This is a genomic window from Capnocytophaga sp. G2 (assembly GCF_035282625.1).
Taxonomy (GTDB): domain Bacteria; phylum Bacteroidota; class Bacteroidia; order Flavobacteriales; family Flavobacteriaceae; genus Capnocytophaga.
The window spans coordinates 1-57,111 of sequence record NZ_JAYKBU010000017.1 but is presented as its reverse complement, the minus strand read 5'-3'; the positions used below and the strand labels follow the sequence as shown (position 1 = coordinate 57,111).

At 37.5% G+C, this 57,111-nt stretch carries 48 protein-coding genes; 30 read left to right on the top strand and 18 right to left on the bottom strand.

Annotated elements, in window-relative coordinates:
* The 4 genes from VJJ03_RS09800 to idi all read left to right on the top strand — a co-directional run.
* Positions 1 to 167, top strand: a 167-nt coding sequence (locus tag VJJ03_RS09800) for a type IX secretion system membrane protein PorP/SprF (protein WP_323975025.1), incomplete at its 5' end; no start/stop codon positions are given.
* A gap of 77 nt (positions 168 to 244) precedes the next feature.
* Positions 245 to 1,144, top strand: coding sequence for a 1,4-dihydroxy-2-naphthoate octaprenyltransferase (menA, locus tag VJJ03_RS09795; RefSeq protein WP_009746680.1), 900 nt, complete (start codon positions 245 to 247; stop codon positions 1,142 to 1,144).
* Positions 1,145 to 1,255: 111 nt separating this feature from the next.
* The gene (locus tag VJJ03_RS09790) at positions 1,256 to 1,798 is read left to right on the top strand and encodes a DUF192 domain-containing protein (RefSeq protein ID WP_009746679.1); all 543 of its coding nucleotides are present in this window, start codon (positions 1,256 to 1,258) and stop codon (positions 1,796 to 1,798) included.
* The gene (gene idi / locus VJJ03_RS09785; RefSeq protein ID WP_009746678.1) at positions 1,798 to 2,313 is read left to right on the top strand and encodes an isopentenyl-diphosphate Delta-isomerase; all 516 of its coding nucleotides are present in this window, start codon (positions 1,798 to 1,800) and stop codon (positions 2,311 to 2,313) included. Before VJJ03_RS09790 ends, idi begins: the two co-directional genes overlap by 1 nt.
* Positions 2,314 to 2,500: 187 nt before the next feature.
* Here idi and VJJ03_RS09780 read toward each other — a convergent pair whose 3' ends face one another.
* Both VJJ03_RS09780 and VJJ03_RS09775 read right to left on the bottom strand, forming a co-directional pair.
* Positions 2,501 to 3,379, bottom strand: coding sequence for a carbohydrate kinase (locus VJJ03_RS09780; protein WP_323975305.1), 879 nt, complete (start codon positions 3,377 to 3,379; stop codon positions 2,501 to 2,503).
* A 78-nt stretch (positions 3,380 to 3,457) separates the two neighbouring features.
* Positions 3,458 to 5,668 carry a GH32 C-terminal domain-containing protein gene (locus VJJ03_RS09775; protein WP_323975303.1) on the bottom strand — a complete coding sequence of 737 codons (2,211 nt, stop codon included), beginning with the start codon at positions 5,666 to 5,668 and terminating at the stop codon, positions 3,458 to 3,460.
* Positions 5,669 to 5,975: 307 nt separating this feature from the next.
* Here VJJ03_RS09775 and frr point away from each other — a divergent pair, with 307 nt between their 5' ends.
* From frr to fabG, 3 genes are all read left to right on the top strand, one after another.
* Complete coding sequence (frr, locus tag VJJ03_RS09770; protein WP_009746675.1) at positions 5,976 to 6,530, top strand: ribosome recycling factor; 555 nt, start codon at positions 5,976 to 5,978, stop codon at positions 6,528 to 6,530.
* 157 nt (positions 6,531 to 6,687) lie between these two features.
* Positions 6,688 to 9,099, top strand: a complete 2,412-nt coding sequence (locus VJJ03_RS09765) for an alpha-ketoacid dehydrogenase subunit alpha/beta (protein WP_323975300.1) — start codon at positions 6,688 to 6,690, stop codon at positions 9,097 to 9,099.
* Between the two features lie 67 nt (positions 9,100 to 9,166).
* The gene (gene fabG / locus VJJ03_RS09760; RefSeq protein WP_009746673.1) at positions 9,167 to 9,901 is read left to right on the top strand and encodes a 3-oxoacyl-ACP reductase FabG; all 735 of its coding nucleotides are present in this window, start codon (positions 9,167 to 9,169) and stop codon (positions 9,899 to 9,901) included.
* Here fabG and rsmA read toward each other — a convergent pair.
* From rsmA to rplS, 6 genes are all read right to left on the bottom strand, one after another.
* Positions 9,898 to 10,677 (bottom strand): 16S rRNA (adenine(1518)-N(6)/adenine(1519)-N(6))-dimethyltransferase RsmA, encoded by a 780-nt coding sequence (gene rsmA, locus VJJ03_RS09755; RefSeq protein WP_009746672.1) that lies wholly within the window; start codon positions 10,675 to 10,677, stop codon positions 9,898 to 9,900. The genes fabG and rsmA overlap by 4 nt on opposite strands.
* 11 nt (positions 10,678 to 10,688) lie before the next feature.
* On the bottom strand, positions 10,689 to 11,324 hold the full coding sequence (locus VJJ03_RS09750) for an SCO family protein (protein ID WP_009746671.1): 636 nt from the start codon (positions 11,322 to 11,324) through the stop codon (positions 10,689 to 10,691).
* Between the two features lie 81 nt (positions 11,325 to 11,405).
* The gene (locus tag VJJ03_RS09745) at positions 11,406 to 12,164 is read right to left on the bottom strand and encodes an energy transducer TonB (protein WP_009746670.1); all 759 of its coding nucleotides are present in this window, start codon (positions 12,162 to 12,164) and stop codon (positions 11,406 to 11,408) included.
* Positions 12,165 to 12,329: 165 nt separating this feature from the next.
* Positions 12,330 to 12,935, bottom strand: a complete 606-nt coding sequence (locus VJJ03_RS09740; protein WP_323975297.1) for a superoxide dismutase — start codon at positions 12,933 to 12,935, stop codon at positions 12,330 to 12,332.
* Between the two features lie 78 nt (positions 12,936 to 13,013).
* Positions 13,014 to 14,081: a beta-ketoacyl synthase N-terminal-like domain-containing protein gene (locus VJJ03_RS09735; protein ID WP_323975296.1), complete on the bottom strand. Its 1,068-nt coding sequence runs from the start codon at positions 14,079 to 14,081 to the stop codon at positions 13,014 to 13,016.
* A gap of 86 nt (positions 14,082 to 14,167) precedes the next feature.
* On the bottom strand, positions 14,168 to 14,518 hold the full coding sequence (gene rplS, locus VJJ03_RS09730) for a 50S ribosomal protein L19 (protein ID WP_009746667.1): 351 nt from the start codon (positions 14,516 to 14,518) through the stop codon (positions 14,168 to 14,170).
* Positions 14,519 to 14,757: 239 nt separating this feature from the next.
* Here rplS and VJJ03_RS09725 point away from each other — a divergent pair, with 239 nt between their 5' ends.
* From VJJ03_RS09725 to VJJ03_RS09715, 3 genes are read left to right on the top strand one after another with little or no spacing between them, the layout of a single operon-like run.
* Positions 14,758 to 16,071 carry a TolC family protein gene (locus VJJ03_RS09725; protein WP_009746666.1) on the top strand — a complete coding sequence of 438 codons (1,314 nt, stop codon included), beginning with the start codon at positions 14,758 to 14,760 and terminating at the stop codon, positions 16,069 to 16,071.
* Positions 16,072 to 16,087: 16 nt separating this feature from the next.
* On the top strand, positions 16,088 to 17,314 hold the full coding sequence (locus VJJ03_RS09720) for an efflux RND transporter periplasmic adaptor subunit (protein WP_009746665.1): 1,227 nt from the start codon (positions 16,088 to 16,090) through the stop codon (positions 17,312 to 17,314).
* 6 nt (positions 17,315 to 17,320) lie between these two features.
* Positions 17,321 to 18,067, top strand: a complete 747-nt coding sequence (locus tag VJJ03_RS09715) for an ABC transporter ATP-binding protein (RefSeq protein WP_323975294.1) — start codon at positions 17,321 to 17,323, stop codon at positions 18,065 to 18,067.
* Between the two features lie 84 nt (positions 18,068 to 18,151).
* Here the strand turns inward: VJJ03_RS09715 and VJJ03_RS09710 are convergent, their stop codons facing one another.
* The 4 genes from VJJ03_RS09710 to VJJ03_RS09695 are packed head-to-tail and all read right to left on the bottom strand — an operon-like array spanning position 18,152 to position 21,032.
* Positions 18,152 to 18,628 (bottom strand): S-ribosylhomocysteine lyase, encoded by a 477-nt coding sequence (locus VJJ03_RS09710; protein ID WP_009746663.1) that lies wholly within the window; start codon positions 18,626 to 18,628, stop codon positions 18,152 to 18,154.
* A 32-nt stretch (positions 18,629 to 18,660) separates the two neighbouring features.
* Positions 18,661 to 19,035, bottom strand: coding sequence for a fluoride efflux transporter CrcB (gene crcB, locus VJJ03_RS09705; RefSeq protein ID WP_009746662.1), 375 nt, complete (start codon positions 19,033 to 19,035; stop codon positions 18,661 to 18,663).
* A gap of 12 nt (positions 19,036 to 19,047) precedes the next feature.
* Entirely contained in the window at positions 19,048 to 20,439 is a 1,392-nt protein-coding gene (locus VJJ03_RS09700) for a NupC/NupG family nucleoside CNT transporter (protein WP_009746661.1), read from the bottom strand.
* A gap of 11 nt (positions 20,440 to 20,450) precedes the next feature.
* Complete coding sequence (locus tag VJJ03_RS09695) at positions 20,451 to 21,032, bottom strand: bifunctional nuclease domain-containing protein (RefSeq protein ID WP_323975291.1); 582 nt, start codon at positions 21,030 to 21,032, stop codon at positions 20,451 to 20,453.
* A gap of 171 nt (positions 21,033 to 21,203) precedes the next feature.
* Between VJJ03_RS09695 and VJJ03_RS09690 the strand changes: the two genes are divergently transcribed.
* From VJJ03_RS09690 to alaS, 3 genes are all read left to right on the top strand, one after another.
* On the top strand, positions 21,204 to 22,127 hold the full coding sequence (locus tag VJJ03_RS09690; protein WP_323975289.1) for an SPFH domain-containing protein: 924 nt from the start codon (positions 21,204 to 21,206) through the stop codon (positions 22,125 to 22,127).
* A gap of 127 nt (positions 22,128 to 22,254) precedes the next feature.
* Entirely contained in the window at positions 22,255 to 23,034 is a 780-nt protein-coding gene (gene murI / locus VJJ03_RS09685; protein WP_323975287.1) for a glutamate racemase, read from the top strand.
* A 175-nt stretch (positions 23,035 to 23,209) separates the two neighbouring features.
* Entirely contained in the window at positions 23,210 to 25,843 is a 2,634-nt protein-coding gene (gene alaS / locus VJJ03_RS09680; RefSeq protein ID WP_323975285.1) for an alanine--tRNA ligase, read from the top strand.
* 42 nt (positions 25,844 to 25,885) lie between these two features.
* Here the strand turns inward: alaS and VJJ03_RS09675 are convergent, their stop codons facing one another.
* A complete protein-coding gene (locus tag VJJ03_RS09675; RefSeq protein ID WP_323975283.1) occupies positions 25,886 to 27,331 on the bottom strand; it encodes an MFS transporter in 1,446 nt (481 codons plus the stop codon).
* Between the two features lie 103 nt (positions 27,332 to 27,434).
* Here VJJ03_RS09675 and VJJ03_RS09670 point away from each other — a divergent pair, with 103 nt between their 5' ends.
* The 13 genes from VJJ03_RS09670 to VJJ03_RS09610 all read left to right on the top strand — a co-directional run bounded on the left by VJJ03_RS09670 (position 27,435) and on the right by VJJ03_RS09610 (position 37,649).
* Entirely contained in the window at positions 27,435 to 27,680 is a 246-nt protein-coding gene (locus VJJ03_RS09670; RefSeq protein ID WP_009746655.1) for a FeoA family protein, read from the top strand.
* A complete protein-coding gene (gene feoB / locus VJJ03_RS09665; protein WP_009746654.1) occupies positions 27,673 to 29,784 on the top strand; it encodes a ferrous iron transport protein B in 2,112 nt (703 codons plus the stop codon). Before VJJ03_RS09670 ends, feoB begins: the two co-directional genes overlap by 8 nt.
* A gap of 59 nt (positions 29,785 to 29,843) precedes the next feature.
* Positions 29,844 to 30,410 carry a LemA family protein gene (locus tag VJJ03_RS09660; RefSeq protein ID WP_009746653.1) on the top strand — a complete coding sequence of 189 codons (567 nt, stop codon included), beginning with the start codon at positions 29,844 to 29,846 and terminating at the stop codon, positions 30,408 to 30,410.
* Positions 30,411 to 30,537: 127 nt separating this feature from the next.
* The gene (locus tag VJJ03_RS09655; RefSeq protein WP_009746652.1) at positions 30,538 to 30,909 is read left to right on the top strand and encodes an EthD domain-containing protein; all 372 of its coding nucleotides are present in this window, start codon (positions 30,538 to 30,540) and stop codon (positions 30,907 to 30,909) included.
* A 5-nt stretch (positions 30,910 to 30,914) separates the two neighbouring features.
* Positions 30,915 to 31,667: an RNA polymerase subunit sigma gene (locus tag VJJ03_RS09650; RefSeq protein ID WP_323975281.1), complete on the top strand. Its 753-nt coding sequence runs from the start codon at positions 30,915 to 30,917 to the stop codon at positions 31,665 to 31,667.
* 62 nt (positions 31,668 to 31,729) lie between these two features.
* Entirely contained in the window at positions 31,730 to 32,656 is a 927-nt protein-coding gene (locus VJJ03_RS09645; protein ID WP_009746650.1) for a DUF3829 domain-containing protein, read from the top strand.
* Between the two features lie 79 nt (positions 32,657 to 32,735).
* Positions 32,736 to 33,650, top strand: coding sequence for a M48 family metallopeptidase (locus VJJ03_RS09640; RefSeq protein WP_323975279.1), 915 nt, complete (start codon positions 32,736 to 32,738; stop codon positions 33,648 to 33,650).
* Positions 33,651 to 33,713: 63 nt separating this feature from the next.
* Complete coding sequence (locus VJJ03_RS09635) at positions 33,714 to 34,148, top strand: acyl carrier protein (protein WP_009746648.1); 435 nt, start codon at positions 33,714 to 33,716, stop codon at positions 34,146 to 34,148.
* A complete protein-coding gene (locus VJJ03_RS09630) occupies positions 34,149 to 34,550 on the top strand; it encodes a hypothetical protein (RefSeq protein ID WP_323975277.1) in 402 nt (133 codons plus the stop codon). It begins immediately after the preceding gene.
* On the top strand, positions 34,547 to 35,293 hold the full coding sequence (locus tag VJJ03_RS09625) for an ABC transporter ATP-binding protein (protein ID WP_323975276.1): 747 nt from the start codon (positions 34,547 to 34,549) through the stop codon (positions 35,291 to 35,293). Before VJJ03_RS09630 ends, VJJ03_RS09625 begins: the two co-directional genes overlap by 4 nt.
* Positions 35,286 to 36,560, top strand: a complete 1,275-nt coding sequence (locus tag VJJ03_RS09620) for an ABC transporter permease (RefSeq protein WP_009746645.1) — start codon at positions 35,286 to 35,288, stop codon at positions 36,558 to 36,560. Before VJJ03_RS09625 ends, VJJ03_RS09620 begins: the two co-directional genes overlap by 8 nt.
* Positions 36,535 to 36,984, top strand: a complete 450-nt coding sequence (locus VJJ03_RS09615) for an acyl-CoA thioesterase (protein ID WP_323975274.1) — start codon at positions 36,535 to 36,537, stop codon at positions 36,982 to 36,984. The genes VJJ03_RS09620 and VJJ03_RS09615 overlap by 26 nt, the downstream gene beginning before the upstream one ends.
* Positions 36,954 to 37,649: a response regulator transcription factor gene (locus VJJ03_RS09610; RefSeq protein ID WP_323975273.1), complete on the top strand. Its 696-nt coding sequence runs from the start codon at positions 36,954 to 36,956 to the stop codon at positions 37,647 to 37,649. Before VJJ03_RS09615 ends, VJJ03_RS09610 begins: the two co-directional genes overlap by 31 nt.
* A gap of 55 nt (positions 37,650 to 37,704) precedes the next feature.
* Here VJJ03_RS09610 and VJJ03_RS09605 read toward each other — a convergent pair whose 3' ends face one another.
* From VJJ03_RS09605 to recQ, 4 genes are all read right to left on the bottom strand, one after another.
* Positions 37,705 to 38,391 carry a GAG-binding domain-containing protein gene (locus tag VJJ03_RS09605; protein WP_323975271.1) on the bottom strand — a complete coding sequence of 229 codons (687 nt, stop codon included), beginning with the start codon at positions 38,389 to 38,391 and terminating at the stop codon, positions 37,705 to 37,707.
* On the bottom strand, positions 38,361 to 39,557 hold the full coding sequence (locus tag VJJ03_RS09600) for a pilus assembly protein N-terminal domain-containing protein (protein ID WP_323975269.1): 1,197 nt from the start codon (positions 39,555 to 39,557) through the stop codon (positions 38,361 to 38,363). The genes VJJ03_RS09605 and VJJ03_RS09600 overlap by 31 nt, the downstream gene beginning before the upstream one ends.
* Positions 39,558 to 39,586: 29 nt before the next feature.
* A complete protein-coding gene (locus VJJ03_RS09595) occupies positions 39,587 to 41,281 on the bottom strand; it encodes a glutamine--tRNA ligase/YqeY domain fusion protein (RefSeq protein WP_323975267.1) in 1,695 nt (564 codons plus the stop codon).
* A gap of 271 nt (positions 41,282 to 41,552) precedes the next feature.
* Complete coding sequence (gene recQ, locus VJJ03_RS09590; protein ID WP_040358586.1) at positions 41,553 to 43,742, bottom strand: DNA helicase RecQ; 2,190 nt, start codon at positions 43,740 to 43,742, stop codon at positions 41,553 to 41,555.
* An 85-nt stretch (positions 43,743 to 43,827) separates the two neighbouring features.
* On the opposite strand from recQ, the gene VJJ03_RS09585 reads away from it, so the two are divergent.
* A complete protein-coding gene (locus VJJ03_RS09585) occupies positions 43,828 to 44,793 on the top strand; it encodes a KpsF/GutQ family sugar-phosphate isomerase (RefSeq protein ID WP_009746638.1) in 966 nt (321 codons plus the stop codon).
* Positions 44,794 to 44,827: 34 nt separating this feature from the next.
* On the opposite strand, the gene pbpC is transcribed toward VJJ03_RS09585, so the two are convergent.
* Complete coding sequence (gene pbpC, locus VJJ03_RS09580; protein ID WP_323975265.1) at positions 44,828 to 47,185, bottom strand: penicillin-binding protein 1C; 2,358 nt, start codon at positions 47,183 to 47,185, stop codon at positions 44,828 to 44,830.
* Between the two features lie 447 nt (positions 47,186 to 47,632).
* On the opposite strand from pbpC, the gene VJJ03_RS09575 reads away from it, so the two are divergent.
* The 3 genes from VJJ03_RS09575 to VJJ03_RS09565 form a co-directional block, all read left to right on the top strand.
* The gene (locus tag VJJ03_RS09575; protein ID WP_009746635.1) at positions 47,633 to 50,068 is read left to right on the top strand and encodes a gliding motility-associated C-terminal domain-containing protein; all 2,436 of its coding nucleotides are present in this window, start codon (positions 47,633 to 47,635) and stop codon (positions 50,066 to 50,068) included.
* Position 50,069: 1 nt separating this feature from the next.
* On the top strand, positions 50,070 to 51,404 hold the full coding sequence (locus tag VJJ03_RS09570) for a type IX secretion system membrane protein PorP/SprF (RefSeq protein WP_009746634.1): 1,335 nt from the start codon (positions 50,070 to 50,072) through the stop codon (positions 51,402 to 51,404).
* Positions 51,405 to 51,847: 443 nt separating this feature from the next.
* The coding region (locus tag VJJ03_RS09565; RefSeq protein ID WP_323975263.1) for a hypothetical protein at positions 51,848 to 57,111 on the top strand (5,264 nt) is incomplete at its 3' end.

Below are 57,111 nucleotides of genomic sequence, written 5' to 3'. Positions count from 1 at the left end.
TGAGTGTAGGGCCTATGTTGGGGCTTAAGAAAGGGGTATTCTACTTTGCTTATGGTTATAACCTGATGCTCAATAGCTTGCGTTCTTATAACTCAGGAACCCACATGATTACGCTGGGAATAGATATGTTCCAAGGAATCGGCGGATGTAACTGTACTGAAAGGTAATACTTTAATATTGATTGTATTAATACCCCGAGTAAGTACTCGGGGTTATTGTTTGTTTTTATTTAATAATTATAATTGTGATAACTTTTCATAGCTTATACCAATCTGCTCGCTTGCGTTCACTGCCTCTTTCTATATCAGGAATCATATTGGGGAGTGCAATCGCTTATGGTCAAGGTGAATTTCAGTGGAGTATTTTTCTTTTAGCATTGTTAACCACTGTATTATTTCAAGTTCTTTCGGATTATGCTAATGATTATGGAGATGCTCAGAAAGGAACAGATAATGATCAGCGTTTAGGTCCTAAGCGAGCTATACAATTAGGAGCTATGACTCTTGAGGAGATGAAACGAGTAGTTATTGTTACCGCTATTCTTTCAGCTATTTCGGCACTGGTACTTATAGGGATTGCTTTTGAAGAGGAATGGATATTAGCTCTTGTATTTATAATTCTAGGAGGGGGGGCTATTTTTGCAGCTATCCGATATACAGTAGGAAAATCTGCATACGGATATAAGGGATTGGGAGATATATTTGTTTTCATTTTCTTTGGTTGGGTAAGTGTAATGGGTTCCTATATGCTTTATACACAAAGATTTGATATTTTAGTTTTACTTCCAGCCTCTGCTTGTGGGATGCTTAGTATGGGAGTATTGAATCTTAATAATATGCGTGATATGGTGAATGATAAGCAAATGGGAAAACATACTATTCCTGTAAAAATAGGACTTTCATTTGCTAAGTATTATCATTATCTACTTATTATATTACCTATGCTTTTGATGATGCTCTATACAGTGTTTACTTTTGAATTTCGTTATAAGGCTTTGTATATTATAGCTTTTATTCCTTTAGTCTTTCATCTGTTTTACGTAAGAGGAGTAAAGAATCCTAAGGATTTTGATTCACAGCTGAAAGTAGTAGCTTTCTCAACTTTTTTGATGAGTATTTTATTTTTTGCAGGAAAGCTATTGTGAGAAATAACAGACATTGATGATGAATTGACAGATTACTAATTTTTTGCTTTTTGCTTTTCATTTTTCTACAAAAGTTGTATTTTTGTCCCCTAAAAATAATAATGAATTTCGATGGATTTTTTCAGAAAACATTTTACTAATATCCTTATAGGAATATTAATATTAGTAGCATTAGCTACAGTGTTACCACGTTTTTTTTCTAATAATGACACACTCCCCCAACAGATAGTGACTCCTGATGAAATAAAGGAATATGAACCTCCTTTTGAGCATGAAGGGAATCTCTCTTTCTATAAAAAAGATAATACTCTTATTAAAACCTTTGATGTTGAATTTGCCCGAACAGAGCGAGAAACTGAGTTAGGATTGATGTACCGAAAATCCATGAAGGAGAATCAGGGTATGCTCTTTGTTTTTCATGAGGAGAAACCTCGTTCTTTTTGGATGAAAAACACTTATATCCCTCTGGATATTATTTATTTAGATAAGGATAAGCATATTGTGAGTATAGCTAAGAATGCAGAGCCTCTCTCTGAGACTTCACGTCCGTCAGAAGGAAATGCTATGTACGTACTTGAAATTAATGCAGGCTTATCCGATAAGTTAGGTCTTACGAAAGGGGATTATATGACTTTTGAATCCTTGATAGACTAATGAAAGAGTATGTTATTTTAGTAGATGATGCAGACCGTCCTATTGGACTAATGGAGAAGATGGAAGCTCATGAAAAGGGGCTACTCCATCGAGCTTTTTCTGTATTTGTATTCAACTCTAAAAAAGAGATACTCCTTCAGCAACGGGCTTTTTCCAAATATCATTCACCGGGGCTTTGGACAAATACCTGTTGTAGTCATCCCCGAGAAGGAGAGACCAATATACAAGCAGGTGAACGTAGGCTTTGGGAAGAAATGGGCTTACGAATTCCCTTAAAGGAACTCTTTTCTTTTATTTATAAGGCTGATTTTGATAATGGACTTACTGAACATGAGTATGATTATGTATTGGTAGGTTGTAGTGATGATATTCCTGTGGTAAATCCTAAGGAGGTTGCCTCTTGGAAATGGCTCCCTTTGGAAGCAATAAAAGAGGGTATAGCACAATCGCCCCAGCAATATACTGCTTGGTTTAAAATTATATTTGACAAATTCTATCATCATTTATTAGCTTAATAAATGATGAGTTCTTAAGTGTAGATGTTCCTATGAATGGTTTTTATTTACATTATATCTGCTATTAAATACCTTTTAAAACTATTGTAAAAGTTATTTTTAGTATTTTATTCTATTATTTCTTCTTTGTATATTTCAGTCATATTGTGAAGGAAAGAGAGGACTTAAAGATAATAAATAAAATTTTTTATCTAAATAGTTCCAAATGAGCATCAGCAAGTTTAGGCATAGCTCCATGTTGCTGGCATACATAGGCAGATACTTCTACGGCTAATTGATGAGAGGCAACAAGACAACGTCCATGCAGATGTGAGGCTATAAAAGCAGCTGTAAAGGAATCTCCAGCACCTACAGTATCAGCAATAGTTATTTTTGGAGTAGGCAGGAAAGATTCTTCTTTGGGAGTAAGTACCCAACTTCCTTCAGTTCCTTTGGTAAGTATAAGAATATCAAGATTGTAATTATTTAATAAGTGTTTACAAATATCTTTTTCAGAGGCTTCCCATTTTAAAAGTTTAGCAATTTTTACAACTTCTTCATCATTGATTTTAAGGATAGTAGCTTTTTGTAATGAGTTTTCTATGATTTCCCGAGTGTAATAGTTCTGTCTAAGGTTGATGTCAAATATCTTTATACTATCTTCAGACATAGCATCTAAAAAAGCATTGATAGTGGCTCGTGATAATCTGTTACGTTGTGCCAAAGAACCAAAACAAACTGCTTGTGCCTCCTTAGCAAGATTAGCCATGCGGGAGGTAAAAGGAATATTATCCCAGGCAACTCCTTCACAGATTTCATATTGAGGAACTCCCCAGTTATCTACACTAACTTTTACAGTACCTGTAGGGAAATCAGTTTTCTCTATCAGATAATTAAGCTGTTTCTTTTCCAGGTTATCTAAGATTTCCTTACCTAAGGAATCATTACCAATGGCACTTACTGTATAACCATTAAAGCCAAATTGAGAGATATGATAAGCAAAATTAGCAGGGGCACCTCCTAATATTTTTCTTTCAGGGAATACATCCCAAAGAATCTCTCCAAGTCCTATGATTTTATTTTTCATTATCCAATAATTTTAGAGTGGTTATTAATAGAAAAGCAGAGGGAAAGTTGCTTTCTCCCTGTTTTTCCTTTGTTGTTATTAATTTTTTATCTTGTAAAGTGTAATATTTTCTATACTAACGTCTGTATTTCCTCTTAGATTGAACCATAATTGGTTATAAGGTTCTGTAGGAAAAGCGATGTTGGTCTGTACCACCTCACCTCCATTGACAAAGACTTCGGTCGAGGCTTTATCCACCCAAAGGTGTATAGTATAGCTTTCTTTTGGAGTCAAAGGAGCTTTGATTAGAGGCTCGGCAAAGTTACCACTAAAGTTAGTAAGACCACTTTGGCTTCTATCTACTACAAGGGTTTTCTCTGTTGTATCAAAAGAATACACTATCTTTTCTCCTTTGCTATTTTGTAGAGAAAAACTAAAGCTCTTAAGAGTATTGAGCTTGACAGTGAAGCTCACCACATACCCGTTGTTATAGAAATCAGCACTGATGGGCAGGGGATTCTCAGTGAGTTTGTTTATAATAACGGGATTACTATCTCTCTCTTCTCCTACCTCTTGTACAGGAAAGCTTGCAACTACTAAGTGTTGTCCGTTGTCAGCAAGTCTTAGTTCTCGTGGTAGGGTCATAGCACTTCGAAAATTTTGGGTAGGCACTGAATTACCATAATCCCAATTATTCATCCAACCAAGGAAAATTCTGCGTCCATCACTTTCAGGAATATTACTCCAAGTAACTCCTGCGTAGTTGTCACGTCCGTAATCAATCCAGAGAGGGTAGGGAAGAGGATCTGGGGTAAAGGTAGTTCCATCAAAGTCACCAATAAAATATTGGGTAGCATTTCCTCCATTAGGGCCTCCTGGGTTAATGCTCACAAAGAGTATCCATTTTTTTTGTCCCTTATAAGTTAAAGGGAAGAGGTCAGGGCATTCCCATACACCTGTATGAGCTCCTATATTTTGTCCAAATTCACTAAGTTTTTCCCACTGCTTGAGGTTCTTAGATGTGTAGAAAGTAATAGTTTGTGAAGTAGCTAATGACATAATCCATTTCTTCTGAGGATCATACCAAAATACTTTAGGATCACGAAAATCCTGAATATTAGGATTGGGAATCACAGGATTATGAGTATATTTGACAAATGTACGTCCGTTATCAAGGCTATAAGCAATGGATTGAGATTGTTGTGCACCTGCAGAAGTATAGAAGGCAATCATGGCATTTTCACCAAAGCCTGCGGAGTTATTTCTATCTATCACTGCACTACCAGAAAAGATAGCTCCCAAGCTATCAGGAGAAAGGGCGACGGGGAGCTGCTTCCAATGCATCATGTCTTCACTTATAGCATGCCCCCAGTGCATATTCCCCCAGCGAGCTCCATAGGGATTATATTGGTAGAATAAGTGATACTCTCCATTATGATATACCATACCATTAGGGTCATTCATCCAGCCATATTCAGGAGTGAAATGGTAGCAAGAGCGATAGGATTCCTTATAATTATAATCAAAAGTATTAGAAGGTTTTATTTGGTGAATCCCCATATCTCCTTTTGTAACTTGCCTAAAAACGAGCGAAATTTTCTTCCCTTGATAGGAAGCTACCGGAAGAGGTAACCAATATTGAATGTGTGTTTTAGCAAGGCGGATATCCATAGGGGCACCCATCTCTTTTCCCTCCACTAAGAGTTGTACTTTAGTCTCTGGAGCACTATCCTCAATAGGAAGGAGAAGGTACTTTTGGGAAATGTTGTAGGTAAGAGTGTAGTTTTCCATTATATTACTTTTAAAAAGATTGCTTTGTTCAATAGCATCGATAAGGATATGCCCCCAACTGCCACGTTGGTTATCTACGATGCGTAGGGTGGCTTGTTGTCCTTTGTAAGTTTTTACATCCCAACTCATTAGTTGTAGAGTTTCACTCTCCACAGGGCTATGTGTTTTATAAATACTCTGTTCTCCAATAAGGAGTTCTATATAGGTATCACTGGAATTACCTCCTCCAATAAGAAAGTTAATGAAGTCTCGTTCTATACGAAAAGGTTTACTGGTGAGGATTCCACGGGAATCATCTCCATTATGAAAACTATTAGCAAGATATTTTCCTTGAAATCCAATAACTTCTTGTTCGCCTGCAAGACTTCCCTCAGCAGGAACTTGTCCAAAGGCATCTCCCTCAATAATCCAATCTTGAAAAGATCCTGATTCAAAATCTTCTATCATAAGGTCACCATTGTGTTGGCAGGCAGTAGGGATTAATAGAAAGAAGAGAATATAGAATAAAGATTTTTTCATAAATAATTGTAGTTTAATAAGTTTTAATTTTGTGCCAAAAGTACATCTTTTTTTTAATTAAAAAAATTTTTATGATAAAAAAAGTTTTTTGTCATATTGATTTTAATGAATTGATTTGTATATATTTATGACTCTTTGGAGAAATATAATAGTTTTGTTTGACAGGTAAGGGAGAAGAAATGATTATCTTAGTAGATTTTTGGAAAGGATGATTAAAAATTTTTAAGTTTCATTTTTTATTTTTCACTTAAATATTGTATCTTTGCCAACCGAAAGGATATTTATAACAAATAAAAAACAACTATCTATGAATGAAGAAATTGATTTTATTTTAGAGAGTACTAAGGAGGCAATGCAAGGTTCAGTAGCACATTTAGAGAAATCGTTACTCAATATCCGTGCAGGGAAAGCCTCTCCTCAGATGCTCGGGAGTGTATTTGTGGATTATTATGGTTCACAAACACCTTTAAGCCAAGTGGCAAATGTGAATACTCCTGATTCTCGAACCATTAGCATACAACCTTGGGAGAAAAATATGCTCTCAACAATAGAAAAAGCTATCATGGTAGCCAATTTAGGGTTTAATCCTATGAACAATGGAGAAACAATTATCATTAGTGTTCCTCCGTTAACGGAGGAACGCCGTAAAGAACTTGTAAAACAAGCCAAAGGAGAAAGCGAAGAAGCTAAAATAGGGGTGCGTAATGCTCGCCAAGAAGCTAATAAGGAAATCAAAAAGATAGAGATTTCCGATGATATAAAGAAGGATACTGAGGAACGTGTGCAAAAGCTTACTGATAAGTATATCAAACAGATAGATGAAATACTTGCTAAAAAGGAAGCAGAGATTCTAAAAGTTTGATATTTTGGTAAATTAAATTTAACAGAAAGGCTGTCCTTCTTGGATAGCCTTTTATATTTCCCATAAGAGAAAAATCTGTATGAAAAAAGATAGATTTTCTTGGCAAATAATTATTTTTTATGTACTTTTGGGCTTTATTTCAGAAAAACTAATTTTTATGGATACAACGACCTCTTTTTTACAAAGCATGCCTTTTGAAGAATTAAAAAAACAATCCTTGGAGGATTATAGAATAGCTGTTCTTAGCCGTGAATGTAGTTTGGCAGGACGTAGAGAAGTACTTACGGGAAAGGCTAAATTTGGTATTTTTGGAGATGGTAAGGAACTACCACAGGTGGCTATGGCTCGGGCTTTCCAGAAGGGAGATTTCCGTAGTGGTTACTACCGTGACCAGACATTTATGATGGCAATCGGAGAATATACTCCTAAGCAATTTTTTGCAGGTATCTATGCTGATAATAATATAGAACATGAACCTCACAGCGGAGGAAGGCAGATGGGGGGGCATTTTGCTACCCATAGTCTTGATGAAAAAGGAAATTGGAAAAGGCTTGTTGACCAGTATAATACGGCAAGTGATGTTTCCTGTACGGCTGGTCAAATTCCTCGTTTGGTAGGACTGGCACAAGCCTCTAAAATTTATCGGGATCTTTCTATTCCCAATAGTGAGGGGTTCTCTAACCATGGTAATGAAGTTGCTTGGGGAACCATAGGGAATGCTTCTACCAGTGAGGGACTTTTCTTTGAAGCATTCAATGCTATAGGAGTGTTACAAGTTCCAGTAGTGATGAGTGTATGGGATGATGATTATGGTATCTCGGTTCCTGCTTCTTATCATACAGTAAAGGAGAGTATTTCAGAGGCTCTTAAGGGATTCCAGCGAGATTTCAATCACAAAGGATTTGAAATATATACGGTCAAAGGATGGGACTATCCTTCCCTTATGGAAACTTATGCTAAGGCAGGGCATTTAGCTCGTACTGAACATGTACCTTCCCTTATACATGTAACGGAACTTACACAGCCACAAGGACATTCTACCTCAGGCTCACATGAACGCTATAAAACACCTGAACGACTTGAATGGGAAAAAGAATATGACTGTAATGTACAATTTCGTAAATGGCTTATATCTAATGGGATAGCTACAGAAAGTGAACTTATAGCGATAGAGGAAGAAGTAAAGAAAACAGTAAAAGATGCTCGTGATAAGGCTTGGATGGAGTATCAAAATCCTATAAAAACAGCCAAAAGAGAGCTTATTAATCTTCTATATGAAATGGAGAAAGAGTGCCTCAATAGCCTTGAGATATCTCATCTGAAGGATGCACTTGCTGATGTAGATGTACCTCTCTATCGCGATGTGATTAGTACTGCCCGTAAGGCATTACGTTATGCAGTAGGAGAGGAAAAAACATCTGTAAAAAACCTCAAAAAATGGCTTAATAATATCCTTGAAGATCTACAGGACAGATATAGTTCTCATTTATATAGTGAAGATGATAAAAATCCTATTTTTGTCAAAGAAGTACTTCCTAAATATGCGGAAGATGCTCCAGAGGTAGATGGACGTATTATCTTGCGGGATAATTTTGATGCACTGTTTGCTAAATATCCTAACTTGATTACCTTTGGAGAAGATACTGGGAAAATAGGAGATGTAAATCAGGGAATGGAAGGCTTACAAGAGAAGTATGGGATTACCCGTATAGATGATACAAGTATACGAGAATCCTCCATTATAGGACAAGGTGTAGGAATGGCTATGCGTGGCTTACGTCCTATAGCCGAAATTCAATATATAGATTATACGCCTTATGCTTTACAGACTATCACAGATGATTTAGCTTCTCTAAATTATCGAACTTGTGGTTATCAGAAAGCACCTTTGATTATTCGTACACGAGGGCATCGCTTGGAAGGAATCTGGCATTCAGGTTCACCTATGGCAGGACTACTTAACTTCTTGCGAGGAGTTTATTTCTTGGTACCTCGTAATATGACTAAGGCAGCGGGGTTCTATAATACGCTTCTGCAAGGAAATCAACCAGCTTTCGTAGTGGAATGCTTGAATGGTTATCGTATTAAGGAGAGAATGCCTTCCAACTTGGGCGAATTCACCACTCCTATAGGGGTCGTGGAAAAAATTCGTGAAGGTCGTGATATTACAGTAGTTTCTTATGGCTCTACTTTGCGTATAGTAGAACAGGTAGCTAAGGAATTGGATAAGGTAGATATTAGTATTGAAATCATTGATGTTCAATCTTTAATTCCTTTTGATATTAATCATGATACTGTAAAAAGTGTTCAGAAGACTAATAATCTGCTCATTGTAGATGAGGATGTAGAAGGAGGTGCTTCTGCTTACTTATTGCAAGAGATTGTGGACAAACAAAATGCTTACCGCTATTTGGATAGTAAGCCACAGACCCTAACATCCAAATCTCATCGTCCTGCGTATGCCTCTGATGGAGATTATTTCTCAAAACCTAATGCTGAGGATATTTATGAGAAAATATATGAAATTATGAATGAGATAAATCCTGTTAAGTATCCGAAAATATTTTAATAAATCAAGGAATAGAAAGGCTATCTGAGAGTGTAAGATAGCCTTTTTTTCTAAAAAATGAAGAAATATGAAAAAATGTGCACTTATAACAGGAGCATCTCGTGGTATTGGAAGAGCTATTTGTGAAAAATTGGCTTATGATAATCATTATCATTTGCTTATTAATTATCAGAGTAATAAAGAAGCTGCTTTACAAACCCTTGACAAAGTACAGAGTTTAGGAGCTGTGGGAGAATTGCTCTGTTTCGATGTTACCAATAAGGAGCAAACACAGGAAGTACTTACTCTTTGGCAGGAAACGAATAAGGAGGCCTTAGTGGAGGTGATTATCAATAATGCAGGAATTACTCGTGATGGACTGTTTATGTGGATGCCTTATGAGGATTGGGATAAGGTACTGAAAACAACCTTGGATGGGTTCTATAATGTGACCCATTTTTTTATTCAAAAAATGCTACGTAATCGTTATGGGAGGATTGTTAATATAGCTTCTGTTTCGGGAGTGAAAGGTACAGAGGGACAAGTAAATTACTCAGCAGCTAAGGGGGCTCTGATTGCTGCTACAAAAGCATTAGCACAAGAGGTTGCTAAGCGAAATATTACGGTTAATGCAGTAGCACCAGGGTTTATACAAACGGATATGACCGCTTCTTTGGATGAGAAGGAACTCTCTAAGAGGATCCCCATGGGACGCTTTGGTAAAGCAGAAGAAGTCGCTAATTTAGTTAGTTTTCTTGTTTCTGATAAGGCAAGTTATATTACAGGGGAGGTGATAAATATCAACGGGGGAATTTATTCTTAAGGAGTAAGCCATTGGGTGAGTGTGATAAACTCCTCTACAGAGAGTGTCTCAGGACGCCTATCAAAAACGGAATGAACTTTAAGTTCTTCCTTCTCTGATAAAAAAGACTTTAGGCTATTGCGAAGGGTTTTACGGCGTTGCCCAAAAGTAGTTTTAACGATAGTAAAGAAAAGTCTCTCATCACAAGGGAGACTATAGTTCTCCTTACGTTTGAGGTGAATGACTCCACTTTTCACCTTAGGAGGAGGATTGAATACATTCTCAGGAACGGTGAATAGATATTCAGTATCATAAAAAGCCTGAGTGAGTACTGAAAGAATACCATAGGCTTTGCTTCCAGCCTTTTCGCAAATGCGTTCAGCAACTTCTTTCTGGAACATTCCGGCAAACTCAGGAACAAAAAAGCGAATTTCCAATAACTTAAATATGATTTGAGAGGAAATATTATAAGGAAAATTTCCTATAATAGCAAAGGAAGCCTTTGAAAAATAACTTACAATATCAAACTTCAGAAAATCTTTTGCAATAATATGGTTTTTTAATTGAGGAAAATGAACTTGAAGATATTCAACAGATTCTTTATCTATTTCAATAACAAAAGTCTCTGTTTTTTTTAGGAGAAGAAATTGTGTAAGTACTCCAGTACCAGCACCTATTTCTAAAACTATTTTATACCCATCAAAGGATAGAGTGTTTGCTATTTGTTGAGCAATATTTAAATCGGTGAGGAAATGTTGTCCTAAGTACTTTTTAGGTTGAACAGGAGATTTTTTCAAGATAAAGTCAATTATAAGGAGTTATTCTTTAGTTTTTTGATGTCCTCTATAAGCATATTAATTCCCTCTTTAGTCATACCATTATAGAAGATAATGGGTTTTCCGGTATTGTCCTTCCTGCAGACAATATTTCCTTGAGTATCCACTAAGGCAAATAATCCAGAATGTTCAAAATTTTCGGGCTTATTGCCTTCTTTAGCATAAATATTAAACCCGTCATTAGCGATATGGTATACAATTTCTTTATCTCCAGTGAGCAGATGCCAATATGGAGAATGTATTCCCTTTTCTTTAGCATAAGTTTGTAATACTTCAGGAGAATCTGTATAAGGATCAATAGAAAAGGATGCTATCCCTATGGAATTATCAGAAAAAGCATTCTGTACAGCTACCATATTAGTGGTCATAATAGGGCAGATAGTAGGGCAGGAAGTAAAGAAAAAATCCGCTACCCACACTCTCCCTTCAAAATCCTTATTACAAATCTGCTTATTATATTGGTTAGTAAGGCAAAAAGAAGGAGCTTTCCCTACTACAAATAATCCATGAGAACTCTCTTTGCGCCAAGAGTGGATCCCCCATACAATGATGGCTATGAGTACTAAAGGGATACATCCATAAAGAGTAGATTTTATCTTTTGGGACATAGTTAGTTAAGATTAAAAATTAAAAGTGAATAGAAAAATAATAATTAACTATTCACTTGTAATAAATATAAAAAATATTCATTAGTTTAGTCTGAATAAGATAGGGTAAGAGAAGATTACCGCTACCGGTCTGTCACGTTGTTTACCAGGGATAAGTTTTGGAAGTTTTTCAATCACGCGACGAGCTTCTTTCTTAAGAATATCTTCTTTTCCTTGAACATTAATGACTTCTACAGTGCCATCTTTCTTGATACGGAACTGTACAGTTACTCTTCCTTGTGTTCCCATTTCTCTAGCGATTTCTGGATAGACAAGGTTTTTGTTAACAAAAGCATCTAAGGACTTCTTAAAACACTTTTCCTGTTGATCTTTGGGTTCATCTTTACATTGCTCAAACATAGGCTTTTGCTCAATAGCAAAGAATTGAACTTCATCAGGAATATCCTCATCACCTCCTGTACCGGTACCTGTACCTCCGGGGACACCTTTTAGAATAGGGGCTTTGTTAGAAGCATCATCCTTATTATCATCATTCTTTTTTAAATTAACCTCTACTTTTTCCTTGTCATCTACTTGTTTGATAACATCAGGAACTTCAATTTCCTTAGGTTGTTCTTCTTCAGGTTGAGCAGGAGGGGGAGTATTATCCTCCATAGTGAAATCCTGCACATCCTCTGTAAGGTCAGTAATTTTGTCAAATTCTAATTTCTTTTTACCTTCTTCTACGGTCTTATAATTAATAGCATAGAGGCTAGCAAAAGTAGCTATAGCAAGACCTATGGAAAAGAATAATCCAGTACGGCGTTTTAAATCAACATTAGGATTTTTTTTAGGTTTCATGGGGTGGATATTTTAAGAATTTATCTCTGTAAAAAGTAGCTCAATAATTGTGCCATTTTACTCTATTTTAATAAAAAATCTAAAAGAAAGAAGCCATTCTCTTAGAAATAGCTTCTTTGTATATTCAAAATAACTGATATAAGAGAGATCTTATCTACAAAAGGTTTATTTATTTTTGTGATATAACTCACTTACTTTATTCCAATTGATAACATTGAAGAATGCTTCAATATAGTCTGCTCGACGATTTTGATAGTTTAGGTAATAAGCATGTTCCCATACGTCTATTCCTAATATAGGAGAGCCACATTGTATATGAGGCATTAAGGGGTTGTCCTGATTGGCAGTAGCACATACCTCTATTTTCCCTCCTTTGTGTACAGTAAGCCATGCCCATCCTGATCCAAATTGGGTAGCAGCAGCTTTTGAAAAGATCTCTTTAAAAGCTTTAAAAGAACCAAATGCTTTATCAATAGCCTCAGAGAGCTCCTTTGAAGGAGTCATCCCCTTATCAGGAGTTAAGATCTCCCAAAAAAGATTATGATTGTAATAACCTCCGCCATTATTACGAACTGCTTTGTTTTCCGGGTCTAAATTAAGGAGGATATCTTCAATACTTTTTCCTTCTAACTCAGTTCCTGTAATGGCATTATTTAGGTTATCTGTATAGGCTTTGTGGTGCTTGGTGTAGTGAATTTCCATAGTACGTGCATCTATATAAGGCTCAAGAGCATTATATGCATAAGGAAGTTCAGGTAGATTAAATGACATATTTTTATTTTTTAGTAATAAAGTACAAAGATATAAAAAATGATTAATATAAAAAACTATTTTGTATAAATAGAATTGTTATTTTTTTCTTAATAATATTAAACTGTGTTCTTTCCCTAAGTATTGGTTATAGAGTAAGATATACTGGATGGGAGCATTTACCTCCTTTTGGGTAAGTATGTTCAAGGATTGAGGTACGGTGCCTTTCTTGAGAGCATTACAAGTAATCCATAATCCAATAGCAGAAGCCGTAAGAAACTCTCCTGTTAGATGTTTGTAGATAAGTATAGGAATAGAGGAAAATAAATTTTCAAAGGCTTTGAAATAAGGAATATCATCTTTGTTGTCATTTCTTCCAGAGATAACCATTGAAATATCATTAATAGTAATTCCTTGCTGATGTAGAAAATGGTTAATGAAAGTAGGAATTTCATTGATATCCATTCTGTTAAGGAAAGATACCTCTATAAGTTCTGCAAATGTACTCTCATTACAATAATTAGAAAGAGCAAAGAAGGTTGCCCCTTCCCCAAAACGAACCCCTTGAGTTTTTGGTGATAAAATGGATTGAGGGAGACTTCCTTTATCTTTTATGATGTTTGCTAATTCATATAAATAGAGGGTATGAGGGCTGTGTTCATCTACTCCTCCTACCAAAACATTTTTCAGTAAATTCTGCTCCATTTGCATCTTAGCCTCCAGTAAGGCGCTTTCAAAAGAGACTGCCCCATTTACGTATGTGAAATTCATTCCTTTGCATTGCATATTCAGTGCAATTTGCCCTGCAACTGTATTATGAGTGGATTGTATGAATGCTGTAGGAGTAAGGTGTTGTTCCTGATTGTCTAAAATACCTCGTAAGAATTTCTCAGAGTCCTGTACGCATCCCATCCCCGTTCCTACTAATATAGCTTCGGGAGAGGAGATTTGTGCTTGCTTTAGTGCATGAATTCCCGCTACAATTCCCATTTTTACTCCTTTAGCCATTCTTCGGATAGATGCCGGTGGAATATACTCCTTATAAGCAGGTTCTATAGCATAGAGTATATTATTCTCCTTGTTTTCAATAGAATAAGAGGGGAACTCCTCCGTAAAAGAGGGCTGTACGGAGATACAGGAGGCTCCATTAATAAAAGTTTTGCTCATGATAGGTCTATCAATTGAAAATGAATAGAAATTATAAAAAAAGGCTGTCAATTGACAACCTTTTTGTTATGATCACGTTTAAAAGACTATTTTCTTATTTCTTTGATACGTGCTTTCTTACCACGTAATTCTCGATAATAGAAGATACGTGCACGGCGTACCTTTCCGTATTTGTTAACTTCAATTTTCTGAATAGCAGGCATATTGATAGGGAAGATACGTTCTACACCTACTTCACCTGACATCTTACGGATGGTAAATGTTTCTGTTGCACCTGTACCTTTTCGTTGGATAACGACTCCCTTGAAGAACTGAATACGGGATTTTTCTCCTTCTTTGATTTCATAATACACTGTAATAGTGTCTCCGGTGGAGAAATCAGGAAAATCTTTCTTTGTAATGAGATTGTCTTGTACGTACTTTAATAAAGACTCCATAAAAGTATAAAAATTATTAAATTAACCCTAAGCAACATATACGTCCTTCGCCAGAGGTTACTTAGCGGGTGCAAAGATACTCCTTTTTTTTTATCTGACAAATTTTTATCTAAAAATATTTTGATAAAGAAAGGTATAAAAAATTTATATAATTGCTATATAATTCCCGAAAAATTATTACTTTTGTAGTTCAAATGAGCACCTAAATATTCTGTTAGGTACTCCAAATGTAATAAAAGATGAAAATGAAATATAAAACTATCTTTATTGCCCTTTTGTCTCTTCCTATATGGGCTCAAGAAAAAACATGGTCTCTTACTGATTGTATTAACTATGCGATTACTAATAATATTTCAGTAAAGAAAACACAACTTAACCAACAGATAGCTTCCGTTAATCATCATCAGGCAAGAAGTAATCGCTTGCCTAATGTAGGAGCTAATGCTTCAGCAAATGTAAACAATGGATCTGTGATTAATCAGATAACGAATGATAGGGTGAACCAAACTACCTTCACTAATAGTTTTGGCATAAGTGCTTCAGTTTCTCTCTATGAAGGGAATAGATTGAACCTACAAATACAGCGTACACAGTTGGTGTTGGAACAGAATGAATTATATGTAAAAGAAGCTCAAAATAATATAGTACTGAGTGTGTTAGAAGCTTATCTGCAAGCGCTTTTTAAGTATGAGAATATTACAGTTGCCAAGAATACGGCTCTTTCCTCTCAGGAAGAACTTGCACAGGCAAGGAAGCGTTTTGAAAATGGGGCTATAGCTAAGATTGATCTTATTGAAATAGAAACACAAAACGCCAATAATCAATACAATATTATACAAGCTCAAAACCAATATGAAACTCAGGTACTTGCTCTCAAGCAACTTTTAGAACTCCCTGTAGGGACAGATTTCAGAATTCAAATTATTCAGAAGGAGGAAGTTAATGAGCCTATTGAAAACAAAGAAGTCATTTTCCAGCAAGCCTTACAACAACTTCCTAATACAAAAATATATGAAAAACAGAAAGAAATAGCGCAGAAGGATATTCAGATAGCCAAATCAGGCTTTCTACCTACTCTGTCTCTTAGTGCAGGTGTAAATACAGGATATTCCAATCGTGCGGAAGTGAATTATAGAACACAGTTAGATAATAATTTTGGACAAACGGTGGGACTCTCACTCAATGTACCTATTTTTTCTCGTTACAAAAATAGAGATAATGTTACTTTAGCTAAAATTTCTGAATCACAAGCTGAACTTGAACGTAGACAAGCTGAAAAAGACCTCTATACCAAGATAGAAACAGCTTGGCATAATGCTACCACACATCAGGCACAGGAAGTTGCTTCTAAAACAGCGCGTGATAATGCTAAGTTAGCTTATGAACTTGCTATGAAAAAACATGAATTTGGTAATCTTACCAATACAGAACTCTTGGTCAGTAGGAATACCTATCTTAATGCGGAGCAGACCTATTTGCAGAATAAATACATGGTAATACTTTACCAACAATTGTTGAATTTCTATCAAGGGAAGAATATTGATGTTCATTAAAAAATAAGATAAAAGAATGAAAAAGATATTAAGAAATAGTATTTTTACTCTATTGTTAATTGTTATAGGATATGGGGTATATTACTTTTTCTTTAAGGAAAAGCCGGCTATTATAGTTTTGCAGAAGCAAAAGGTAGAAAAAGGAGATGTAACCACAGAAGTAACTGCTACGGGAAGTGTGCAACCTGTGGATGAAATAGAGGTGGGTACACAGGTTTCTGGATTGGTGAGTAAGATATATGTGGATTACAACAGCCAAGTGAAAAAGGGAGAACTTTTAGCAGAGTTGGACAAAACCAATCTGCAAGAGAATGTGATTAATGCACAAGCCAATTATAATGCTTCTCTTAATGAGGTTACTTATTACCAGCAAAATTATGATCGCAAAAAAAGCATGTATGAGAATCAGATTATTAGTAAGGCAGATTTCGAGCAAGCTTATTATCAACTTCATAATGCTAAGGCTGCAGTTACCCAAAGGCTTACTATTCTGAACCAAGCTAAAACGAATCTTGGGTATGCCAATATCTATGCTCCTATTGATGGAGTAATCCTTAGTAGGGAGGTAGAAGTAGGACAAACGGTGGCTGCTACGATGAGTGCACCAACCCTCTTTAAAATTGCTAAAGATATTAAGAAAATGCAGGTAGAAGCCAATGTGGATGAGGCAGATATAGGTCAAGTGAAGTTAGGACAAAGGGTAACCTTCACTGTGGATGCCTATCCTTTGGAAGAGTTTCAAGGAAAGGTCTCTCAAGTACGGCTTTCTCCCACAACTACCTCTAATGTGGTTACCTATACCGTTATTGTAGATGCTGAGAATCCTGAAGAAAAACTAAAACCAGGACTTACTGCGACCATTATCATCTATACGAATGAGTTAAAAGATGTTACAACACTTAATAACAGGGCAATTAATTTCTCTCCAGATCTTTCACTCTTAGCAAAGTATTATCTGCAGAAAGGAATAAAAGCACAAATGCCTAAGGTTGAGATAGGCAAGGGAAAGAATAAGTATGTATGGGTTGAAAATTCTGATGGTACGCTCTCTCAGAAGCCAATTGTCATAGGAAGTAATGATGGTATTAATGTAGAGGTAATGAAAGGAATCACTGTAGGAGAGGAGGTAGTAACGTCTCTTAATAGTATCAATCCGTCAGCAAAAACAGCAGATGATCAGCAAAATGGAGGTAGTCCTTTTATGCCTCGTTTCCGTAGAAGGCAGAATACTAAGGCAAAATAGAAACTTATGAAGAAGTCAATTATTGAAATAAGGGATATGAAGCGAGAATTCAAAATGGGGAGTGAAGTCCTAAAGGTTCTCAAGGGGATCAACTTAAGTATCTATGAAGGGGAATTTGTAACTATTATGGGTCCCAGTGGTTCTGGAAAATCTACTTTACTGAATATATTAGGCTGTTTGGATAGGCCTTCTTCAGGAGATTATCTTTTAGATGGTATTTCTGTAAAAAATATGACAAAAAATGAATTGGCAAATGTGCGTAATACCAAAATAGGATTTATCTTTCAGGCATATAATCTTTTGGCAAGAACTTCTGCTATAGAAAATGTAGAACTACCCTTAATGTACAATTCTAAAATTTCGGCAAAAGAGCGTAGAGAGCGTGCTATAGAGGCATTGAAAAGGGTCGGTTTGGAATCCCGTTTGCATCACATGCCCAGTGAACTTTCAGGTGGGCAACAGCAACGAGTAGCCATTGCACGCTCTTTAGTGAATGACCCTGTAATCCTCTTGGCAGATGAAGCTACAGGAAACTTGGATACACGTACCTCTTATGAAGTTATGGAATTATTCCAAGACCTCAATGACAGGGGAAGTACTATAGGATTTGTTACGCATGAGGATGATATTGCACATTTTAGTAAGCGCACAGTAGTGCTTAAGGATGGTAATATTATTAATGATAAGCCTATAGAGAATCGTTTCGATGCGAAAGAAGAACTTAGAAAAATAAATAGTACAGTCCAGGAGTAGTGAATTACAAGGAAAAGTTTTTGAATATTAAAGCCCTCCATAAAAGCAATAAAACTTTTTGGAGGGCATTCTATTTTAATAAGATTAGGATGGATAATTTAAGTTTTCTTCGGTTAGGTGATAGAGTACTTCTTCCAGATACTTTTTAGCCTCATATTTTGCCATAGGAAGATTATTATTATAATAATTTCCACATTCTATGGCTGAGGCTCCAGGAATATCTCCTTCAAAATTGGCTATATATTCAAACAAATGAGTGATAAGGGGAGCAATTTCTTTGGAAGTATAATCACCAGCCAAAATAAGGTAATTCCCAGTCATGCATCCCATAGGTCCCCAATAGATAATTTTATCCTTCCAATCGCTGTTACGGAGCCATGTAGCCGCCAAATGTTCCATAGTATGTATCTCTGCCCCTCCTAATACAGGTTCTCGGTAGGGGGCTTTCATACGAATATCAAAAGAAGTAATCACTTCATTACCTACAACATCTCTACGAGAGAGATAAATTCCTCTTTGTAATTTAAGGTGATTTACACAAAAACTAGCTATTCTTTCCATTTATTAGTTAATTTTATTTGAATTAGTAATATCTATAAATATGTTTTCCCTATATAAGTTCCTCCTATGAGAGATAAAAAGCCTATAAGAATACTTAATACAATATACAAAAGAAGTTGTATATAGTTCCCTTGTTGCCATAAATGCACATTCTCAGCCGAAAAGGTGGAAAAAGTAGTGAACCCTCCACAGAATCCAGTAATGAATAAGTATTTGGTTAGGGAATTTTCTCTGATAAGAGAAATTCCTACTCCTATAAGTAGGCAGCCTAGTATGTTTATAGTAAAAGTCGCCCACGGGAAAGGTCTTATCCCTACCCATCGCATAATAACATTATTAGTCATGTAGCGAAGCATACTTCCCAGTCCTCCACCTATGAATACAAGGAGAATTTTTGATAAGGACATCTTTGATGATTTTTAACCTAGGATCATTCCTGCAATGGTGGCGGACATAAGGGAAGCAAGTGTTCCTCCTAATACAGCCTTAATTCCAAATTCGGAAAGAGTTTTACGCTGACCAGGTGCAAGAGAACCAATACCTCCTATTTGTATCCCGATGGAGGCAAAATTAGCAAATCCACATAGGAGATAAGTTGCCATGATTATTGATTTGTGATACATAAAATGCATAGGGGCAGTAGGATCCTTTAGTACTGCTAATTGGGTATACCCTACAAATTCTGAAGCAGCAAGTTTGATTCCTAAGAGTTGTCCTACCAGCATCATATCCTCCTTAGCAACTCCGATGAGCCACATAATAGGAGAGAAGATAGAACCTAAAATCATTTCCAAAGAAAGCTTATCATAAGGGAGGAAATTACTGTCAGCAATAATAGGGTTTAAGAAGGTAACATCACCCACCCAACCAAGGAAGTAGTTTACCATAGCAATCAGGGCAACAAATACTAAAAGCATAGCTCCCACATTGGCTGCAAGTTTTAGTCCTTCTGTAGTTCCTGTACTAATTACATCAAGGATATTGCTGCCATATTTTTCATTAGAGGTTGTATATTGAGTAGGAATAGCTTCTTCCTGAGGATATAATATTTTTGAGACAACTACGGCTCCTGGGGCAGCCATAACAGAGGCGGCTAAAAGGTGTTTAGCAAATTCTAATTTTAGGACTTCATCACTACCTCCTAAGAAATTGATGTAAGAAGCCAGTACGCCCCCAGCTACTGTTGCCATACCACCGACCATTACCAAGAGAATCTCGCTTTTGGTCATTTTTTCTAAGTAGGATTTTATCATAAGAGGAGCTTCTGTTTGTCCTAAGAAAATATTTCCTGTAACGGAAAGGCTTTCTGCTCCGGATATTTTCAGAGATTTACTCAGTACCCATGCTAACGCTCGGGTAAATACCTGAATAATACCATAATAGAAAAGAATAGAGGTAAGAGCAGAGAAGAAAATAATGGTAGGGAGTATCTGAAAGACAAAGATATATCCAATTCCGTTTATGTCCATTAGATTACCGAAGAGGAAATCACTACCTGCTTTAGTGAAGTCCAGAATGAGGAGAAAGAACTTTCCAGCGAGTTCAAATACACGTCTTACCCATTCTACTCTCAGTACACCGAAGGCTAAGAGTAGTTGTATAAGAAGTCCTACGCCGACAGTTTTCCAAGCAATGGCTTTGCGATTATGACTAAAAAGAAAGGCAATCATAAGAAGCACACACATTCCTAAAGCACCTCTTAATATACTTTCTATAGATATTCCTTCACTAGGAATAATAGTGGTTTGTTGGGACTGTGAATAGCCTGTTATAGAGAATAACAACGCTATAAAAGTATAGATAAGTCTCATAGATATTTGTATTATATTTTTTTCCTTCTATTAAGTTCGTCTTGTATTTCACCAGCCAATTCATAATCTTCTTGTTCAATAGCCTCATTCATTAGTTTTTCTAATTCTCCTGTAAGATAGCGTTTTAGATTATTTTTTGGAAGAGTACGTTCATTGGTATAAGTTTCTTTCTCCTCTGGCGTATCAGGTTCTTTAGGAAGAGAGCCATATTTTTCAATAAGTGATGTAGCAACAAAGAGAGGGATTCTGGAGCGGATTACAATTGCCATAGCGTCGCCAACACGGATAGGGAAAGAGAAAGTTTCTCCTGCTTTTTCGCAGATAATTTGCCCATAGAATATTCCCTCACGAAAGTTGGTGATTTGTGCTTGTACAATATGCATATCATTAGCTTTCATGATATCTAATATGACATCATGTATTAGTGGGACAAGGGTAGGAAGGCGCAAAGTTCCATGTTGGATAGTATAGGCTTCTAATTCTCCAATAATAATGGGTAACTGGCGTGCTCCATCTGTTTCTTTTAAGAGAAGGGCATAATTATTATGGGACATATTACCCAGTGATTTTATGTACATTTGTGTCCATTCCATAAATCTGTATAATAGAGTGCAAAATTAGGTAAATTTATTTATTTTTGCAATCTTTATTCAAGGGATTTTTAATGATATTAATTTTTCTTTAAGGATAAAAATAATAAAAAGAAAATATTGTTTTTGTTTTTAGAAAGTTGTATCTTTGCCCCAATTAAAATATTATTAGTTATGAGTTATACCTACGTAATTTTAGGCTTAGTTTTTCTGTTTGTTTTCTTTTCTTTATTCTTTACAGTAAGGCAACAAACAGCAGTCTCTATTGAGCGTTTTGGAAAATTTCAGAGTATTCGTCATTCAGGTTTGCAATTAAAAATTCCCATTATTGATAAGATTGCTGCCCGTATTAGTCTTAAAATTCAGCAATTAGATGTAATTGTAGAAACTAAGACTTTGGATGATGTATTTGTGAAAATCAAAGTTTCTGTACAGTTCGTTGTTATTAAGGACAAGGTGTATGATGCTATTTATAAATTGGAGTATCCGCATGATCAGATTACCAGCTATGTCTTTGATGTGGTACGTGCAGAGGTACCTAAAATGAAGTTAGATGATGTTTTTGTAAAAAAAGATGATATTGCTATTGCTGTGAAGCGAGAGGTACAGGAATCCATGGAAACTTATGGATATGATATTATTAAAACTTTAGTTACTGATATTGACCCCGATGCACAGGTGAAAGCGGCTATGAATCGTATCAATGCAGCAGAACGTGAAAAGGTGGCTGCTCAATATGAAGGAGATGCGCAGCGTATCCTTATTGTAGAGAAAGCTAAAGCAGAGGCCGAAAGTAAGCGTTTGCAAGGACAAGGAATTGCTGACCAACGTAGGGAGATTGCACGAGGTTTAGTGGAAAGTGTTGATGTGCTTAACAAGGTGGGTATTAGTTCTCAGGAAGCATCTGCTCTTATTGTAGTTACTCAGCACTATGATACCCTTCAATCCGTAGGACAGGATGCCAAGAGCAATTTGATATTGTTGCCTAATTCACCTCAGGCAGGTGCTGAAATGCTTAGTAATATGATTGCTTCCTTTGCTGCCTCTAACCAAATAGGGGAGATTGTACGTAAAGAAAATGCTAAAAAGGATAAATAAGAAAAGTTTTTCTCATTATTATTATGATAAGGGGTGTGCTATTGGCATACCCCTTGTTGTCTAAACCAATTTTTTACAAAAGTAAATGATAATTATCTTTGTACTTTTGCCTGTTAATTGATAACTTATGAATACCCCAATTGGATTATTTGATTCGGGAGTAGGAGGAACCACTATCTGGCGTACTTTAGTGCGTTTGCTCCCTTATGAGGATACCCTATTTTTAGCCGATAGTATCCATGCTCCTTATGGAGAGAAGACCTCTGAGGAGATTATAGCTCTTTGTGAAAAGAATACAGAATATTTGCTTGAACATAATAGTAAGCTCATTATAGTTGCCTGTAATACAGCTACCACTAATGCTATTAGTCATCTTAGAGCTAAGTATAAAGTACCTTTTATAGGAATAGAACCTGCTATAAAGCCAGCGGGGCTTTATAGTCAAACTAAGACTATTGGTGTATTGGCGACACAGAGCACCCTTCGTAGTGCATTCTTTGCTCGTACCTGTCAGCAATTGTTTGATAAGGGTATCCATGTAATAAAGCAAGAAGGAGTGGGCTTAGTACCTCTTATTGAAGAGGGTAGAATCAATACTCCTGAAATGATAGAACTTTTAGAGAAATACCTTCAACCTATGATAGAACAAAATATGGACTATCTTGTCTTAGGCTGTACTCATTATCCTTACCTTACCTCACTTATCTCAGAAATCCTACCCGAAAAAGTTCGTATCATGGACTCAGCAGAAGCGGTAGCTAAGCAAACTCAACGTATACTTTCTCAAAATCACTTACTTACAGAGAATAAGGCTACTCCATCACATCTTTGGTTGACCAATAAAAATGTGGAAATCCTCCAATCCTTTGCTCCAACGGGAGTACAAGTCCATTATGAAAACTTTTAAAGGATAGTCAAGCATATTCCTCTTATAAATGATCAGTGAATCTCAAGGATAGGAGTTTAACAAGGTAGGAAAATATATAAGAAAAACCACAAATTTAATGTATGAGCAATAATTGGCAATTGATATTTATTTTGTATCTTTGCCCGATTTTTATTTAAGGTATAATATTTAGTATATGACCTCACAAGAGATAAGACAACAATTTTTAAAATTTTTTGAAAGTAAGGGACATGTTATTGTGCCTTCTGCTCCTATGGTTATCAAGAATGATCCTACACTGATGTTCACCAATGCGGGGATGAATCAGTTCAAGGAGTATTTCCTTGGTAATGCTAAACCTAAGCAAAAAAGAGTTGTAGATACCCAAAAGTGTCTTCGTGTATCAGGAAAGCATAATGATTTGGAGGAAGTAGGCAGGGATACTTACCATCACACTATGTTTGAAATGCTCGGTAATTGGTCATTTGGTGACTACTTTAAGAGAGAAGCTATTAGTTGGGCATGGGAGCTCTTGACAGAAGTCTATAGAATTCCTAAGGAAAACCTTTATGTAACTGTTTTTGAGGGAAGTCCTGAGGAGGGAGTTCCTCTTGATCAAGAGGCTTATGATATTTGGAAAGAACGTATTGCAGAGGATCATATCCTTTTAGGAAATAAAAAAGATAATTTCTGGGAAATGGGAGATCAGGGTCCGTGTGGGCCTTGTTCAGAGATACATGTGGATATCCGTTCTGAGGAGGAGAAAGCTGAAATACCTGGACGTGATTTGGTTAATCGTGATCATCCGCAGGTGATTGAAATTTGGAATAATGTATTCATGGAGTTCAATCGTAAAGCAGACGGTTCTTTAGAAAAGCTCCCTGCGCATAATGTGGATACAGGAATGGGTTTTGAAAGGCTTTGTATGGTCTTACAGAAGAAACAGTCTAACTATGATACAGATGTTTTCACGCCCCTTATCCATAAAGTAGAAGAAATAACTAAAAGCAAATATAGTAATGGTACAAATGTAACCCCAGAGCAAGAGGAGATAAATGTAGCTATCCGTGTAGTTTCTGACCATATTAGGGCGGTAGCCTTTGCTATTGCCGATGGTCAATTGCCCTCCAATAATGGAGCAGGCTATGTAATTCGTCGCATCCTTAGAAGGGCTATCCGCTATGGTTTTACTTTCTTAGGACAGAAAGAACCCTTTATCTATAAATTAGTAGAAACCCTTTCCAAACAAATGGGAAGTACCTTTCCTGAATTAGAAAAACAACAATTCCTTATTATGAGTGTTATTAAGGAGGAGGAAGCCTCTTTCTTGCGTACTTTGGAGCAAGGCTTATTGATGTTGGATGTAATGATACAAAATAATCCAGATAAGCAACTTTCAGGTAGTAAGGCTTTTGAGCTCTATGATACTTATGGTTTTCCTAAGGATCTGACAGCATTGATTCTTTCAGAAAAAGGAATGACTTTGGATGAAAGAGGTTTTGAAGAGAACTTACAGAAACAAAAGGAACGTTCTCGTGCGGCTGCTCAAGTAAAAGCAGATGATTGGGTAATACTCCGTGATGATGAAGAGGAAGAATTTATTGGGTATGATACTTTAAAAGCTATCGTACGACTTGTGAAATATCGTAAAATAGAAAGCCAAAAGGACGGTACACTCTATCAATTAGTCTTTAATACAACACCTTTTTATCCAGAAGGAGGAGGACAAGTAGGAGATAAAGGGACTTTGCAGGCAGCCAATGGCGAACTTATCTATATTTTGGATACTAAGAAAGAAAACAACTTAATTATTCATATCGCAGAGCATCTTCCAGAGAATCTTAATGATCCATTTCAAGCAGAAGTAGCCTCTCTGTCACGTACTTTGGCAGAGGCAAATCACAGTGCCACTCACTTACTTCATCAAGCTCTACGTGAAGTATTGGGTACCCATGTAGAACAAAAAGGCTCTCATGTGGCTCCTGAATCCTTACGCTTTGATTTTTCTCATTTTGCTAAACTTACTCAGGAGGAGCTTAGGAAGGTAGAGCGATTGGTGAACAAGCGTATCTTTGAGAAAATCCCTCTTGAAGAGCATCGTAATATACCTATTAGGCAAGCAATAGAGTCAGGCGCTATGGCTCTTTTTGGAGAAAAATATGGAGACCATGTGCGTATGATTCAGTTTGGGGAGAGTAAGGAACTCTGTGGAGGAACTCATGTAAAGAATACGGGAGATATATGGTTCTTCAAGATCATTTCAGAGGGAGCTGTAGCGGCTGGAATCCGTCGTATTGAGGCTATTACCAGTGCAGGAGCACTCAAGTATTTTGCCGATCAGGAGGCTCTCTTGGAAGGCATCAAGGCATCGCTTAAGAATCCTCAAGAGCCTATCAAATCGATTATAAATTTACAAGAAGAAAATGCACAATTGCATAAGGAAATAGAACAACTTAAGCGAGAACAAGCCGAACAATTGAAAGAAGGGTTGAAGAAAGAATTTATCCCTATAAATGGGATACAATGCCTTACCAAGCAATTGAATTTGGATTTGGCTACTCTTAAGGATTTGGCTTTTATGTTAGGAGAAGAAGTCAAAGATGCCTTTATACTCTTTGGAACTGTCCAAGAAGGAGGAAAAGCAATGCTATTGTGTTATATTAATAAAGAACTTACTAAGAGTAAAGGTTTGGATGCAGGCAAGATTGTACGTGAGCTTGGTAAATATATTCATGGAGGTGGTGGAGGTCAACCTTTCTTTGCTACTGCAGGAGGTAAAAAACCTGAAGGTATTATTGAAGCTTTAGAAAAAGTGAAATTTTTATTATAATATAAGGCGAGCTACTCTAAAGCAGCTCGCCTTATTTGATAGTTATATCTGAGGATAATCATACTCAGTCGGGTGTTTTTCCTTAACATAACGATCTACATCTAAAAGGATACCTAAAACGATCGGGATATTATTCTCCTTATATCTACGTGCCCAAAAAGAATAAGCCCAACGAATTTCATCTGTTCCTATATTACTGTTGAGTAAGTCTCGGTCAATTTCTGTAACGTCATAGTTTCTGTATACAGCTCTAAGTAACTTAACCTGAGCCTTTAGAAATTCTTCTTCTGTAATATGACCATCGATTCTTTCTTCTACATAGGAGATCTGCATGACTCTATCTATATCTTCATACAGTGCAGGGGTGTTGTTCAGGTAATATATCTTAAGAAGAAATCTCGCTCTTGAAGAATAACGTATTAGCTGATTGAGCTTCATGTGATCCAAAATAATATTTTTGAAGAAATGCCAAAAGCAACTAAGTACATAAGAGTCTGTTCCTAAGTAATTAACAAAATCATGGAGTGCTTGGTTCTTTTCATCTATTTTCTTTTGACCTGTAGGTTTTATAGTAGGTGTAATATCCTCTAAGAAGAATATGTTTTGGTAGTCAGAGAGTATTTTTTTCATAAAATCACTGTTGAATTTCTCAAAATTCCACTTGTAATACTCCCCAGGCTTGTCAAAGGTGAGATAATCTTCGCTCTTTGCCTTAAAATCAAAAGGATTATAGGTGAGATATGTATTATTCTCCTCTGAATAGACAATATCATCCTCCTCGTATAGGACATCTGAGTAAGGATCTTCTTCTTCAGATTCTCCCTCTTCATAGTGGTAATAAGAGGTTTCTTCTGAATAGTCCTGATTCGAATAGGTGTACTGATCCAAGTCCTTTTCATCTCCTTGCCCATAGGCATAGATACTTACAGCCGAAACAAAAACGAGAGCGATACCGTAAATATTCAAAGTGATTCCTCCCAGTAGCCGCATACCTCGTCGCCAAAGCCATCTTCCTATAAGAAATACAGGAAGACATCCCATAAGGGTAAATAAGAATATAGAAAGGGATGCATCTTTTTCTATTTCGAAAGAAAAATGATGGAAAATATATATGATAAGGTAGCTAATAAACAATACAGCTATGAAGATACCCTCTGTAAGTAGCAAATCAGCCATCCAAGGTATAGGAGTGAGTGATTTTTTCTTTATATAATACCAGATAATGCCAATAATAATTCCTACTACCATCGAAAAGAATAAGAAAAGACACATAGAGTGCAAGAGTAGGAGGAAAGAACTTGCATACTGGCTATTGTCTGTCAGTAAGTAGAAAGGGGAAAGTAACATCTCGGTGAGCTCACTTGCAGGACTTCCTACATTTATATAGAGGTGATTATCAATCATATCTGTCATAAAGATAAGTAACCCTACCAATAACAAGAAGCAGATTTGCACCAATACTATTGAGCGTAATAGATAGTTTTTCATGCTTTTGAATACTTGTTAAAATTCATGACAAAAGTAAATAAAATTTTTTATACTTAGGAAAAAAATAGTATCTTTGCTTCTTTAAATTAAGTATAAATAAAATATGACGCTTACAGTTAATAAAATGAAGCGTGGAGAGAAGTACCTTATTAAAGAGGTGAATACAGAGATGCTTCCCATTAAATTATTAGAACTGGGGTGCCTACCTGGTAATGAAATAAAACTTGTAGAGATTGCTCCCTTAGGAGACCCTTTTTATTTGATTATTAATGATATTCATCTGGCTATCCGTAAGGAAATGGGGCAATATATTGAGATAGAACCATGTAAATCCACTACAAATGAGTAAGAATCAAATCAAAGTAGCCCTCATAGGAAATCCTAATGTAGGAAAGACCTCTATTTTTAATCTTCTTACGGGAATGAACCAGCATGTAGGGAATTATCCTGGAGTTACTGTGGATAAGAAGGTAGGTTTCTGTAAGCTTTCCCAGACACTCCATGCTCGTGTATATGACTTGCCAGGTACTTATAGTACCAATCCTAACTCCATGGATGAGAAGGTAGCTATTAGTTGTTTGTTGGACAGAGATGACATTGAATTCCCGGATGTAGTAGTGGTGGTGGCTGATGTGGAGAACCTTAAGCAAAACTTATATCTCTTCACTCAAATAAAGGACTTCAAGATTCCCACGATATTGGCTATTAATATGGCAGATAGGATGAAATCTCGTGGAATTACTATTGATATTCCGGCACTTGAATCACAACTTCACACGCGAATTGCCCTTATAAGTACCCGACAAAAGACAGGGATAGAGACCCTTAAGAACCTTATTATCAATTATAGAAAGCTCCCTTTAGAGCCAATATTAGATATTAACCGCATTGATCCTACTTTCTTCCGATTCTTGAAAGAAAAGTTTCCTAATGAGGAATTGGGTAAGCTCTGGATGGTTATTTCTCAGAATTTTGAAATGGTAGGTAACTTACGTAAAGTAGAAATTCAGAAAGAGAACATAAAAACAGAGGCAGAGATTAAGCGCATGCAACAGCGGGAAACGATTCTTCGCTATCAGGTGATTAATAATGCTTTGAAGGATACTTATAAGGTAACAGCAGTAGGAACTCGTGCTCTATTGGACAAGATACTCTTACATAAGGTATGGGGTTATCTTATTTTTATGGTAATATTACTACTTATTTTTCAAGTAATTTTTTATGTAAGTGAATATCCTAAAGGGTGGATAGAGAATGCTTTGGCATGGGTAGGTGAATGGATATCCGAGGTATTACCAGAGGGATCCCTTACCTCTCTTTTGGTGGATGGAGTTATACCTGGGCTTACAGCAGTAGTCTCCTTTGTTCCTCAAATAGCTTTACTTTTTTTCTTTATCTCCTTATTGGAAGAGAGTGGTTATATGAGCAGGGTTGTCTTCCTAATGGATAGGATTATGCGTCCTTTTGGGATTAATGGGAAGAGTACAATTCCACTGATTTCAGGTGCTGCGTGTGCTATTCCTGCAGTGATGGCTACTCGTACTATTGAAAGCTGGAAGGAGCGGCTTATTGTTATTTTGGTAACTCCTTTTATTACCTGTTCAGCAAGGCTTCCTATATACTTGATTATGATAAAATTAGTTATTCCAGAAGGGAATTATTTTTTCTTTGATAATCAGGCTGTAGCTCTCTTTCTTCTCTATATGTTGGGGGTATTTATGGCTATTTTTTCAGCGTGGCTTCTGAGCAAATTCTTAGTATTAAAGAATTCTTTCAAGTCTCATTTTATCATAGAAATGCCTACCTACAAACTGCCTCTGATACGTAATGTGTTACTAACTGTGTATGAGAAATCAAAAGCTTTTGTAGTTAATGCAGGGAAGATTATCTTTTTTATAACGGTACTCATTTGGTTTCTACAGACTCATGGAATTACTCAAAAGTATCGTAATGCTGAGGCATATACAGAAAAACTTGCATTACAAAATGGCTGGGATGAAGATGAAAAGGAACATTATTTGTTGGGTTATCGTACTGAGAATTCTTTATTAGGAAATATGGGTAAGTGGGTAGAGCCTGTTTTTCGTCCTTTAGGCTATGATTGGAAGATTAGTATTGCTGTATTAGGTTCTTTTGCTGCACGGGAAACATTTGTAAGTACTTTGGCTACTATTTATAGTTTAGGAGAGGTGGATGTGGAAGAAGGAGAAGCCCAGCAGCGTACAGTCATTACGCGACTGCAACAGGAAAAGCGTCCTGATGGTACACCAATGTTCAATCTTGCTACAGGAGTTTCTATTCTGTTATTTTTTGCCTCTGCTATGCAATGTATCAGCACTTTTTCTATTGTGCGCAAGGAAACCAATAGTTGGAAATGGGCAATCATTCAATGGCTTTTTATGACAGGCTTTGCTTATCTTTCTGCATTTGCAGCCTATCAAATTCTTAGTTAAGAATAGGAATATCCATTTATTTTAATTATTTTTGCCCCAAATTTAATTGTTTTTATATTATGACAGGATTTATTATTACCCTTGCAATTATAGTAATTGTAGTGTTTTGGTACATCAGTGCCAATAACAAATTAGTAGCTTTGGCAAATAATCGTGAGAATGCTTTTGCCGATATAGATGTACAGCTCAAACAGCGCCATGATCTTATTCCACAACTTGTAGCGGCGGTAAAAGGTTATATGAATCATGAATCAGAGGTGCTTACCAAAATCACTCAAGCGCGCAGTCATGCTTTGGCTGCCACAAGTATCAATGATAAGATAGCTGCTGAAAAGGAACTCTCCTCCGCTATGGGAGCCTTCAATATACAGGTAGAGGCTTATCCTGAACTTAAAGCAAATACCAATTTTATGCATTTGCAAGAAGAAATAGCCGATATTGAAAACAAATTGGCATCAGTTCGACGTTATTTTAATTCTACTACTAAGGAGCTCAATACCGCTATCCAATCCATCCCTACCAATATTGTAGCTGGATTTAAAAAAATGACTCCTCAACCTTTCTTTGACTTAGGAAAAGAAGATCGTAAACAGTTGGATAAGGCACCGGAAATCTCATTCAGCTGATAAGAAAGAATAGCAAATAATACAGAGGAGAGGGTTATTCTTTTACCAAATAATAAAAATTATGAGTCTTTCCTCTTAAAAGGGGAAAGAGTAGAATATTATACAATAATTGGTAAATTAAAGAATAATGTTTAAGATTATAATGTTTGTTCGTAAGAAGGCTTCTCTTACAACAGAGGAATTTGTAAAGCTATGGGAAGCACATTCTCAAAAAGTCATAGGTTATAAGGAGGCATTACTCATAAAAGATTATGCAAAAACATTTCCCTTTCAGCCCGTGGATGAGAAATCATCTACTCAGCGTGAAACGCTTCCTTTTACTTTTGATGCTATGGGAGAGTTATGGTATGAAAGCAAAGATGATTTTATCAAAGCACGCAATACTCCTGAAGGACAAAAAGCCTTAGCAGATCTTCGTAAAGATGAATTGAAATTCGTAGATATGGCAGCTTCCGTGATGTGGCTTGGCTTTGAAGAAAGAATATTTGATAAAAACTAATAGCTATGAATGGAGAAGTGGCACAACTCTGTAACATTGTAATTGCTGCCAAAAAAGCATTACAAACAAAAACTACTATAGATTATCTGTGTGAGGAATATGTAAAGAACCTTACTTTTGTATTTTCAGAAGAGGGTTTTTATAGTGCTAAAAGTGTGAGTGATTGGTATACTCATTGTCTTGAAAAAGGGCTACAAGATGTGAAATATGCAACCCCTACTACAGTGAAGAATAGAGGTATATTAGGTTTTTCCAATACAAGTGGAAGTAGTATAGTTTGTTTCTTTACCGGTGATGTGGTGAGTTATTTTACCCCTGAGTGGGCGTATAAAAATGATGGCTGGGATATTCTCTATACAGAGAGGTTGTGGAAGAATGCTCCGAAGGGGGAGCCTTTGTTTTCCGATAATACTAAGGATTTTAAAAAAGTATTGCAAGAAATAGCTGCTTTTGCCGATAAGATAGGCTTTCAAGGGTTTGCCAATATTTTCACTAAAGCTTTTGATATATTAGAAGGAACAGGAGTGAATGATACTTATTATGCTCAATATTTGAAAAATATTCCTATGCCTGAGGCAAATGTTCGTCTTTTTTGTGCTGCAGAAATTGCTGATGTATTTGGAGCAATGGGCTCATGGAATGATAGCCCTTCTTATGAAGCATATGAAAGAGGTTTGGAAAAACAATATGATATGCTTTCTGGGCAATTGCTTACACAAATACGCTTGGCACTACTTTTCGCAGTTAATCAGTGGTAACATCAAAAAAAATATGTATCTTTGCAGAAGAATAAATATATTTTAATTTAATAAAAAGAGATATGAAAAAAATTATTTTAACTTTGGTTCTTGCAGGAGCTCTCTTAGCAGGGTGTAACTCTAACTCCAAGGGTAAGAATCCTTTTGATTCCATAAGTGGACAGAATCAAGCTAATGAAGTAATAGGATTCTATAATGATGCTTTAGAGTTCTATAAGAGAAATAGTTCCTATACGGATGATGTTGTAGACTATGTGGATGAAGCACAAGAGTTTCTTCAAAAGAAAGCAAGCGGAGGAGTTGCCATTAAGCCTATCAGACCTATGAAGATGATTACGGTTTCTGCGAAGGATAACCTAAAAGTGCCTGATGGATTTGGAGATAAAAAGGAAATTATAGAAAAAGCTTTTGAAGCTCTCAAGACACACTCCGATAAAATAGGAGCTTCTGCAGTAGAAATTAACTCTTATTTGGAGGCAGAGGATTATAAGGATGATCAAGGAAAAAAACTACAAGATCTCAAAAAAACAATACAAGAAGAAGCAACTGCTTTCTATGATAGTCATGATACCCTTTTTGATGCAATGAGGGCTATTGTGGATCAAGCAGAGGAAAGTATCCTTAAAGACCATCCTCTTAAGGACAATATCCTTGCAACGAAGAAACTTCTTACCCAAGAAGGGGATCTCTTAGATGAAGTTCTCCGACAAGGAGAAGCAAATACCTTTGATGAAGCTAAGTTGCAAACTCTCTACAAGAATATAGAAGATCTATTGGATAAAAATCGAAAGATAGAGGTAAAGAGTAAAACTCCTTCTGATAAAACAAATTATGAGGATATTCACAAAGCTACAGAAAAGTTCTTAGGAGCAGCACGTAAGCTTATCCGTAATGGAAAAGAAAATAAAACTATTAGTGAAAGAGATTATAATGACCTCTCAGATGAATATAAAGACGTTATTAGTGCTTATAATTCATTTGTGAACTAATAATTATTCAAAGAAGTTTGTTTTAAGTCCTCTTTATAGCAAGAGAAAAGAACTTAGGAGGTACTTTTGTTCTGTGATTATGCAATATCTTGGAATACAACAACAAATAACAAGGAACAACATCAAGTCTATCTTGTTCCTATTAGCATTTCCCCTGCTTATTTTAGCAGGGGTATATGTAGTATTGTATGTATTCTCTGAGCAAGATATAGAACAAGCTAATAGTCAGTTTGTTTCAGTAATTCCCCCTGTACTCATTGGGGTTACTGTGTGGTTTTTTATTTCCTATTTTTTCCATACTCAGATGATACAGATGGCAACTCAATCCGAGCCCTTAGAACGTCGGGAGAATATGCGGGTATATAACCTAACGGAGAACCTTTGTATGTCGGTAGGAATGACTATGCCTAAACTTTATATTATAGAAAGTGATGCACTAAATGCTTTTGCTTCAGGAATTAATGAGAAGACTTTTTCAGTTACACTTACGCGCGGGATTATTAATACTCTGAATGATGAAGAATTGGAAGGGGTCATTGCCCACGAACTTACTCATATCCGTAACCGTGATGTCCGCTTGCTTATTGTTACCATTGTATTTGTGGGAATCTTTGCAACTATTGCTGATTTAGCCTTTCGGATGCTACTTAATGGGCAATATTCTTCACGCAATCGGAAAAATACTAAAGGAGGAGGTGGTATACTTCTTATTCTTTTGGTGGCAGGAGCCGTCTATTTCTTGTCTATTCTTTTCAAACTTGCTCTTTCTCGCAGTCGTGAATATATGGCGGATGCCGGAGCCGTAGAGATAACACACAATTCCTTGGCACTGGCTAATGCACTGAGGAAAATATCAGGACACTCTACTATTAAAGGGATTAAGAATGATGAGGTTAAGGAGCTTTTTATTGATTATAAGGCACAAGGTTTCTTTTCTCTTTTTGCTACCCATCCTCCTATTGAAAAACGCATTAAGATATTAGAACAATATTGAAAAGTGAACTTATAAAACTCTCTGGACAAGTAAAAAACTGAATTTTCCAAACTCATAACTATAATGAATATCTCTATTCATAAGTATTTGCCTCATCGTCCGCCTATGCAATTGGTAGATACCATTATACATATCAATGACACAAGTGTTACTACAGAGTTTTTAATCAGGAAAGATTGTATTTTTACTCAAAAAGGTTTCTTTATGGAGGTAGGGCTTATTGAGAATATGGCACAAACATGTTCGGCTATAGTAGGACAATTTTTTTTTGAAAAGGGGGAAGCTACTAAAAATATCATAGGCTATATTAGTGCCATAAAGAAAGTAGAGATCTATTCCTTACCCGAAGTGTTACAGTCTGTTCTTACAGAGGCAGAGCTTCTCTCAAGGATTGATGGTCAAGGTTATAGTATTTGTTCTATGGATTGTCATGCTTGCTCTAAGGGGATACTATTGGCACAAGCACAGATGAATTTGTTTATCAAAGAACTTAATTAAATGAAAGAGAGTGAAGTTCCTCAGGATAAAGGAGCCTTAGGAGAACTTAAGGAAGTTTATTATGTAACGGATACTCAGGGTAATTATACTACGGCTCTTAGTGAAGGTTGGGAGGTTAAGAATATTGCCCTGCAAGCCTCTATAGGACTATTGGAGGAACAAATGCAAGAGGTGAAAAAGCAGGTGCAAGAAGGAAAGTTAAGCCCTATTGTATATTATATGATAGAAGCTCGTATGGATTGGTCTACCTTAGCAAGTTATATGAATAAATGGCAATGGATTGTAAAGAGACATGCTAAGCCAAAAGTGTTTAAGAGATTGACAGAAAAAACACTACAGAAATATGCTGAAATTTTTGGTATTTCTGTAGAGGAATTAAAGAATTTTCCTGAGAAGTCATGAAGGAGGTGATAAAAGTAACAAGCCTTTATAAAAAATATAAGGAATCAGAAAGTTTTGCATTAAAAAATATCTCCTTTTCAGTACATAAAGGAGAAATTTTTGGTATTTTAGGGACTAATGGAGCGGGAAAAACTACATTAATGTCTATACTGATGGGGAGTATTAAGCCAACAGCAGGAAGTTTTACTATATGTGATTTGTCTTTTTCCAAGCAAGCTCATAGAATTCGTTACAGAATAGGAGTAGTTCCCCAGGAATATGCACTTTATCCTACCCTTACGGCAAGGGAAAATCTTCTTTATTTTGCAAGTCTATATGGGCTTAAGGGAAAGGACTTACATGAGAAGGTAGTACAAGCACTTACTCGTGTAGAACTCTTGGAGGTAGCCGATAAGAGAATTAAATATTTCTCTGGAGGAATGAAACGCCGTATTAACCTAATTGCGGGGATCCTCCATACCCCTGAAGTACTTTTCTTGGATGAACCTACAGTAGGCGTGGATGTAATGTCAAAAAATATTATTCTTCAGTACTTGAAGGAACTCAATGGACAAGGTATGTCCATCCTATATACCTCTCATCACATGCAAGAGGTGCAAGAATTCTGTCATAGAGTAGCTATTCTCCACAAGGGAGAAATACTTTGTGAGGATACTCCTCAGGGGCTTATTGCTCAGAAGAAAGCCCTAAATTTGGAAGAGGTATTTATTCATTTCACCAGTCAAGAACCCTCTTATGTATAAGTTTATTACTTCTGTTTACAAGGAAACCCTCCTTATCTGTAGGGATTTGGGCGGACTTATTATTCTGTTCGTGATGCCCTTAGCATTGGTTATTACGGTAACCTTTCTGCAGGACGGTGCCTTTCGTAATATTACTGAGCAGAAAACGGCTATCCTTCTGGTAGATAATGATCATGGAGAAGTAGCCGAGCATATACGCATGGGAATTGAAGGGAGTCTTTTCTTTTCGGTTTCTACAGGGGTGAATATCAAAGACCTTGATGAAGAGAAAGCTAAGCAGATGGTGCGTCAAGGTGATTTTCTTATGGCTATTGTGTTGCCCGAGCATCTCTCAGAGGATTTGCAAGATGAAGTACAGCAAAAAGTAAACAGAATTCTTAGTGCTTTCATGGAAGAGGAGATTCCTCAAGAACAGCTAAAAGATTTTGAAACTAAGGAAATACGGCTCTACTTTGATCCTACATTGCCGCTTTCTTTTAAGGAAACGATCAAGACTCATATAGATAAAATGATGTATCAGGTAGAGAATCTCTTTATCTACATTGCCTTTGAGAAGGAACTAGGAGAAGATAAACAATTGCCTTTCCCTACAGGGAAAAAATTGATTACCTTCACTGAGATAAATCCAACACCCACGAAAAAAATTCCTAATTCAGTACAGCACAATGTGCCGGCATGGGCGCTCTTTGCCATCTTTTTTATTACAATTCCTCTTTCTGCTAATATTGTAAGAGAGAGAACACAAGGAACGAATATACGCCTAATTACCTCTCCGCTCCCTTATGGACGATTACTTATGGCAAAGATTCTGGTTTTCTCAGCTATAGGTTTACTACAGTTTATTCTAATGGTTTTGATGGGTTTATATATTTTCCCGATGTTAGGGCTTCCTGCTTTGGATATTAGTGGACGTATATTGAGCTTGTTTGTAGTAGCAATCGCTTCCAGTATGGCAGCCATTGGCTTGGGAGTCCTTTTAGGAACTCTTTGTCAGACACAGGAACAATCTGCCCCTTTAGGAGCTACTCTTACAGTGATTTTAGCGGCTATTGGAGGGGTGTGGATTCCTGTATTTGCCATGCCTTCTTTTATGCAGGCAATCTCTAGGCTCTCTCCTATGAATTGGGGTTTACAGGCTTTCTATGAAATTCTTCTAAGGGAAGGTACGCTTGCCTCTGTACTTTTAAAGGTAGCGCTTCTTTGTTTGTTTTTTATTCTTTGTATGGTAATTTCTATAGTATATGACAAGGCAAAAAGAAATCTATAAGTCCACTTCCTTGAAAGAAAGTGTACAGATACGAGTACGCTTTAGTGAAACAGATCCTTTGGGGATTGTATGGCATGGTAATTACATTAAATACTTTGAAGAAGGGCGAGAGGCTTTTGGCAGAAAGTATAGCATTTCTTATCTGGAGATAAAGCAACATGGCTTCGCAACCCCTGTTGTAAAGAGTGTATGTGAACACAGAAAAAGAGTACGCTATGGAGAACTCCTTGAGATAGAGACCCTTTATATGGATACTCCTGCTGCTAAATTAGTCTTCCACTATTTTATCTATAATGAACAAAGAGAATTAGTTTGTACAGGGGAAACAGTGCAGGTATTTACCTCATTGAAGGATGGAATGCTCTCTCTGTATAATCCTGAATTTTATACACAATGGAAAGAGAAACATTTATTACGCTTTTAATAGTAGATAGTGATACCCAGTGGTTGGGGTCTGTAGCTCCTGTTTTACAACAGGCAGGTTTTGAAGTGCTTACAGCTACAGGAGGGGCACAGGCATTGCGCATAATTAAGCGAACGACTCCTGAACTAATATTGCTTAATATCTTTCTTCCTGATACTGATGGAGTGGAGATATGTGAGCGATTGCGCCAAATGAAGCTACCTGTGCGTCCTATTATTGTCCTACTGGCAGAGGAAAATCAGGAATATGCACTCTTAGCAGGCTTTGATGCTGGAGCGGATGATTTTGTGTATAAGAATATCAAAATCAAACTTCTACTCAGTAAGCTCAACGCTCTAACTAAGCTTACGCTCCTTAACCCATCTTATACAGAAGGGATGATATTGGGAACTTATACCCTTAATACGGATGCTTATAGCCTTTTTCAAGAAGGAAAAGAAATACTTCTCCCTAAAAGAGAATATGAACTCCTATCCTTACTTATGAGTGTTCCTAATAAGGTGTTCACCCGAGAGGAAATAGCTACCCTTGTTTGGAGAGATAAAGAACTCTCTAAGAGTCGTACTATAGATATTCATATTGCCAGAATACGAGAGAAAATAGGGAAAGAGTATATAAAATCCGTTAAAGGGGTAGGGTATAAATTAGTGCAAAATAAAAAGTGAAGAATGAAATTTTTCACTCTTCACTTATCTCTTTCTACAACTTCTTCTTCCTTACTTATTGGAGACTATTTACAATATCAATAATTTTATTGAAAGTAGTTACTATATTATTATTGAGATAATTAGTTAAGCTAGGTCCATCTAAGCTAGTATATCCTCCATTAAAATTCTCTTTAATAAGTTTTTCTATTTCTGTATTATTAGGATATTTCTTTCGATATTGCTCAGCTATTCGGATCATGATTTCTACTTCAGCATAACCAACGCCATATTGGTGTAGGTTTTCATAGGTATTCTCCAATTCATGGATATTAGCTGTATCTTTTTTTCCTTTATAAAACTGTTTTGCTTCCCTAGAGATTCTTATTCCTTCTAAATAAAGATCGTTCTGTTTGCTATAATATTGTTTATCTGTGGGATATTTCTCCAAACCTTCTAATTCTAACATTAGTTTTTCATAGGCTACGAGCGTTTCTTCTATAAGGCGTTTGTATTCTTCTTTGTCGGTGATCCCTGTTTTGTAGTGAGGGATATCTGCTTTATAAGCCAATTTAAGAGTATTGGCTAAGGTATATACAGATACTTCAAAACTACCTCGGCTGCGATTATCTGCAGTGAATATTTCTACCTTAGTATTACCCACTTTCTTAGCCAATAGGGTGATTTTGTTATTAGTAACTCCTCCTTTTAGCTCAACGATTTCGTTATTAGCTATCTGTATTCTATCGGTAGTATATTCCATACCCCTATGATGGTTACAGTGGTAGTTTCTTCTTTCTTTACAACAGCTTTTACAGGATTAAAGGTGAGTAAGAGTTTAGGAGTTACTGTAACTTCAAAACTACCCCTACTTTGTCCTTCTTTAGTGAAAACTTCTACTTTGGTAGCCCCCACTTTCTTAGCCAATAGGGTGATTTTGTTATCGGTAACTTCTCCTTGTAGGGCAGCTACTTCCCCATCGGTTATTTGTACTCTATCAGTGGTATTCCATACTCCTGTAATGGTTACAATTGTTGTTTTCCCCTCTTCTATGGATACACTTTCAGGGGAGAAGGAAAGTAGCAACTTAGGGGTTACAATCACTTGGAAGCTACCTCTTTTATGACCATTAGCTGTGAAGATCTCCACCTTAGTATCTCCTACTTTTTTTGCCAAAAGAGTGATTTTATTGTTAGTAACCTCTCCTTGTTGTTCTACAATTTCGGTGTTTTCTACCTTTACTTTGTCAGAGGTATTCCAGGTTCCCACTATGGTGATCTCTGCCGTTTTTCCTTCTTCTATTTCGGGTCTTTCAGGGGTAAAATGTAGCTCAGCGATAGGAGTTACTGTAATTTCAAAACTGCCCCTATTACGACCATCAGCAGTTAGCACACTCACTTTGGTAGTCCCCACTTTCTTAGCCAATAGGTTGATTTTGTTATCGGTAACTTCTCCTTGTTGTGTTACGATTTCTTTATCAGCTATCTGCACTTTGTCAGTAGTATTCCAAGTTCCTACAATGGTTACAGTAGTTGCTTTTCCTATTTCCACTTCTGGTTTTTTAGGAGTAAAGTGTAGTTCAGAGGTAGGGGTTACTGTAACTTCAAAGTTACCCCTATTACGACCATCAGCAGTTAGCACATTCACTTTAGTAGTCCCCACTTTCTTAGCCAGTAGGTTGATTTTGTTATCGGTAACCTCTCCTTGTTGTGTTACGATTTCTTTATTAGCTATTTGTACCTTGTCGGTTTTATTCCAAGTTCCTACAATGGTTACAGTGGCTGTTTTTCCTACCTCTACCTCTGTTCTTTCAGGGGTAAACTTCAGTTGAGTGAGAGGTGCTTCCACTTCTTTTTCACTCTTTTTGCAGCTTATGATAAGCAAACTCATGGCAAGAGCCATGATAGTAAAATTAAAAATACGTCTCATTTTATGTTTGTTTTTATGATCTTTAAAAATTATTCCTCTTTCACTTCTATCTTAGCCCATGTATCTTTTAAGCCTACGGTCTTGTTGAATACAAGTTTCTCTGCATTGCTATCGGTATCTACACAGAAGTAGCCAAGGCGTTGGAACTGTACAGTATCACCTACCTGTGCTGTTTTAAGGTTAGGTTCTACATAAGCAGTTACTATTTTCAAGGAATTGGGATTGATATAGTTCAAGAAGCTGTCCTCCTGTCGGTCGGGTTCGGGCACAGTAAAAAGGCGGTCATATAGTCGTGTTTCAGCTGGTATAGCATGGGCGATTGATACCCAATGGAGTGTACCTTTCACCTTACGCATACTCGCTTCGGTACCACTACCACTACGGCTATCAGGGTCATAGGTGCAGTGGATTTCGGTAATATTACCCTCAGCGTCCTTCACTACACTTTGTGCTTTAATGATGTAAGCATTCTTAAGACGCACTTCACCACCTAATTTCAAGCGGAAATATTTCTTATCAGCTTCTTCGCGGAAGTCATCACGTTCTATATATAGCTCACGGCTAAAAGGTACTTTTCGATAAGTTAATGGAGTTACCTCCGGATTGTTTTCAGCATCAAGCCATTCTTCTTGTCCTTCAGGATAATTGGTAATCACTACCTTTATAGGGTCAAGCACTGCCATTACGCGGTTAGTTTTCTTATTAAGGTCTTCGCGCACGCAGAATTCTAAGAGCGATACATCAATAAGGTTTTCTCGCTTAGCGATACCGATAGTATCAGCAAACTTACGTATTGCCTCTGGAGTATAGCCACGGCGACGTAAGCCAGAAATAGTAGGCATACGAGGATCGTCCCATCCAGCAACATAGTGTTCAGTAACTAATTGCAAGAGTTTTCGTTTGCTTACAATGGTATGGCTGAGGTTACGGCGGGCAAACTCACGTTGTTTGGGGCGGGTACGTGCATTATCATACACTTGATCTAAAAACCAATCGTACAACTCCCTATGTGGTAAGAACTCCAGCGTACAAAGGGAGTGGGATATTTGTTCAAGGTAGTCACTCTCGCCGTGTGCCCAGTCGTACATAGGGTAGATATGCCACTTATCGCCTGTGCGATGATGGGAAGCATTCATGATACGGTAGATAATAGGGTCTCGCATAAGCATATTGGGCGATGCCATATCTATTTTAGCGCGAAGTACATAAGTGCCATTTTCAAACTCACCGTTCTTCATGCGCTCGAAAAGGGCAAGGTTTTCCTCGGGGGAAGTATTGCGATAAGGACTTTCCGTGCCTGCTATCGTAGGAGTTCCTTTTTGGGAGGCTATTTCTTCGGAGGTTTGTTTGTCCACATACGCTTTTCCTTTTTTGATGAGTAGTACTGCCCAATCGTAGAGTTCTTGGAAGTAATCGGAAGCATAGCATTCTTTATCCCAATGGAAGCCAAGCCATTGTACATCACGACGAATAGCATCCACATATTCCTGTTCTTCCTTGCTAGGGTTAGTATCGTCAAACCGCAGGTTTACAGGGGCATTATAGCGTAAGCCTAAGCCAAAATTCAGACAGATAGAACTTGCATGTCCAAGGTGTAAATATCCGTTGGGTTCTGGAGGGAAGCGAAAGCGTAAGGCGCTGGCGGGAAAGCCAGCAGCAAGATCTTCTTCTATAATATTTTCTATAAAATTATTAGCACGTTGTTCCTTAATTTCTTCTAACATAAAATGAGTTTTGAGTTATTATAAAATATAGCTAAATATTTTACTTTTTTTAGCTATATTTAAAACTGCAAAAATAGTTAATAATTTTCAAATAATCAATAATTAAGCAAAGAAAAGAGAAAATTTCTGTTGCATATTTATTTGTAAATTTTTCATCTATAAATAAGGGATATGAAAAGGTATGTTTTCTATAATTCAGATTTAAGAAAAAGTGATTATATACAAAAAAAGGGATGAACATGCATTCATCCCTAAAATATTTATCTTAATATTAGTTTCCTACTTCGCTGATAAACTTAATACGGTATAGGCGTAGTTCATCATCTTCATAGTCACCGCCAAATTCTTTGGAGGCTACTGAGATCTTGTCCGTTTCAGCTTCTAGGAAATAGTCATGAAGTTCTTCCTGTTGCTCTTCATCTAGGATTTCATCTATCCAATAGTTGATATTGAGCTTAGTACCACTATATACAATTTGTTCCATTTCCTTAAGGAATTCATCCATAGTAAGCCCTTTAGCCTTAGCAATATCAGGGAGGGGTAGTTTTTTGTCTATATTTTGGATAATAAAGAGTTTGAGAGCTGAGTTGGCTCCTGTAGTCTTTACAATGAGATCTTCTGGGCGGATGATATCATTTTCTTCCACATATTTAGCTATGAGAGAGACAAATTCTTTTCCATATTTTTTAGCTTTTCCTTCTCCTACCCCAAAAACATTGGTTAATTCTGTAATGGTGATAGGATATTTCATGCACATATCCTCAAGGGAGGCATCTTGGAATACCACAAAAGGAGGCACTTCAAACTCCTTGGCGACTTTTCGTCTGAGGTCTTTCAAGTATCTTAAAAGCGTATCATCCAAAGCGGATATGGTATTTTTTGGAGCCTCTTCTATTTCTTCCTCAAAATTGTGGTCTTCAGTCATCATAAAGGAATGTGGCTTCTTGAGGAATTCACGACCTTTTTCGGTAAGGAACATGACTCCGTATGTTTCAATATCCTTGCGGATATAGTCATTAACCATTACTTGGCGGATAAGAGCCATCCAATAACGGCTATCAAAATCCTTTCCGGAGGCAAAATAATCTTGCTCATCGAAGCGATTGGACTTGATAATAGCGGAATACTTCCCAGTAAGTACATTGACAAGGTCTTTAGCTTTTAACTTTTGTCGGGTTTTATCAATGACATTTAGGAGAATAGAGACTTGTTCTTGTGCTTCTTTTTTGTTCTTAGGGTATCGCATATTATCATCCATATTGGCACCTTCTCCGTTAACTTCATCAAATTCTTCACCGAAGTAGTGTAATATAAACTTTCTTCGTGAGGTAGAGGTTTCTGCATAAGCAACCATGTCCTGTAAGAGCGCTTGTCCTACTTCCTGTTCAGCGATAGGTTTTCCTACCATGAACTTCTCTAACTTTTCTATATCTTTGTAGCAGTAGAAGGCAAGGCAGTATCCCTCACCACCATCACGTCCAGCACGTCCGGTTTCTTGGTAATAACTTTCTATACTTTTAGGGATATCATAGTGAATAACAAAACGAACATCGGGCTTATCAATTCCCATACCGAAGGCAATAGTGGCTACTACAACCTCCACTTCTTCCATAAGGAACATGTCCTGGTGTTTAGCCCGGGTTTTGGCATCCAATCCTGCATGATAGGGGATTGCAGTAATCCCATTCACTTGAAGGGTTTGTGCTAATTCCTCTACACTCTTTCGGCTCAAACAATAAATAATACCCGATTGTCCAGGATGCTGTTTTACGAAACGAATAATATCACTATTGATATTCTTTGTTTTAGGGCGTACCTCATAATATAGGTTAGGACGGTTAAAGGAGGATTTGAATACAAGAGCCTCTGGAATACCTAAGTTCTTTAGGATATCCTCCTGTACCTTAGTGGTAGCTGTAGCTGTAAGGGCAATGATAGGGATGTTGTTCCCCAAACGGTCAATGATAGCTTTGATATTTCGGTATTCAGGACGGAAATCATGCCCCCATTCGGAAATGCAATGTGCCTCATCTACCGCCACAAAGGAAATGTTAATAGTTTTCAGAAAATCCGCATATTCATCTTTGGTAAGGGACTCAGGAGCTACATATAGGAGCTTGGTTTCCCCATTACGGATATCTTCCATAACAGTGCGAATTTCTCCTTTGGTAAGGGAAGAATTAAGTACATGAGCGATTTTATCTGTACCAGAGATGCCACGAACTACATCTACTTGGTTCTTCATCAGAGCAATAAGAGGTGAAATCACAATGGCAGTTCCCTCCTTAAGCAAAGCAGGAAGCTGATAACAAAGGGATTTCCCTCCGCCAGTGGGCATTAGCACGAAGGTATGATGATTATCCATAATACTGGTGATAATCTCCTCTTGCTTTCCTTTGAAAGCATTAAAGCCAAAGATACTTTTTAATGCTTTTTGTAAATCAACTTTTGTTGTACTCATCATTGTAATATGTAGTATTTTTTCTTACTTTTGCAGGATAAAATTACAACTTTTTTTTTAAGTAGCAAATTTAAAAACAAACATTTTGGAAAATTTTAATAAAGTGCTTGATTTTGCTCGGGAAACCATTGATACTGAGCTTTATTCTTTAAAAAAATTAACAAATTTTTTAGATGAAAATTTTATCAAATCAGTAGAAGTTATTCTTCATGCTAAGGGGAGAGTCATCATTACAGGGATAGGAAAAAGTGCCATTATCGCTCAAAAAATTGTTGCGACAATGAATTCTACAGGTACCCCTTCTATTTTTATGCATGCGGCGGATGCTATTCATGGTGATTTGGGGATTATTCAAGAGGGAGATGTAGTGATTTGTATCTCTAAGAGTGGTAATACTCCAGAAATCAAAGTATTAGTGCCTTTGCTTAAGCGAGAAGGAAATCCATTAATTGCTATCACAGCCAATAGAGAATCCTTTTTAGCTACCCAATCTGATTATGTATTGTATGCCTATACTCACCAGGAGGCTTGTCCTAATAACTTAGCCCCTACGACCTCTACGACCTCTCAATTAGTCATAGGCGATGCTTTATCAGTAGCTCTTATGCGAATGAAACAATTTGGAAGTCAGGATTTTGCTAAATATCATCCAGGGGGAGCTTTGGGTAAGCGGCTTTACCTTACTGTAGGAGATGCCATTGCTAAGAATCAGGTGCCTGCAGTGGCTCCAGATACAGATATTAAACAAGTAATTGTGGAAATCTCCCAAAAAATGTTAGGGGTTACGGCTGTCCTTGAAGGTGAAACTATTGTAGGGGTTATTACCGATGGAGATATTCGCCGTATGCTTAGTCATTATGAGGATATTAAAGGACTAAAAGCAAAGGATATTATGTCCCTTCATCCCAAGACGGTGGAAGCAGGTGTCCTTGCTGTAGATGCTTTAGACCTTATGCAAAACCACAAAATTACTCAACTGCTTGTAACCAAAGAGGGACACTATATAGGCGTCATTCATTTGCATAACCTTATACAGGAGGGAATTATTTAATAATGATTAATGCCAGCAATGATTTATTTAATCATTAGTTGGTAACCATTATTAAGATTGTCTTCTCATTGCCCTGAGTGTCCATACATTTTAGATAGTGTTCTCCTTGACTAAGGAAGATTTTCATATCATGGAAGTGGAGTGTTTCTCCCAGATAAGTGTTGTCCAAGTACCAAAAGAGCTTTCCTGTATGGTTATAAGCCACACGGGCGATGATGGGTTGCACATCTCCACCAAATCCTTTAGCTTGGTGTAGTATAGTGCCATATTTAGGATAGATAAAATCCAATACGCTCTGCTTATCACCTCTTTGACAATCTTCGCGCATGGCAGGAAGTGATTGGTAAGAAGGGTGTTGTTTTTTGTAGAACCATTCCATTAAAGGAGGTAAGGAGAACCAGCTTTGTGAATGAATATTGGCTAAGGATTCACAATCGGTGGTTACTTGCCACTTGCCATCTAAGGATAGGTGTACCCACTTATGATATTTGCAAGGGTTTGTTTGCAGATTTCCTCTTGGTACATAAATCTTCTTTTTAGGACAGATATCACTGGCAAGCATTCCACTTTGGGAGCATACTTCTATTTCCTGTAAGTCATCCCATGGAGTACTGAACCATTTGCTTTTAGGTAGTAGTTGAAATATTTCTAACATCACAGGAGAGGCTGTCCCTACTCCAGTAAGTTCAGGACGTCCTTCTCCGGAGGCATTGCCTACCCATACTCCTACAAGGTATTGGGAGGTCAGTCCGATAGACCACGCATCCCGATTGCCGAAGCTGGTACCCGTTTTCCAAGAAATCTTTCTTGCTGAAGCATAGTAACGCCAAGCTGAATCAAATGAAGGACGATTTACTTGAGTAAGAGCTTCAAAGGTTTTATAGATAGCCCCTGCACTTAAGTGATTTTTATAGGTTTGTTCCTTGCCATAGTTATAGGTATAAGGCAGATAACTTAAAGGTTGGAAGGCATGAGAAAGGTAGGAACCTTTTTCTGTGAAGTGATTCAGAACAGCTCCCATATTCATGTATGCTTGGCTTAGTTCCCATAGGTTACTTTCGGCTCCCCCCAGGACTAAGGATAATCCATAATGATCGGGATGACGGTTAATGGTACGTAACCGATGCATCTGTAATTGTTGGTAAAACTTACTAATGCCATATTGGCGTAACATAAGTACAAAGGGAATGTTCAGTGAGCGATATAAAGCTTCGTCGGCAGGGACAGCTCCCTCATAGGTGTTTTCAAAGTTCTGAGGGGCATAACCTGCAATATGAGTAGGTACATCGGCAATAAGCTCTTGAGGAAGGAGTTCTCCACTATCCAGCATGGCAGCATATAGGAAAGGCTTAAGTATACTACCGGTACTGCGAGGACGGTGAATGATATTGACGTCCTTTTGATGTTCCCTATCAGTAGGAGTATTACCTATATAAGCAAGCACTTCTCCTGAACGTATATCTGCGACCAATACACACATATTATGTACTTCGAATTGCTTATAGTGGAGGTAATATTTCTTCACTATCTGATTGATTCGTTCCTGTAAGTGGTAGTTTATAGTACTTCTTTCTCGTTTTCCACCATAACTTTTAGCGATACGTTCTACCAGATGCGGGGCTATATTAGGGAGTTCATGAGGTTTTTCAGGTAGGGGTTCGGTAAGAGCAAGGTCATAGGTGGTTTTATCTATGGTACGATTTTTGAAGAGTTTTTCAAGGAGGAAGTTACGTTTTTTTTCTAAAAAGATTTGATTTTTTCCTGGATAGATGAGTCCTGGAGCATTGGGAAGTACAGCTAAGGTACAAGCCTCTGCCCAAGAGAGTTGTTCAACAGGTACACCAAAGTAGCGCCATGCAGCCATATCTGCCCCTATAACATTACCTCCAAAGGGAGCATGAGAAGCATAAAGAGCAAGGATTTTCTTTTTAGAGTAACGCAGTTCTAAGCGAGTAGCCCAGATAGCTTCAATGAGTTTTTCTCCGTAGGTACGCGATTTGTTCTTACGAGCCAAGCGGATAACCTGTTGAGTAAGGGTACTGCCTCCTCGCACCGTGTGTCCCTGGCGAATATTTGCCAGGAGTGCTTTTACAGTGGAGACAGGATTCACTCCTAAGTGATAATGAAAGTACTCATCCTCATAAGCAAGTATCGCCTTACGGAGTTTTTCTGGTACACTATCCCGCTCAGGGAAACGCCATTGTCCGTCAGGGGCTATTTTTCCCCCAAGGAGTTTTCCTTCACGACTTTCCACTATGGTAGCATATCCCTCTGTAAAGAGAGGTGAAGGCAGGCAAAAGGTGTACCATATTAATAGAATCACTAAAATGGCTGATTTTATTTTATGGGTCTTTATGTAGTTAAGAAGTCTGTAAGTATAGCGGCGAATCATTTTACAAAAATACTATTTTTTTCTCAGATAAAGATAAAGAAAAACAGATTTTTTATCTTTCAGTTTTGTTATATTTTTTACGAATTTATTAAGAATTTTGCAAAGGCTTTTTGTGGATAAAAAAAAGAAGATAATTTATCTAAAAATCCTCTTAAAGACAAATGTTTATAATTCTAAGAAATGTTAATAACTTTTTCCTTTATACCATATATGTGAATGAAAAGGATGAAAGCCCTTGTATTTACAGTAACCAAATAGTTTTATATTCCTAAAAGAAGAAAGAATTAAAACCTAAGAGAAAAGAAAAAATTTAAGAAAAATCCAACGAATAAAAACTTTTTTATATATTTGCGTTGGGTTAGTGCCCAACTTGGAAAAGCATAAAAAACATGTTTAATAGAAATATAAAAAAACCAATAAATTTAATAAATAAATAGCATCCATGTTATGAAAAGAATACATATATTATATATCCTTATAGTAAGCCTTATAGGGGGGACTATATATGGGCAAATTATCCCTGAAATAAAGAATATACGTACCAATAGCCGTAACTTGTATTGTCCACGAAATAATATGCCAAATAAGTTGACTGTACAATTTAGCTGGAGTGGAACACTTCTTTCGGATGATAATGCTTTTATTGCAGAACTTTCTTCTCCTACAGGGGATTTTTCCTCCCCTATAGAGATAGGACGGCTTGATAAAACTAACTCTACAGGGAATCTTCATAAGGGAAGTAATGTACTTCCTATCTATATAAAGATAGAATTTCCTACCAACACTTCAGGAAATAGATATAAGATACGTATTAAGACAAGTACTCTAAAGCAGGACGGAAGTGGTAATCCTGTAGCTCAAGGAGAAAGTGAGTTTTTTGAAGCTCATCACTTAGGTTCTGCTACGGCATTGGAACTTAATAACTTGCATTCGCCTATTGAGATATGTCCAGGCTCTTCAAGTAAAACAATCTCTGTTACAGGATCCACTCACGCGGCTTCCTATATATGGTATAAGGATGGACAAGTAATTCCAGGAGTTACAGGTGAGAGTTATACAGTAACCCAACCAGGACGCTATGCGGTAGATCCTGACTTTGGGGGCTGTAGTGAGGGAGGAAATTATCGTTCCAATGAGGTAGTTGTTAATGATGCAGGAGGAGCTAATGCTGCTCAAGTGAGAATAAAAGGAGCTGCTTCTCAGCAGATATGTACAGGTGTACCCCTTACTCTTGAATCCGAAATTGTTAATGATTCAAGTGGTTCCACCTATACTTACCAATGGTATAAGGATAATACACTCATTACAGGAGCCAACCAGCCTACTTATAATGTTACGGCTGTCGGGAGCTATACTGTCAAGGCTATCCCTAGTACAGGCTGTGAGAAAACCTCCTCTGCTGTAACAATTACCCAACGCAATACGGAGGGACTTCTGGTCATCGCCGGTGGAAACAATCAGGTAAAATGTTCCGGACAAACGCTCCCTCTTACGGCTTCACTAACAGATACTACCCTTACAGGGACTTACAAATGGTATAAGAATGGTACAGTAATACCAGGTATTACTACCACTTCCTATACGGTTTCCGATAATGGTTCTTATTATATTACCCTTACCGAAGCAGGTGGCTGTGTAATTAAGTCCAATGTGGTAACAGTAAGTGATCAGTCCTCCGTGAATCCAGGCGATATCAAATGGTTGGGCTATAATAATGAAGATGTGGTTTTTGCCTTCCCTTATCGACGTCCTGTAATAGAACTTGATATTCCCAGTACAGAAACCTTGACCATCAAATGGTTTAAGGAGGATGATCCTACCAATATTTTGCAGGAGAACACCACACGCTCTTTTCAAGTACCTTCAGAGGGAACTTTTGTAGCAGAGGTATATGACTCTTGCCATAATCGTGTGAGTACGGGAGTTCTTAAGCTCCATGTGAAGGAACCTTCTCGCTATAAACCTACCATTGGCTTCAAGCAGGGATCTTCTCCGTGTGGAGGAGGACAAGCGATATTGGAACTTTCCAGCCTGGAGGCAACCATCGTACATAATGGTCAAGAGAAGAGTACCTTAGTTCCCAGTTCGGATTATTCACATTATACCCTTCAGTGGAAGAAAGATGGGGTGAATCAATCCATGGGGACTGAAATAGCAGCTACTACTTCCAATACACTTAGCGTATATCGCTTACAGGTCAATGGAGCCTTTAATTCTAATGAGATTAAGCTTATAGATATCAAGTTTCCTACCGCAGTGCGTATCACTACCGGTTCGGGAGCTCAGGAGTTGGAGGATAATCGTTCTTTAGACCTTATCCCAACCCTTATGGGTACCTTCCAACAAGAACTCTTTACTTATAAGTGGTATTTCCGTAAGGATGACACTCAGTCATGGGTAGAAAAAGCAGATGTAACTGCCCTGACAGATAAGAAATATACCATTGCAGCGGCTCCTTATGGTTCAGCTGCCTTTAGAGAATCCATAGGGCAATACCAATTGGTAGTGAGGCTTAAGGAAGGAACGGTGAATATTGCAGGAGAAAATATTGATCTGACGCCTTATGCTCACAGTTGTGGACAGGTGGAGGGCTTGATTAACATCTCTTATACTCTTTCCTATCAAGGGAAAGAAATTCCAAACATAGTACTCCTAAGTGGGGAAGACCTCAACCGAAAGTGGGTGCTTCCTAATGAATGGACAGGAGCTAAGGTAACAATCTATAAGCAGACCGGAGAGATTATTTATAAGTCTGATAGATATAATAATGACTTCCCAAATTTTGAGCCTAAATCCACAGAACGTGGAGCTGCGATTTATTATTTCTATGTTATAGAAAAAGATGGAAAAACTAAAAACGGAACCCTAACGGTATTACATTAGTATGAAGATAGGAATTCAATATAAAATGTGCCTTTTGCTACTGTGCATGACTTTCTCTTATGCACAGGAGCAATCAGGCTTTTATGTGCCTTACCAAATGCCTACTCACGCCTTTGTGCGCTTTAATACATTTGTGGCAAACCCTGCTTTCCCTTTGATAGTTAATTATCAAGAACACAATATAGGACTTTACTATCGTAACCAGTGGATGGGTTATAAGAATGACAATTTCTCCCTAATGGGACTTTCTTACGGGCGAAATTTTAGAGAGACTAGCTCCATGAATGCTATGATTTTCAAGCGCAATGTTACAGTAATGACCAGCTATGGAGTGGTACTCAATTATGGACATGCTGTAGAGCTCTCGGATGCGGTAAAGCTTAATATGGGACTTAATGTAATCCCTACTTTCAGCGGTTTGGATAAAGGTCGTATACATGCTGCAGACCCCTCCGATCCTCTTTTGAATGTGGGTAATATCTTTGGTGTCAGTGTGCAACCAGGAGTGGATATTGCTATAGGAGATTTCCATATTGCAGGTACTTCTGATAACTTGATAGACTATGCTACAGGATCCAATAAGGCAATGACAGCTTTTCGTGATAAAACTTTCACGGCTCACCTAATGTACCGTACTGCTTTTCAAAGTCGTAATGACCTCTTAGAGGAAGGTTATTGGTCAGTAGCCCTAAGAGCTACTAAGGAATATGATGGTTTTAACTTTGGAGGACATGCCCTTATTGATCTCCCCGCATTGGGATGGGCAAATGTAGGCTATACCCAGCGTAATGGTCTTATTGCTGGAGTAGGCTTTAATATTCGCCAACAATGGAGCATAGGAGTGGAGTATGAGAATGCTATAGGAGTGAAAGTGCCTCAACTAGGAAATACTCTCGGTGTATACCTTAATGTACAGTTTGGAGGTAAGCGACAAGAACATACACCGCCTCCTCCTAAGCGACCTAATAAGTTGCCTGTGGTACCTGTAGAACCACCTAAACCAGTAGAAAAGAAGAAAGAGGAGATAAAACCAGTGCCCGTTCAAACAGATGCTCCTTTGGCAGTTAAGACAGAGAAAATGAAAGGGGTAACCGAAGGTTATTATGTGGTTATTGGGGTATATGCAAATCCTCGTAATGCCTTTAATGAACGTCAACGATTGGGTAAACGTTATGATGTAGGTACCTTTGTTAATTCCAAGAATGGGTATACTTATCTTTATTTAGGTAAAGGAGTAATGTCCGCCGAGGAGGCTCAAAGCCTCATGCGTAAGAATATGATGAAAGAGGACTTCTACGGGGGCATTTGGATTCTTGAAGTAAAACTAGAAAAATAATATTCACCTAAGGTATAAGTTTTTAACTTATACCTTAGGTGTAAAAATGTTTTAAATAAATTTTTCCAAAAATCTTTACAAAAAAGTTTGAAATGTTATTAAAAAGTTAATTTAATACAGTAAAATAATAAATTTCAATATTTAAGAAAATAGATTAAAGAAAGTTTAAAAAATTGTATATCTTTGCTCAATGAAAATGGAAGGATCATTATATACAGGAAGTTCTTGTATATATTTGATTATCAATAATAAAGATATTTTAACATAAAAATCAATAAGTTCATGGAAACTGAAATACTCACGATAAGACAGATGAGAATAGAATCCAATGTCCTATGATTCCCTTGTAGAGAGTCAAAAATAGCATACAATAATAAGAAAATAAAAGACTTTTACTCATATATATCCATTTGGATATACTTTATTACTTTAACTAAACAATTATGGATACAAATTTTAAAGTGATGAAACTAAAACAACTTTTCCGGTATTTGCTGACCCTTATACTACTGGTAGGAGGTATGGCTGTGTTCGCTCAAAAGACTATGGGCACTCGTTACAATAATGATGGTAAACCTATAAGAGGGGGAGTTGCCCTGATTGGGAACCGTTCCGATGCTCCATATAATCTTAATATTCCTTCAACAGACCCTAATTGCCGTGTAAGGGTGAAGAAGGCACTCCTTTATTGGGGAGGTCATGCAGGAGGTGGAAATATGGATATTGTACGGCTTAAAGGTCCTAATGGGTTAAATAAAGTTGTAACTAAAAATGATGGACATACGGAATCCAATGCTATTGTATGGGATGAGGCTGATTATTTGGTATATCGTTTGTATTTTAATCAAAATAATGGGCGAGATTTGGATATCCGGGTGCAGGTAAGTTCCCCTTATAGTGGAAATCAATTGGGTTGGTGTAGAAGTTCTTCAGATGCTTATGCACAGTGGAGTGGAGACAATACAGGCTATGGACTGGAATCCATTATGTTTGATGTAAAGAGAATGCGTCAAACTTATGGAAGTGCGATGACCCTAAGATTCAATTATAAAACCTGGTGGTATGGTTACCGAAATAATGGAGATGTAAAAATGGAGGTGAAAGGTTACCGAGGAGGGCACATGGAATTGCATGGATTTAACTGGGAGAATGTTGGAGGTACAGAAATAGGTACTTACCAATTCCCTCAACCAGTTAACATTGCTCAAGAAGGAGGAGGTTGTCGTAGTGATTATGATTTAGGGAATGTAGGTGATTTTGAATATAATGCAATTAATGGAAAACTTGTATGGCACAAACCGGATGGTACTATTTATGAGGCAGGACAAAATGATGATATTGATCCTCGTAAGACCATTATTAATGATGGAACACGTGTAACGGATGACTCTTATTATTACCGTTATGCAGATGTTACTGCTGACCTTCAAGCTTTAGCCAATGCAGGGAATCTTAATGGTACTTATCAAGTGGATAATGTCCATAATAATGGAGGACATGCATGGAAATTGGGCTCTGGATGGGCTTTAGTAGTAGTTTATGAAGACCCTAAAGCTAAAGGGAATGCCTCTAATGTTGTCTTCCAAGTACAGGATGGCTTTGAGCGAGTAGGAGCAGGGCAGGCAATTGAGCGGGATAGAACCCTTTCAGGCTTTGTGGCGGCAAATGCATCGGGAATCCCGCCTGGAACTGTTAATCAAGTGTGGCCTACCTACGGACAGGTAACTCTCGGTGGGGAAGAATCACAAGCAGGCGATGGAGTGAAAGTGAATGGAAGTGCAGGAATTGCTTATAATACTCGTGAGTCTCATAACTTCTTTAAAGGAAAAATCACTCGTGAGAATGACCCTATCCAGGAAGGAAAAGGATGGGATGTCTCTCTTTTCGGTATACAAGATAACCCTGCAGCAGGGGCGACTTCCACCACAATAAAGTACCTTGCACAGCAAGCAGGGGTGTCAGGCTATGATGCCTTTATCAATATTGTTAATACCATGTTGGTACCTACCTCGCGTCCTACTTATGAGGTGGAAACTTTAGTTAAGGACAATGCAGGAGTGGATATTTCAGGACAACGTAAGCCGTTGGGTACAGAAGCCAAATATGAAATTCGTATTCGTAACATAGGGTCAGGGGTAGCTTCTGCTCCTATTACTTTAGAGGCTCTCTTGCCTGCTAATGTAACTTATCAGAGCCATGAAGCATTACCGTTGGGTGCTACCTTTATAGGTCAGTCTCAAGTGAGCGGGCGTACTATGCTCAAATTCTCTATTCCAGCAAATCAGTTGCCTGCAGATCCTAATGCCAATCTTTCCGCACCTATCACTATTAAGGTCAAAGCCACTACGGATTGTGGAGCTTTAAGAGATGCTTGTTCAAACAGACTCGCTTTTCAACCTAAACTGATTTATAATGTAATAGGTCCTAATGAAAATAATTTAGAGCAGCTTTCTTATAAAAAAATTACAGATTGTGACCCTGCTCCTACCACCTTCTTCTTAGAAGATAATCCATGTGGACAGGCAAGCAATAATACCATCCCTTACTGTTCGGCAATGCGCTTGGACGGAGGTGCTGGTTATCCATCATATAAATGGACAAAACAAGGGAGTCCTACGGTACTCTCTACCGATCGTTTCTTGGAGGTAACCTCACAAGGAACTTATGTTCTGGAACGCGGTAACACTGAATGTAATAATGTAACTACCATTACCTTTAATATTACACAGCGTACGGGTCCGCAGGCAATCCATCCACTTAAGGATAATCCGAACATCACCGAGAAGCAGGTTTGTAATATTGATGGTACGGATTATTACCAAATAGCCCTTTGTGGTACTTCTGTGAATTTGCAGACAGGACCTCTTTCCGTGCCAGATAATAAGGTAGAGTGGTACAAATATATAGGTGCCGCTACGCCTCCGAATGATACCTGTCCTCCTTCAGGAGGTGGGGATATTTCCACCAATTCGAACTGGAGGAAAATAGGAGAGGGTAAGAACTTTACTCTTAGCGAATCGGAAGTACATAATAATGGCACACACTTTGCTATTTTTGTAAGATATGACAATTGTCCTGCTACTTACTTCTTCCGTGCCTATAAGAGTACACTTTCCTATACCTTGGATAAGGAAAATATTCTCCCTTGTGGAGGTTCTACGGTAGGTCGCCTTAAGATATCTGGCTTGCCTAATACCAATTATCAATATATGGTGGCAGGTCCCTCAAATTCTATTCCTTGGACAAATGTACCAGGACAGAACTTCAATCATGAGGTAACTGCAGGTGGAGAATATACAGTAACAATACGTCCTAAACTTACAGGTGGAGCAAATCAGTTCCAGAATAATGTGTGTAAGTTTGAGAAAAAAATCACTCTACAAGCAATCATAGGTTCGGATGCTGTATTTACCATAAGTAAGGAGGATGTTAAGTGTGTGGGTAATCATACGAATACCGGTAAGATTCGTATTCAAATTAATAGGGATGTTACCCTACCGGTACGAATTATTGTGAAGAATGCTTCCAATACTCAAGTGGCTGCCTACCAAGTAACTACCGATGCTGAGAGAGACTCTAATAATAGTACTGCACGTACTGCCCTAGAGTCACTCCCCAGTGGTACTTATACGATAACACTTATACCAAGCTATCGTCCTACTTGTAATATTACACCTCCCACTCCAATAACTATTACAAATCTGCCAGAGCTTAAACTCTTGAATGCCATTCCTGAGGATCTATCTTGTGGAGAAATACGTTATATTACCACTACACAAATAGGAGGTACTCCTCCTTATACCATTAAGATAGAAGAAGGAGCACGTACCTTGCTATCAAGCAATGTGGGATCTAATACTTCTTCACAATTAGCGATTAGTGATGGTGGATTTACTTCCGGCACCAAGACCTATAAAGTTACTTTAACTGATGCTAATGGTTGTACTGCAGTACGTAATGTACCATTCACTATCCAGCCAAAGCCTAAGTTTGCTTTTACTAAAACAGAGGCAGATTGTTCAACTACGGCGGGTACTATTACCATTAATATTACAGAAGCAGCTTTCTTGGTACCTGCTAATTTTGCCAAGTATCAGGTGGAATACGCCATTAGTAAGAAAAGTGGAGGCACATGGGGAGCATGGCAACGTCAGGCACACCCCAATAAGGTGTTCCGTGGTCTTACAGAGGGAGAATACCGTATGCGTGTTTTCTATAGGATAGGTAGTAAAGAATGCTCCTTCCCTGAAGAAGGTTATGAATATACTGACCCTGCTACCGGCAGGCGTGTACATACCTCAGGTCCTGACTTTGATGATATTACGACTACCATTACCTCAGGGAATGGACCTATTAATGCCTATGTAGGAGTATCACATTTGGCTTGTCAGCCATTAGCTAACAACCCTGCGGCACATGCACATGCTTCTATTCGCGTTGCTTCTCCTACAGGAGGTAACGGGACAGGAACAGGGAATGCTCGTTTTGAGGTAAGTTTGGACAATGGAGTTACTTGGAATAATCCACCAGCGAGCCCTTCAGGAATTACTTTTGATGCTAATGACTTGCGCTTTGATAATGTCCCTGTAGGACAGTATACTGTAAAAGTACGTAGTAAAAACCCTGCTGGAGGAGTACCTCCTTGTGAAATGACAGAGGTGGTACAGGTGGAATCTCCTCTTGCTTTGCCTGTGGTAAATTCCTCAGTAGCTTATGATTGTGATGGGGTAGCACGGGTGTCCTTTACTACTGATCATTCGGATTATAGTTATGCTTATGTAACAGGTAACAACCTTAGTACACTGGCAACAGAACATTATGGACCTTACACCGCAAGAAATATTCCTGACAAAACCTTTACCGCTGCTGATAAGGGTACTACTCAATATGTACGTATATTTTATAAGAAAACCAATGTACCTAAGCGAGAACTTATCCGTGAGGACTTTGGTGCCGGTGCAGTTACAGATATTGCTGGGTTAAATCGACCTGGAGTTTCCATTTCTCCTAATCTGACTTATGTACAACCTTGTACAGGTTGGAATCAGTATATGATCATCAATGAAGGTGATTTTAATTATGCTTGGTGGAGAACTGGTGCACCTTGTGGTGACCATAGAAACAGTACTTTCTGGATAGATTCGGCTCCTGTTGATCATACAGGACTCCCTAAAGGACGCTATATGTATATAGATATGGGAGGAAATATCCCTGTAGGAACTACTCTTTATCAAAAAGAAGTGGATATAGTACCTAATGGACCTATTGGTTTTGAAGTTTGGATTATGAATCTTAATAAGCCAACGGCTACCTTAACTCATCCAACTTCTGTAAGACCTAATATTCGTGTTCAGGTAACTGACCTTTCGGATAACGTGTTAGGAGAAGTTACATCACAAGATATTCCGTATAATAATATAGGACCTTCTAACTGGGTGAAAATTTCTTCTGATAATTTAGGGGATATTAATCCAGGTAATAACAATCGTGTACGCATTAAGATTCAGAATACTCGTAATCATGAATATGGTAATGACTTTGCCATAGATGATATTTATGTATTCCAAGGACCTGTGAACTGTCCTACCCTTAATACAACCCTTACAATTCCTTTGGCAAATAATAAGGATTTCAAGATCTCATCACATCAAGAAGTAGCGCAGAGTTGTTATGGGGTGAATGATGGGAAGATGCGAGCGATAGTAGA

What these genes read in the sequence shown, in the direction of transcription:
- frr (WP_009746675.1), top strand. Translation starts at nt 5,976, where the DNA reads ATGAATGAAGAAATTGATTTTATTTTAGAGAGTACTAAGGAGGCAATG.
- VJJ03_RS09635 (WP_009746648.1), top strand. Translation starts at nt 33,714, where the DNA reads ATGAATATCTCTATTCATAAGTATTTGCCTCATCGTCCGCCTATGCAA.
- VJJ03_RS09620 (WP_009746645.1), top strand. Translation starts at nt 35,286, where the DNA reads ATGTATAAGTTTATTACTTCTGTTTACAAGGAAACCCTCCTTATCTGT.
- VJJ03_RS09690 (WP_323975289.1), top strand. Translation starts at nt 21,204, where the DNA reads ATGAGTTATACCTACGTAATTTTAGGCTTAGTTTTTCTGTTTGTTTTC.
- VJJ03_RS09700 (WP_009746661.1), bottom strand. Translation starts at nt 20,439, where the DNA reads ATGAGACTTATCTATACTTTTATAGCGTTGTTATTCTCTATAACAGGC.
- VJJ03_RS09720 (WP_009746665.1), top strand. Translation starts at nt 16,088, where the DNA reads ATGAAAAAGATATTAAGAAATAGTATTTTTACTCTATTGTTAATTGTT.
- pbpC (WP_323975265.1), bottom strand. Translation starts at nt 47,185, where the DNA reads ATGATTCGCCGCTATACTTACAGACTTCTTAACTACATAAAGACCCAT.
- idi (WP_009746678.1), top strand. Translation starts at nt 1,798, where the DNA reads ATGAAAGAGTATGTTATTTTAGTAGATGATGCAGACCGTCCTATTGGA.
- VJJ03_RS09655 (WP_009746652.1), top strand. Translation starts at nt 30,538, where the DNA reads ATGTTTAAGATTATAATGTTTGTTCGTAAGAAGGCTTCTCTTACAACA.
- VJJ03_RS09780 (WP_323975305.1), bottom strand. Translation starts at nt 3,379, where the DNA reads ATGAAAAATAAAATCATAGGACTTGGAGAGATTCTTTGGGATGTATTC.
- VJJ03_RS09650 (WP_323975281.1), top strand. Translation starts at nt 30,915, where the DNA reads ATGAATGGAGAAGTGGCACAACTCTGTAACATTGTAATTGCTGCCAAA.
- VJJ03_RS09750 (WP_009746671.1), bottom strand. Translation starts at nt 11,324, where the DNA reads ATGTCCCAAAAGATAAAATCTACTCTTTATGGATGTATCCCTTTAGTA.
- crcB (WP_009746662.1), bottom strand. Translation starts at nt 19,035, where the DNA reads ATGTCCTTATCAAAAATTCTCCTTGTATTCATAGGTGGAGGACTGGGA.
- VJJ03_RS09710 (WP_009746663.1), bottom strand. Translation starts at nt 18,628, where the DNA reads ATGGAAAGAATAGCTAGTTTTTGTGTAAATCACCTTAAATTACAAAGA.
- VJJ03_RS09630 (WP_323975277.1), top strand. Translation starts at nt 34,149, where the DNA reads ATGAAAGAGAGTGAAGTTCCTCAGGATAAAGGAGCCTTAGGAGAACTT.
- VJJ03_RS09765 (WP_323975300.1), top strand. Translation starts at nt 6,688, where the DNA reads ATGGATACAACGACCTCTTTTTTACAAAGCATGCCTTTTGAAGAATTA.
- VJJ03_RS09600 (WP_323975269.1), bottom strand. Translation starts at nt 39,557, where the DNA reads ATGAGACGTATTTTTAATTTTACTATCATGGCTCTTGCCATGAGTTTG.
- VJJ03_RS09640 (WP_323975279.1), top strand. Translation starts at nt 32,736, where the DNA reads ATGCAATATCTTGGAATACAACAACAAATAACAAGGAACAACATCAAG.
- VJJ03_RS09645 (WP_009746650.1), top strand. Translation starts at nt 31,730, where the DNA reads ATGAAAAAAATTATTTTAACTTTGGTTCTTGCAGGAGCTCTCTTAGCA.
- VJJ03_RS09610 (WP_323975273.1), top strand. Translation starts at nt 36,954, where the DNA reads ATGGAAAGAGAAACATTTATTACGCTTTTAATAGTAGATAGTGATACC.
- VJJ03_RS09615 (WP_323975274.1), top strand. Translation starts at nt 36,535, where the DNA reads ATGACAAGGCAAAAAGAAATCTATAAGTCCACTTCCTTGAAAGAAAGT.
- VJJ03_RS09740 (WP_323975297.1), bottom strand. Translation starts at nt 12,935, where the DNA reads ATGTCATTTAATCTACCTGAACTTCCTTATGCATATAATGCTCTTGAG.
- VJJ03_RS09670 (WP_009746655.1), top strand. Translation starts at nt 27,435, where the DNA reads ATGACGCTTACAGTTAATAAAATGAAGCGTGGAGAGAAGTACCTTATT.
- VJJ03_RS09660 (WP_009746653.1), top strand. Translation starts at nt 29,844, where the DNA reads ATGACAGGATTTATTATTACCCTTGCAATTATAGTAATTGTAGTGTTT.
- VJJ03_RS09790 (WP_009746679.1), top strand. Translation starts at nt 1,256, where the DNA reads ATGGATTTTTTCAGAAAACATTTTACTAATATCCTTATAGGAATATTA.
- VJJ03_RS09775 (WP_323975303.1), bottom strand. Translation starts at nt 5,668, where the DNA reads ATGAAAAAATCTTTATTCTATATTCTCTTCTTTCTATTAATCCCTACT.
- recQ (WP_040358586.1), bottom strand. Translation starts at nt 43,742, where the DNA reads ATGAGTACAACAAAAGTTGATTTACAAAAAGCATTAAAAAGTATCTTT.
- feoB (WP_009746654.1), top strand. Translation starts at nt 27,673, where the DNA reads ATGAGTAAGAATCAAATCAAAGTAGCCCTCATAGGAAATCCTAATGTA.
- VJJ03_RS09570 (WP_009746634.1), top strand. Translation starts at nt 50,070, where the DNA reads ATGAAGATAGGAATTCAATATAAAATGTGCCTTTTGCTACTGTGCATG.
- rplS (WP_009746667.1), bottom strand. Translation starts at nt 14,518, where the DNA reads ATGGAGTCTTTATTAAAGTACGTACAAGACAATCTCATTACAAAGAAA.
- VJJ03_RS09595 (WP_323975267.1), bottom strand. Translation starts at nt 41,281, where the DNA reads ATGTTAGAAGAAATTAAGGAACAACGTGCTAATAATTTTATAGAAAAT.
- VJJ03_RS09715 (WP_323975294.1), top strand. Translation starts at nt 17,321, where the DNA reads ATGAAGAAGTCAATTATTGAAATAAGGGATATGAAGCGAGAATTCAAA.
- VJJ03_RS09735 (WP_323975296.1), bottom strand. Translation starts at nt 14,081, where the DNA reads ATGAGCAAAACTTTTATTAATGGAGCCTCCTGTATCTCCGTACAGCCC.
- VJJ03_RS09695 (WP_323975291.1), bottom strand. Translation starts at nt 21,032, where the DNA reads ATGGAATGGACACAAATGTACATAAAATCACTGGGTAATATGTCCCAT.
- alaS (WP_323975285.1), top strand. Translation starts at nt 23,210, where the DNA reads ATGACCTCACAAGAGATAAGACAACAATTTTTAAAATTTTTTGAAAGT.
- VJJ03_RS09745 (WP_009746670.1), bottom strand. Translation starts at nt 12,164, where the DNA reads ATGAAACCTAAAAAAAATCCTAATGTTGATTTAAAACGCCGTACTGGA.
- fabG (WP_009746673.1), top strand. Translation starts at nt 9,167, where the DNA reads ATGAAAAAATGTGCACTTATAACAGGAGCATCTCGTGGTATTGGAAGA.
- VJJ03_RS09675 (WP_323975283.1), bottom strand. Translation starts at nt 27,331, where the DNA reads ATGAAAAACTATCTATTACGCTCAATAGTATTGGTGCAAATCTGCTTC.
- VJJ03_RS09725 (WP_009746666.1), top strand. Translation starts at nt 14,758, where the DNA reads ATGAAAATGAAATATAAAACTATCTTTATTGCCCTTTTGTCTCTTCCT.
- murI (WP_323975287.1), top strand. Translation starts at nt 22,255, where the DNA reads ATGAATACCCCAATTGGATTATTTGATTCGGGAGTAGGAGGAACCACT.
- VJJ03_RS09605 (WP_323975271.1), bottom strand. Translation starts at nt 38,391, where the DNA reads ATGGAATATACTACCGATAGAATACAGATAGCTAATAACGAAATCGTT.
- VJJ03_RS09575 (WP_009746635.1), top strand. Translation starts at nt 47,633, where the DNA reads ATGAAAAGAATACATATATTATATATCCTTATAGTAAGCCTTATAGGG.
- VJJ03_RS09625 (WP_323975276.1), top strand. Translation starts at nt 34,547, where the DNA reads ATGAAGGAGGTGATAAAAGTAACAAGCCTTTATAAAAAATATAAGGAA.